Annotated in this window: 43 protein-coding genes and 1 pseudogene (1 of these 44 running past the window's edge); 14 read left to right on the forward strand and 30 right to left on the reverse strand. The window is 69.7% G+C overall.

Annotated features, from left to right (window positions below; translation table 11 throughout):
• Nucleotides 1-116 precede the first annotated feature (116 nt).
• From ACILSK_RS18760 to pdhA, 8 genes and pseudogenes are all read right to left on the reverse strand, one after another.
• Nucleotides 117-986 (reverse strand): PKD domain-containing protein, encoded by an 870-nt coding sequence (locus ACILSK_RS18760; protein WP_395728773.1) that lies wholly within the window; start codon nt 984-986, stop codon nt 117-119.
• Nucleotides 987-2,097: 1,111 nt separating this feature from the next.
• Nucleotides 2,098-3,015: pseudogene (locus tag ACILSK_RS18765) on the reverse strand (metallophosphoesterase); the annotation flags it as partial.
• Nucleotides 3,016-3,087: 72 nt separating this feature from the next.
• Nucleotides 3,088-4,521, reverse strand: a complete 1,434-nt coding sequence (gene sthA, locus ACILSK_RS18770) for a Si-specific NAD(P)(+) transhydrogenase (protein ID WP_395728703.1) — start codon at nt 4,519-4,521, stop codon at nt 3,088-3,090.
• Nucleotides 4,522-4,594: 73 nt separating this feature from the next.
• Nucleotides 4,595-4,915 carry a GroES family chaperonin gene (locus ACILSK_RS18775; RefSeq protein WP_395728704.1) on the reverse strand — a complete coding sequence of 107 codons (321 nt, stop codon included), beginning with the start codon at nt 4,913-4,915 and terminating at the stop codon, nt 4,595-4,597.
• A gap of 400 nt (nt 4,916-5,315) precedes the next feature.
• Nucleotides 5,316-8,111: an aminotransferase class I/II-fold pyridoxal phosphate-dependent enzyme gene (locus ACILSK_RS18780; RefSeq protein ID WP_395728705.1), complete on the reverse strand. Its 2,796-nt coding sequence runs from the start codon at nt 8,109-8,111 to the stop codon at nt 5,316-5,318.
• 146 nt (nt 8,112-8,257) lie between these two features.
• Nucleotides 8,258-9,691 carry a dihydrolipoamide acetyltransferase family protein gene (locus ACILSK_RS18785; RefSeq protein WP_395728774.1) on the reverse strand — a complete coding sequence of 478 codons (1,434 nt, stop codon included), beginning with the start codon at nt 9,689-9,691 and terminating at the stop codon, nt 8,258-8,260.
• Between the two features lie 68 nt (nt 9,692-9,759).
• Nucleotides 9,760-10,767, reverse strand: coding sequence for an alpha-ketoacid dehydrogenase subunit beta (locus tag ACILSK_RS18790; RefSeq protein ID WP_395728706.1), 1,008 nt, complete (start codon nt 10,765-10,767; stop codon nt 9,760-9,762).
• On the reverse strand, nt 10,764-12,071 hold the full coding sequence (gene pdhA, locus ACILSK_RS18795; RefSeq protein WP_395728707.1) for a pyruvate dehydrogenase (acetyl-transferring) E1 component subunit alpha: 1,308 nt from the start codon (nt 12,069-12,071) through the stop codon (nt 10,764-10,766). The genes ACILSK_RS18790 and pdhA overlap by 4 nt, the downstream gene beginning before the upstream one ends.
• A gap of 367 nt (nt 12,072-12,438) precedes the next feature.
• Between pdhA and ACILSK_RS18800 the strand changes: the two genes are divergently transcribed.
• Nucleotides 12,439-13,149, forward strand: coding sequence for an SRPBCC family protein (locus ACILSK_RS18800; protein ID WP_395728708.1), 711 nt, complete (start codon nt 12,439-12,441; stop codon nt 13,147-13,149).
• Between the two features lie 76 nt (nt 13,150-13,225).
• Here ACILSK_RS18800 and ACILSK_RS18805 read toward each other — a convergent pair whose 3' ends face one another.
• Complete coding sequence (locus ACILSK_RS18805; RefSeq protein WP_395728709.1) at nt 13,226-14,257, reverse strand: GGDEF domain-containing protein; 1,032 nt, start codon at nt 14,255-14,257, stop codon at nt 13,226-13,228.
• Nucleotides 14,258-14,591: 334 nt separating this feature from the next.
• Nucleotides 14,592-16,466 (reverse strand): phosphoenolpyruvate carboxykinase (GTP), encoded by a 1,875-nt coding sequence (locus ACILSK_RS18810; protein ID WP_395728775.1) that lies wholly within the window; start codon nt 16,464-16,466, stop codon nt 14,592-14,594.
• Between the two features lie 536 nt (nt 16,467-17,002).
• Here ACILSK_RS18810 and ACILSK_RS18815 point away from each other — a divergent pair.
• On the forward strand, nt 17,003-17,893 hold the full coding sequence (locus ACILSK_RS18815) for a class II glutamine amidotransferase (protein WP_395728710.1): 891 nt from the start codon (nt 17,003-17,005) through the stop codon (nt 17,891-17,893).
• 1,283 nt (nt 17,894-19,176) lie between these two features.
• Nucleotides 19,177-23,181 carry a tetratricopeptide repeat protein gene (locus ACILSK_RS18820; protein WP_395728711.1) on the forward strand — a complete coding sequence of 1,335 codons (4,005 nt, stop codon included), beginning with the start codon at nt 19,177-19,179 and terminating at the stop codon, nt 23,179-23,181.
• A 15-nt stretch (nt 23,182-23,196) separates the two neighbouring features.
• Here ACILSK_RS18820 and ACILSK_RS18825 read toward each other — a convergent pair whose 3' ends face one another.
• Together ACILSK_RS18825 and ACILSK_RS18830 are read right to left on the reverse strand one after the other, a co-directional pair.
• Nucleotides 23,197-24,597: a metallopeptidase TldD-related protein gene (locus ACILSK_RS18825; RefSeq protein WP_395728712.1), complete on the reverse strand. Its 1,401-nt coding sequence runs from the start codon at nt 24,595-24,597 to the stop codon at nt 23,197-23,199.
• 11 nt (nt 24,598-24,608) lie between these two features.
• Nucleotides 24,609-26,135, reverse strand: coding sequence for a TldD/PmbA family protein (locus tag ACILSK_RS18830; protein ID WP_395728713.1), 1,527 nt, complete (start codon nt 26,133-26,135; stop codon nt 24,609-24,611).
• Between the two features lie 203 nt (nt 26,136-26,338).
• Here ACILSK_RS18830 and ACILSK_RS18835 point away from each other — a divergent pair, with 203 nt between their 5' ends.
• Genes ACILSK_RS18835 through trmB form a run of 4 tightly spaced genes read left to right on the forward strand, consistent with a single transcriptional unit; the run spans nt 26,339 to nt 29,469 of the window.
• Entirely contained in the window at nt 26,339-27,472 is a 1,134-nt protein-coding gene (locus ACILSK_RS18835) for an ABC transporter ATP-binding protein (protein WP_395728714.1), read from the forward strand.
• Entirely contained in the window at nt 27,469-28,218 is a 750-nt protein-coding gene (locus ACILSK_RS18840; protein ID WP_395728715.1) for a hypothetical protein, read from the forward strand. Before ACILSK_RS18835 ends, ACILSK_RS18840 begins: the two co-directional genes overlap by 4 nt.
• Entirely contained in the window at nt 28,215-28,706 is a 492-nt protein-coding gene (locus tag ACILSK_RS18845; protein WP_395728716.1) for a hypothetical protein, read from the forward strand. Before ACILSK_RS18840 ends, ACILSK_RS18845 begins: the two co-directional genes overlap by 4 nt.
• A 40-nt stretch (nt 28,707-28,746) precedes the next feature.
• Nucleotides 28,747-29,469 (forward strand): tRNA (guanosine(46)-N7)-methyltransferase TrmB, encoded by a 723-nt coding sequence (trmB, locus tag ACILSK_RS18850; RefSeq protein WP_395728717.1) that lies wholly within the window; start codon nt 28,747-28,749, stop codon nt 29,467-29,469.
• A gap of 228 nt (nt 29,470-29,697) precedes the next feature.
• Here the strand turns inward: trmB and ACILSK_RS18855 are convergent, their stop codons facing one another.
• Complete coding sequence (locus tag ACILSK_RS18855) at nt 29,698-30,804, reverse strand: ring-opening amidohydrolase (RefSeq protein WP_395728718.1); 1,107 nt, start codon at nt 30,802-30,804, stop codon at nt 29,698-29,700.
• 426 nt (nt 30,805-31,230) lie between these two features.
• Between ACILSK_RS18855 and ACILSK_RS18860 the strand changes: the two genes are divergently transcribed.
• The gene (locus ACILSK_RS18860) at nt 31,231-32,661 is read left to right on the forward strand and encodes a glycosyltransferase 87 family protein (protein ID WP_395728776.1); all 1,431 of its coding nucleotides are present in this window, start codon (nt 31,231-31,233) and stop codon (nt 32,659-32,661) included.
• Between the two features lie 42 nt (nt 32,662-32,703).
• Here the strand turns inward: ACILSK_RS18860 and ACILSK_RS18865 are convergent, their stop codons facing one another.
• Nucleotides 32,704-33,579: a helix-turn-helix domain-containing protein gene (locus ACILSK_RS18865; protein WP_395728719.1), complete on the reverse strand. Its 876-nt coding sequence runs from the start codon at nt 33,577-33,579 to the stop codon at nt 32,704-32,706.
• Between the two features lie 183 nt (nt 33,580-33,762).
• On the opposite strand from ACILSK_RS18865, the gene ACILSK_RS18870 reads away from it, so the two are divergent.
• Entirely contained in the window at nt 33,763-34,026 is a 264-nt protein-coding gene (locus ACILSK_RS18870) for a hypothetical protein (protein WP_395728720.1), read from the forward strand.
• Between the two features lie 70 nt (nt 34,027-34,096).
• Here the strand turns inward: ACILSK_RS18870 and ACILSK_RS18875 are convergent, their stop codons facing one another.
• Nucleotides 34,097-35,506: a glutamate decarboxylase gene (locus ACILSK_RS18875; RefSeq protein ID WP_395728721.1), complete on the reverse strand. Its 1,410-nt coding sequence runs from the start codon at nt 35,504-35,506 to the stop codon at nt 34,097-34,099.
• A 136-nt stretch (nt 35,507-35,642) separates the two neighbouring features.
• On the opposite strand from ACILSK_RS18875, the gene ACILSK_RS18880 reads away from it, so the two are divergent.
• A complete protein-coding gene (locus ACILSK_RS18880) occupies nt 35,643-35,834 on the forward strand; it encodes a hypothetical protein (protein WP_395728722.1) in 192 nt (63 codons plus the stop codon).
• A gap of 15 nt (nt 35,835-35,849) precedes the next feature.
• On the opposite strand, the gene ACILSK_RS18885 is transcribed toward ACILSK_RS18880, so the two are convergent.
• Genes ACILSK_RS18885 through ilvA form a run of 3 tightly spaced genes read right to left on the reverse strand, consistent with a single transcriptional unit; the run spans nt 35,850 to nt 41,088 of the window.
• Nucleotides 35,850-37,733 (reverse strand): hydantoinase B/oxoprolinase family protein, encoded by a 1,884-nt coding sequence (locus ACILSK_RS18885; protein ID WP_395728723.1) that lies wholly within the window; start codon nt 37,731-37,733, stop codon nt 35,850-35,852.
• Nucleotides 37,733-39,826 carry a hydantoinase/oxoprolinase family protein gene (locus tag ACILSK_RS18890; protein ID WP_395728724.1) on the reverse strand — a complete coding sequence of 698 codons (2,094 nt, stop codon included), beginning with the start codon at nt 39,824-39,826 and terminating at the stop codon, nt 37,733-37,735. Before ACILSK_RS18890 ends, ACILSK_RS18885 begins: the two co-directional genes overlap by 1 nt.
• Nucleotides 39,826-41,088 (reverse strand): threonine ammonia-lyase IlvA, encoded by a 1,263-nt coding sequence (ilvA, locus tag ACILSK_RS18895; RefSeq protein WP_395728725.1) that lies wholly within the window; start codon nt 41,086-41,088, stop codon nt 39,826-39,828. Before ilvA ends, ACILSK_RS18890 begins: the two co-directional genes overlap by 1 nt.
• Nucleotides 41,089-41,175: 87 nt before the next feature.
• On the opposite strand from ilvA, the gene ACILSK_RS18900 reads away from it, so the two are divergent.
• Nucleotides 41,176-41,967 carry a DeoR/GlpR family DNA-binding transcription regulator gene (locus ACILSK_RS18900; protein WP_395728726.1) on the forward strand — a complete coding sequence of 264 codons (792 nt, stop codon included), beginning with the start codon at nt 41,176-41,178 and terminating at the stop codon, nt 41,965-41,967.
• Between the two features lie 23 nt (nt 41,968-41,990).
• Here ACILSK_RS18900 and ACILSK_RS18905 read toward each other — a convergent pair whose 3' ends face one another.
• From ACILSK_RS18905 to deoC, 6 genes are all read right to left on the reverse strand, one after another.
• A complete protein-coding gene (locus ACILSK_RS18905; protein ID WP_395728727.1) occupies nt 41,991-43,235 on the reverse strand; it encodes an ROK family protein in 1,245 nt (414 codons plus the stop codon).
• A gap of 99 nt (nt 43,236-43,334) precedes the next feature.
• A complete protein-coding gene (locus ACILSK_RS18910) occupies nt 43,335-44,621 on the reverse strand; it encodes a sugar ABC transporter permease (protein WP_395728728.1) in 1,287 nt (428 codons plus the stop codon).
• Complete coding sequence (locus ACILSK_RS18915; RefSeq protein ID WP_395728729.1) at nt 44,618-45,403, reverse strand: ATP-binding cassette domain-containing protein; 786 nt, start codon at nt 45,401-45,403, stop codon at nt 44,618-44,620. The genes ACILSK_RS18910 and ACILSK_RS18915 overlap by 4 nt, the downstream gene beginning before the upstream one ends.
• A gap of 123 nt (nt 45,404-45,526) precedes the next feature.
• Entirely contained in the window at nt 45,527-46,663 is a 1,137-nt protein-coding gene (locus ACILSK_RS18920) for a sugar ABC transporter substrate-binding protein (RefSeq protein ID WP_395728730.1), read from the reverse strand.
• A gap of 448 nt (nt 46,664-47,111) precedes the next feature.
• Nucleotides 47,112-47,936 (reverse strand): shikimate 5-dehydrogenase, encoded by an 825-nt coding sequence (locus tag ACILSK_RS18925; RefSeq protein WP_395728731.1) that lies wholly within the window; start codon nt 47,934-47,936, stop codon nt 47,112-47,114.
• A gap of 42 nt (nt 47,937-47,978) precedes the next feature.
• Nucleotides 47,979-48,740, reverse strand: a complete 762-nt coding sequence (deoC, locus tag ACILSK_RS18930) for a deoxyribose-phosphate aldolase (protein WP_395728732.1) — start codon at nt 48,738-48,740, stop codon at nt 47,979-47,981.
• A gap of 157 nt (nt 48,741-48,897) precedes the next feature.
• Between deoC and ACILSK_RS18935 the strand changes: the two genes are divergently transcribed.
• Nucleotides 48,898-50,877: an MFS transporter gene (locus tag ACILSK_RS18935; RefSeq protein WP_395728733.1), complete on the forward strand. Its 1,980-nt coding sequence runs from the start codon at nt 48,898-48,900 to the stop codon at nt 50,875-50,877.
• Here the strand turns inward: ACILSK_RS18935 and ACILSK_RS18940 are convergent.
• Entirely contained in the window at nt 50,870-51,031 is a 162-nt protein-coding gene (locus tag ACILSK_RS18940) for a hypothetical protein (protein WP_395728734.1), read from the reverse strand. The two genes, ACILSK_RS18935 and ACILSK_RS18940, sit on opposite strands and share 8 nt — an antisense overlap.
• A 146-nt stretch (nt 51,032-51,177) precedes the next feature.
• A complete protein-coding gene (locus ACILSK_RS18945; protein WP_395728735.1) occupies nt 51,178-51,690 on the reverse strand; it encodes a flavodoxin domain-containing protein in 513 nt (170 codons plus the stop codon).
• Between the two features lie 166 nt (nt 51,691-51,856).
• On the opposite strand from ACILSK_RS18945, the gene pdxY reads away from it, so the two are divergent.
• Nucleotides 51,857-52,729, forward strand: coding sequence for a pyridoxal kinase PdxY (gene pdxY, locus ACILSK_RS18950; protein ID WP_395728736.1), 873 nt, complete (start codon nt 51,857-51,859; stop codon nt 52,727-52,729).
• A 117-nt stretch (nt 52,730-52,846) separates the two neighbouring features.
• Here pdxY and ACILSK_RS18955 read toward each other — a convergent pair whose 3' ends face one another.
• The 4 genes from ACILSK_RS18955 to ACILSK_RS18970 all read right to left on the reverse strand — a co-directional run bounded on the left by ACILSK_RS18955 (nt 52,847) and on the right by ACILSK_RS18970 (nt 57,297).
• The gene (locus ACILSK_RS18955) at nt 52,847-53,479 is read right to left on the reverse strand and encodes a carbon monoxide dehydrogenase subunit G (RefSeq protein WP_395728737.1); all 633 of its coding nucleotides are present in this window, start codon (nt 53,477-53,479) and stop codon (nt 52,847-52,849) included.
• Nucleotides 53,476-55,863, reverse strand: a complete 2,388-nt coding sequence (cutA, locus tag ACILSK_RS18960) for an aerobic carbon-monoxide dehydrogenase large subunit (protein WP_395728738.1) — start codon at nt 55,861-55,863, stop codon at nt 53,476-53,478. The genes ACILSK_RS18955 and cutA overlap by 4 nt, the downstream gene beginning before the upstream one ends.
• A complete protein-coding gene (locus ACILSK_RS18965) occupies nt 55,863-56,348 on the reverse strand; it encodes a (2Fe-2S)-binding protein (RefSeq protein ID WP_395728739.1) in 486 nt (161 codons plus the stop codon). The genes cutA and ACILSK_RS18965 overlap by 1 nt, the downstream gene beginning before the upstream one ends.
• Before the next feature lie 88 nt (nt 56,349-56,436).
• A complete protein-coding gene (locus ACILSK_RS18970; RefSeq protein WP_395728740.1) occupies nt 56,437-57,297 on the reverse strand; it encodes an FAD binding domain-containing protein in 861 nt (286 codons plus the stop codon).
• A gap of 158 nt (nt 57,298-57,455) precedes the next feature.
• Between ACILSK_RS18970 and ACILSK_RS18975 the strand changes: the two genes are divergently transcribed.
• A protein-coding gene (locus tag ACILSK_RS18975; protein WP_395728741.1) for a DUF1116 domain-containing protein crosses the window boundary here: on the forward strand, nt 57,456-57,671 show its 5' portion. Its footprint extends 3,294 nt past the window's final position; only the first 216 of its 3,510 coding nucleotides appear in the window; its start codon is at nt 57,456-57,458; the stop codon falls past the right edge of the window.

Raw genomic sequence — 57,671 nt, forward strand, 5'->3', positions numbered from 1 at the left:
CCATTCGCCGGCCGACCTGGAAAGGCTGCTCGGCCTCGAACCGGTCGACCTGGCGGAGGCCCCGGCCGACCTGCTCGCCGGCTGACCGGCCCACAGGCCGGGGCGCCCGGAGGCGCTCAGAGCCGGCTGATCACCAGATCGTCGAACGTCGTGGTCACCGGCGCGGTCGCGGAGCTGGACAGGTAGCTGCTCAGCTTGGCCGAGCCGGCGCCCTGCAAGGCGGCGGTCCCGTCGGTCGCGCTCACCTGCCAGGCCGTCGGTTCCGCCGCGCCGGTCGGCCACAGCTTGGCCGACAGCACCGTCGACGCGCCGCTCGGCGCCAACCGGATCGCCAGTGAGTACGACGTGGCGGCGGTGACGGTGATCGGCAGGGTGATCATGGCGAGGTTGGTCTCGACCCCTCCGACCCGCTTGATCGGGTACAGCGTCGGGCGCCCGTTCGATCCCACGACGACCTTGACCCGGTAGTCGGCGGCCGTGGTGACGGCCCGCGGGACGACCGTGGCGTACAGGGTGCCGGCCGCTGCGGTGCGGCTCCAGGCGATCCGCACCCGGGTGTCCGATCCGGTGGCCGCGACCGAGCCGAGTGCGCTTTCCGCCGTGCTGCCGGCGGTGCCGAGCACCTGGCGGCCGGCGCCGTCCGCGACCGAGTAGCGGGCGGCCGCACCCTGCACCGTCCACGCACCACCCGTCTCGGCGGTGCCCCACGCCCCGGACACGTCGCGGCCGAAGGCATCCCGGACCACGTCGGTGGTCGGCGGTGGCGGCGCGGCCACCGTCACCGAGGCCGTTGCGGTCCCGGTGGCTCCGTCGTCGTCGGTGACGGTCAAGGTCACCGGGTAGGTGCCGTCGGCGGCGAACGTGTGGGTGGCGCTCGTCCCGTCGGCCGTGGTGCCGTCGCCGAACGACCACCGCCAGCCGGTCACCGTGCCGTCGGTGTCCGCCGATCCGCCGCCGTCCAGCGTCACCGCCCGACCGGAGACCACGGGCGGGCCGATGACCGCGGTCGGTGCGACGTTGGCCGGTGGGGGGGGGTGGCGGAGGCGGCGGGGCCGACCCGGGACGGGTGATTGAGTACCGGTCGACCTGGATCGTCTGGCCGGCGGTCGCGGTGCTGGACACGTAGCTGTCGATGCCGAACCCGCCGGGATTCTGCAGTGCGGCGGTGGCGTCGGTGGTGGTCAGCATCCAGTCCGCCGGCTGGGATCCGGCCGCCGGCCAGGCCGACGCGCGCAACGTGGTCGGCGTGCTGCCGGACTGTTCGAAGCGCAGCCGCAGTGTCGTGCCGACGGCCACCGGGCCGGGCACGCGCACCGTCGCCAGGGTGGTGTCGGTGCCGTTGTTGCTACGGGTCAACGAGAGGGTGGTGACGCCGTTGGCCGTCAGGGTGAGTTTGGCGCGGTAACTCACCGCGCCGGCCTCCCGGCCGATCAGCCACAGGTAGGTGCCGGACCCGCTCGACGGCGCGCCGGTCCGCAGATCGGCCTCGACCGTGGCATCGCCGAGCAGCACGCCGGCGGGGCGGATCGCCCGGCCGGCCCCCTTCGGCACGGTGATCGTGCCCCACTCTCCGTCGACGGCGAACGCGGACGCGGCCGAGCTCGCCCACTGTTGGCCCGAGTCGGCCGTCCCCCATCCCGTGGCGGTGGTGCGGCGGAAGGTGTCGGCAAGCACCTGCGCCCGCGGCGGAGTGCGCACCGTCCAGGTGTCCCCGGTGCGGCTGGTGCTGCCGTCGTCGACGACGGCGCGCCATTCGTAGGTGGTGTCGTCGGCCAGGCCGGTCCAGGGGACGCTCGCGGTCCCGCCGGAGGCGATCGTCGCGGTGCCGATGGCGGCGAACGGCGCCGGGACCTGGGTCGCCAGCGGGAACGGAACGGTGAAGGCCGAGTCGGCATCGGTCTCGAACTGACCGAGGGTGGGCGAGTAGGTGGTCGCGGTCATCGTGCCGGCCATGGGGTCGAACGTGTAGTAGCGCAGCCAGCCGTTGCCGCCGTTCGCTCGGTCCTGGTAGTCGGTCAGGATCTCCTGAACCGGTTGTCCGCAGGAGTTGGTGTCGCTGCGGCGGGCCTCGCCGAGGTCGCCCAGGTGCTCGTGACCACTGAGCACCAGCTTGACCTGGCAGTGCGTGGCGATGAACGAACTCCACAGGGTGGCCGGGGGTGTGCCGCCGGGCCGCTGCGCGGTCGTCCGCAACCCGCCGGAGATCGACACGAAGCTGTGCGTGGTGAGGATGACCGTGCGGTCCGGGTACGCGGTCAGCACCCGGCCGGCCCAATCGAGCACGCCCTGCGGCGCCTCCCACTCCAGGTTCAGCATCAGGAAGTCCGTGCCGCCGGCGCTGAACAGGGCGTAGTTGTTCATGTTCCGCCGATCGGCGGCGTCCGCGCCGAACTGGTTCTGCCCGTAGTAGCCGCCGTAGCGGGCGGTCGCCGGTGTCCAGTTCGCCGTGGCGTAGCGCGAAACCGGGAAGTAGGTGTCGTACAGGCCGACGGCCCCGGTGGCGTTGTCGAAGTCGTGGTTGCCGGGCACGACGCTGGTCGGCATGCCGGCGTCGTCCAACGGCTTGAGCCCGTTGGACACGTTGACCCACTGGGCCGGCTGATCATGGTTGCTCACCAGGTCGCCGACCTGGGCGACGAAGGCGATGTTCAGGGCCGAGCGGTTCGCCACCGCCCATTGGGACTGCGCCGTGATCGTGCCCTGGCGGTTGTTGTACGTGTAGTTCTGGGTGTCCGGCAGCACGACGACCGAGAACTTCTCCCCCGTCCCGCCGGGCACCGTGGCGCCGCGTACCCGCCCCTCGAACCTGACATTCAGGGTGCCGCCATCGGGGTCGCCGGCGGTGACCTGCAGGGTCGTCGAGGTGCCGGCGGCCGTCGCGCCGTCCACCGGCGAGACCAGCACCGGCAGGTCCGGAGTCGCCGCGGCGACGGCGCCGGGCAGCACCAGCACGACCAGCGCCGTGCTGACGACGGCCACCACCAATCGTCGCAGAATGTGACTACTCATTCGCATCGCCCCCCATTCGGAGTAATCTCCGAGAGGCGAGTATGGCAGAAGTCACTCTCTGAGAGAACCCCGCGCGGCTTACTCGGGAAGCGGGTGATACGGCCCGGTCTGCGTCACCCGGGCGATGGCCCGCATCTTGTTCACGGCGTCCAGCGCGGCGACCTTGTAGGACTCGGCCAGCGTCGGGTAGTTGAAGACGGTGTCGACCAGGTAGTCGACGGTGCCGCCGCAGCCCATCACGGTCTGCCCGATGTGCACGAGCTCGGTGGCGTTGGTGCCGAACACGTGCACGCCGAGCAGTTCCCGGGATTCGGCGTGCACCAGGATCTTGAGCATCCCGTACGAGTCGCCCAGGATGGCGCCGCGGGCCAGCTCCCGGTACCGCGAGACGCCGACCTCGAACGGCACGTTGGCGCTGGTCAGCGATTCCTCGGTGCGACCGACGAAGCTCAGCTCGGGGATGGTGTAGATGCCGATCGGCTGGAGTTCGCCGAGCTTGCTCCCGACGGGTTCGTCGAACGCGTGATACGCCGCCCGCCGCCCCTGTTCCATGGCGGTGGCCGCCAGCGCGGGAAAGCCGATGACGTCGCCGACCGCGTAGACGTGGCCGACCTCCGTCTGGAAGTTCTCGTTGACCTCGACCTTGCCCCGGTTGGACGCGGCCAGGCCGGCCGCGGCGACGTTGAGTTCGTCGGTGAGACCCTGCCGGCCGGCCGAGTAGAGGACGGTGTCGGCGGGGATCTTCTTGCCCGACTCGAGCACGGTCAGAGTGCCGGCCGGATGCTTCTGCACCTCCCGCACGGTCTCGGAGTAGCGGAAGGTGACGGCCAGCTCGCGCAGCTGGTACTGCAGGGCCTCGATGATCTCCTTGTCGCAGAAATCGAGCATCGTCGGGCGCCGTTCGATGATGGTCACCTTGGTGCCCAATGCAGCGAACATCGAGGCGTACTCGATGCCGATGACCCCGGCCCCGACCACGACCATCGACGACGGGACCTTGGCGATGCTCAGGATCTGGTCGGAGTCGACGATGGTCTCCCCGTCGAAATCGACCGTGCTCGGGTGGGCCGGCTTGGTCCCCACCGCAATGACGATCTTGTCGGCGCGCAGCTCGATCGAATTGCCGGCTTCGTTGGTCACCACGATGGTGCGCGGATCGGTGAATCGGGCGGTGCCGACGTACATGTGCACGTGATTGCGCGCCAGCTGGTTCCGGATGACGTCGATCTCCCGACCGATGACGTGTTGGGTACGCGCCGAGAGGTCCGAGATGGTGATGTCCTGCTTGACCCGATACGACTGGCCGTACAGCTCGCGCTGGTTGAGCCCGGTCAGGTAGAGGACGGCCTCGCGCAGGGTTTTCGACGGGATGGTGCCGGTGTTGATGCAGACCCCGCCGACCATGTCCCGCCGCTCGACGATGGCGGCGCGCCGGCCGAGCTTGGCCGCGGCGATCGCCGCCTTCTGCCCGGCCGGTCCCGAGCCGATGACGATCATGTCGTAGCTGTCCATGGCGGGTCTCTCCCCGGGTTGCCGGCGTCGTGCTGTCCCGTACCAAGTGTGCGCTGTCCGTGCAGGCCTGCTACTACAAGTAAAGCCCTGTCCCGCCGCGGGTGCGCTCGGAGGCGACGGCCTGCAGATCACGTTCGCGCAGCACCAGGTAGGTTTCGCCGCCGACCTCGACCTCGTACTGGTCCTCGGGACTGAACAGCACCCGCTCGCCGGTCTTCACCGACCGGACGTGCTGCCCCACCCCGGCCACCTCGCCCCAGACGAGTCGCTTGGCCACCTCCGCGGTGGCCGGGATCAGGATGCCCGTCCTGGTCGTGCGTTCCCCGCCCGACGACGTCATCTTGATCAGAATGCGGTCGTGGAGCATCTGGATGGCCAGCGGTGCGTCGGACACCGGGCCGAGCCTAGTTGGCCGAGCTTGCGAGGCCACCATCGAGCACCACAGCAGGGCAATGAACGTGAAGACCCCGCACGGCTGCCAGGTCGGGGGTCCGGCAGCTGTCCGGGGTCATCGGTATATCGACGTCCGGGGCGCTGCCGTTACAGGTTTCCGCTGCAGATCTGAAGAATTCTGAAACTTCGACGGAGCGTAGTCGGTCTCGGCCCAGGCGCTCACACGCCGTAGCCGACGCCGGTCATTCATCCCTTCGCTGATCTTTGACTCACGGAACCGGACATATCTGGCGCGTAAGTGGGACTTTGATCAGCGCGGCCGGGCCTCATCAGTGGCGGCTGGCCGCGGCATTGCCGCCGGACCCGGTCCGCATCGCTGGGCCGGTCGGCCCGGACCGGGCTCAGTCGGCGACCGCGAGCGCGGGGTCGCCGTGCGGGTCGCGGCGGGTCTGTTGGGCGATCTCCAGGGCCTTGTCGGTATAGACCCGGTAGCCGCGGTCGGCCCGGAGGCCGTGCACCTCGGAGGTGTCCAGGCTGTCCATGTAGTCCAGGATCCGCAGGCTGAACAGCTGCCCGGGCACGAGCACCGGGAACCCGGGCGGGTACGGGGTCACGAATGTCGCCGAGACGATGTCGTGGCCGCCTTCGAGCTTCTCCCGGAGCTGCGCCGGCATCAGGTATTCGCACAGGGCGTCGTCGTAGGACAGGAAGAACGCCCGCCGGACGTCGCCCTCGGGCGTCCGGACGGTCGGGTCGTCCGAGGTATCCGGGCGGAACGCGTCGTGGAAGGCGGAGAAGTCGGGCAGCGGAGCGGATGCGCTGGTCAGCCGCCGGACCGCGTGTTCGTGCGCGGCCCGCTCGGCCAGGCTCATGTCGGCCTGCACCTCCTCGAACTCCCGGGCGATCTTGACCAGCACCTCGATCAGGTAGGCCACCGAACTGCGGGTGGTGCCGATGTTGGTCATGAACAGCACGCTGTTCCGGGAGGTCTTGTTGATCTGCACCCCGTGCCGGTCCATCAGGTAGACGCGCTTGAACGTGTCGCCGTCGATGCCGGTGGCGCCGATGTAGATGGTGATCCGGCTCGGGTCGAGTGCGAATTCGTCGGTGCGCCAGGCCATCTGCATGTTCTTGAGGCCGGAGCGCAGCGGCTGGCCGATGCCCGACGGGCGGAACTGCTCGGGGATCAGGTCGGCGGTGGTCAGGCACCGCATGTACTTGCGCAGCAGCGGGTGGTTGTCCACCGCGTCCCGCAGCCGCATCGCGTACTCGACCTGCTTCTGCACCAGCTCGAAGCCTTCGAGCGCGGCCTGCCGGCGGCCCAGGTCCAGCGAGGCCAGGATCTGGTAGTTCGGTGACGTCGAGGTGTGCGCCATGTACGCCTCGTGGAAGGTCTCCTCGACCTTCTGCCCGAAGTCCTGGTCGAACATGTGGATCATCGACCCCTGGCGCAGCGAGGTCAGCGTCTTGTGCGTCGACTGGGTCGCGTACACCCGGACGCGGGCCCGGGCCGGGTCGGGGATCAACCGGGTGTCCAGCAGTTCCTCGTCCGAGGCGCCGCGGATCTGATCGCTCCACGCCTGATAGACCTTCTTGTACTGCGGGTCGCGCAGCTTGCCCAGCAGCGAGCCGGCCGAGTGCATGCCGGTGCGCGGGCGGTAGACCGGGTGGAAGCGGGCGAAGGCGAACCACGCCTCATCCCACAGGAACACCAGGTCCGGCTTGATCGCCAGGCATTCCTGCATGACCCGTTCGACGTCGTAGACCATCCCGTCGAACGTGCAGTTGGTCAGCATCAGCATCTTGACCCGGTCGAGCTTGCCGGCCCGGCGCAGCGCCAGCAGCTGGGCCTTGATCGTGCGCAGCGGCACCGCCCCGTACATCGAGTATTCGTTCAGCGGGTACGCGTCGAGGTAGATGACGTGCGCGCCGGACAGCATCAGCCCGTAGTGGTGCGACTGATGGCAGTTGCGATCGACGAGCACGATGTCGCCGGGCCCGACGAGCGCCTGACAGACGATCTTGTTCGCGGTCGACGTGCCGTTGGTGGCGAAGTAGGTCTGCCGCGAGCCGAACGTCCGGGCCGCCAGGTCCTGCGCGTCCCGCAACGGGCCGGTCGGTTCCAGCAGCGAGTCCAACCCGCCGCAGGTCGCCGACGTCTCGGCCAGGAATATCTCCAGGCCGTAGAAGTCGATCATGTCCTTGATCCAGTGCGAGTTCACGATCGACTTGCCCTGGGAGATGGGCAGCGCGTGGAACACGCCGGTCGGCCGGTGGCTGTACTTCTGCAGCGCGTTGAAGAACGGCGCCTGGTAGCGCTCCTGGATGCCGCCGAGCAGGCTCAGGTGCAGCTCGAGCGTGCCCTCGCGGGAGTGGAAGATCCGGCGGAAGTGATGGCTGACGGACGCGGCGACGTCCTCCAGGGTGATCTCGGTCATCATGTACAGGTCGAGTTCGGGACGGACCCCGATCAGGGCCTGGCCGAGCATCTCGGCCCGTTCGTCCGCGGAATGATCCATCAGGGCGCCCGGGGACCGGTCGTCGACGAAGTGCGCGACAGCGCTCATGTCCCGGCCGGAGTGCTGGGCGAACCGTCGCTTGATGACGACGGCCTGCAGCCCGAAGTTGATCCGGGCGGCGATGACGGCGTCCTCGAAGCTGGGCACCACGACGATCTCGTAGATGAACTCGTCGTCCGGCCGGCGCCAGGCCCGCAGTTCCTGCCGCAGCGCGCGTTCCTGCGCCTCGGTCATGTCCTCGACGACCAGCACCTCGAAGTAGGGCCGCTGAGCCTGCGCGGTCGAGGCGATCGCACCCGGGTGGTCGAGCTGGTCGGTGATCGCCGCCGCCACCGACCAGGGGATGCCGTTGCGGAAGGAGTCGCTGGCCAGCGCCCGGCTGACGCTGGCCACGGCCCGGGAGAACCGGGTGTACTTGCCAGCGGTGAACAGCCGACGGCCCGACTGGAAGGCCTGCGGCCCGGGGAACGCCCAGTACCGCTCGATGGGATTGAGCCGGTCGATCAGCTCCTGCACCCGGTCGACGTGGGCGTCCAACGGACGGTCGGCGGCCGCGGCGGAGGCGAGCCGTTCGGCCGCCTCCTCCAGGGTCGACCAGGTGTCCTTGCGGTACTGGGACAGATTGTTGTAGCCGCTCAACGCGTTGCGCACGGTCCCCACCGGGCTCACAGTGCTCATCTGGCACCCCATTCAGGTCTGCGCCGACCCGGACCACTGATCGGCCCGGTCACGCCCTGACCATCTTGCGCGCGGAGTTCCGGCTCTGCCAGACCGGACACGCGCCGATGCTGAACCGGGTCAGCCGACCCGGGCCCCGGCCGGGTTCAGAAGACCAGCGCGAGCCCCGGATCGGCGAGCACGGCGCCGACGTCGGCCAGGAACTCGGATCCCTGCTGGCCGTCGATCACCCGGTGGTCGAAGGACAGCGCCAGCTGGCACACCTTGCGCACCGCCAACTGCCCGTCGACGACCCACGGCGCGTCCTTGATCGCGCCGACGGCGAGGATGGCCGACTGCCCCGGGTTGATGATCGGGGTGCCGGTGTCGATGCCGAAGACGCCGACGTTGGTGATGGTGAACGTCCCGCCGGTGAGCGCGGCCAGCGAGGTGCGCCCGGCGCGGGCGGTCTGGGTGAGGTCGGCCAGCGCGGTCGCCAGCTGGGGCACCGTCATCGCGTCGGCGTCGCGGATCACCGGCACGATCAACCCGCGGTCGGTGGCGGCGGCGATGCCCAGGTGCAGGTAGTCCTTGACCACGATCCGGTCGTGACCGTCGGCGCCGACCTCGTACACCGAGTTGATCTCCGGCGTCCGTCGGGCGGCCAGGCAGACCGCGCGGGCGACGAACGCCAGCGGGGTGGGCGCGGCGCCGGCGAACTCGGCCCGGGACCGGACGCGTTCCCGCAGCTCGGTCAGGGGGGTGACGTCGATCGTCAGGAACTCGGTGACGTGGGGTGCGGTGAACGCGCTGGCCACCATGGCGACGGCGGTGGCCTTGCGAACGCCGGTCACCGGGAGGCGCCGCTCCCGAGCCGACGCCTCGACCCGGGGAGCGGCCGGACCGGCCGCCCCGGTGGGCCCGGCGGAAGATTGCCGGGCGGCGGCCTCGTGCTCGACGTCCTCGCGGGTGATCACTCCGTCGCTGCGTGCGGCGTGGACGGACCGGAGGTCGATGCCCAGGTCCTTGGCGAACTTGCGGACCGGCGGGGTGGCCAACGGCGCGGCCCCGGTGCGGTCGGCATCCGGGGCGCCCGCCGGAGGTGTCCCGAGTGCCGCGGGTGCCGGGGCGGCCGCCGGCGCGGGGCCGGGGCGGTCGGGCTCGGCCCGGGTCGGGGCGGCTTCATCGGGCCGGACCGCCGCGTCGCGCCGGGGGCGGCGGCCGCCCGACCGGCCCGCGGGCACGTAGCCGACCAGGGTGGCGATCCGGCCGTCCGCGGTGACCTCGCCGATCTTGGAACCGGCCGACTCGGCCGTCGGGCCGGGCGTGGCCGCCGCGGGGGTCGCGGTCGACCCACCGCTCGGGGCGCCGTCCGCGCCGGGGCCGGTCTCGATGGTGATGATCGGGGTCCCGACCTCGACGGTCGCGCCCGGCTCGGCGAGCAGCGCGTGCACCCGGCCGGCGTACGGGGACGGCAGTTCGACGGCCGCCTTGGCCGTCTCGATCTCGACGATGATCTGGTTGACGGTCACGGTGTCGCCGACGGCGACCCGCCAGCCGATGATGTCGGCCTCCGTCAGGCCCTCGCCGGCGTCCGGCATGCGGAACGTCTCGAGCCGAGCGGTTGCACTGGGTGGAGTCACGATTCCTCAGTCACGATTCGGGGGGGTCAGTAGGCCAGCACGCGGTCGACGGCGTGCAGCACCTTGTCCAGGTCGGGCAGGTACTCGTCCTCGACCCGGCTCGGCGGGTACGGGGTGTCGTATCCGGCCACCCGCAGGACGGGCGCGGCCAGCGAGTAGAACGCCTCCTCGGTGACCCGGGCGGCGATGTCGGAGGTGATGGACGATTCGCGCGGCGCCTCGGACACCACCACCAGTCGCCCGGTCCTGCGCACGGACTCGATCACCGGGTCCAGATCCAGTGGGGACAGCGTGCGCAGGTCGATGAGCTCCAGGGACCGGCCCTCGGCCTGCGCCGCGTCGGCCGCCGCGTGCAGCACCGGCATGGACGAGCCGTAGGACACCACCGTCACGTCGGTGCCGGCCCGGCGCACCGCGCTGGTGAAGCAGGCCGGCGGCCAGGCGTCACCCGGCCGGCGACCGGGATGCAGCTCGGTGTCCAGGTCGCCCTTCTCCCAGTACCGGCGCTTGGGTTCGAAGAAGATGACCGGATCGTCGCAGGCGATGGCGGCCCGGAGCATGTCGTAGGCGTCCTGCGGGTTCGAACAGGCGACCACCCGCAGCCCGCCGATGTGGCAGAAGAAGGACTCCGGTGACTCGGCATGGTGCTCGACCGCGCCGATGCCGCCCCCGAACGGGATGCGAATCACCATCGGCATCGACCAGGCACCCTGGGTGCGGTAGGTGATCTTGGCGACCTGCGAGGAGATCTGGTCGAACGCCGGGAAGACGAACCCGTCGAACTGGATCTCGGCGACCGGCCGGTACCCGCGCATGGCCAGGCCGACCGCGGTGCCGACGATGCCGGACTCGGCGAGCGGGGTGTCCATCACCCGGTGGTCGCCGAAGTCCTTCTGCAGGCCGTCGGTGACGCGGAAGACGCCGCCCAGCCGGCCGACGTCCTCGCCCATCACGATGACCCTGGGGTCGTCCTCCATCGCGGCGCGCAGGCCGGCGTTGAGCGCCTTGGCCAGCGTCGTCGTGGTCGTCGTCATCGGGCCTCGCCCGCCTCGGTCAGCACCGTGCCCCCGTCCGCGAAGCCGGCCAGGTACTCGGCGTGCTCACGTCGTTGTCGTTCGAGTCCCGCGTGCGGATCGGAGTACACGTGGGCGAACATCCGGTCGGGTGCGGGCTTGGGCATCTGCACACAGAAGGTCCGGAACCGCTCGGCGAGGGCGTCGGCCTCCGCCGCGACCTCGTCGAAGAACGACTGGTCGGCCAGACCCTCCCGGGCCAGGTGGGCGCGGACCCGCTCGATCGGGTCGAGCAGCTTCCAGTGCTCCTCCTCGGCGGCCATCCGGTATCGCGTCGGGTCGTCGGAGGTGGTGTGCGCGTCCATCCGGTAGGTGAACGCCTCGATCATCACCGGGCCGTTGCCGGAGCGGCACTCGTCCAGCGCCCATCGGGTGACGGCCAGGCAGGCGATGACGTCGTTGCCGTCGACCCGGACCCCGGGGAACCCGTACCCGGTGGAGCGTTCCCAGAGCGGGACCCGGGACTGCTTGCTGACCGGTTCGGAGATGGCCCACTGGTTGTTCTGGCAGTAGAAGACGATCGGCGCGTCGAAGGCGGCCGCGAACACCATGCCCTCGTGCACGTCGCCCTGGCTGGTCGCGCCGTCCCCGAAGAACACGATGGTCGCCTCGTCGGTGCTGGCCGGCGCACCGTCCGCCGGCTCCTCGTGTTCGTCGCCCCGCGAGCCGATGACGCCGTCGAGCTTCTGGCCCATCGCGTAGCCGGTGGCGTTGAGCACCTGGTTGCCGATGACGATCGTGTAGCTGTTGAACCGGGTGTCCTTCGGGTTCCAGCCGCACTGGTCGGTGCCGCGGAAGATGCCGAGCAATTCGGTCGGATCGATGCCGCGGCACCAGGCCACGCCGTGCTCGCGGTACGAGGGAAAGGCCATGTCCGCGGGACGCATGGCGCGGCCGGCGCCGACCTGGGCGGCCTCCTGACCGAGCAGCGGCACCCAGATGTTCAGCTGGCCCTGCCGTTGCAGGGCGTTGCCCTCCCGGTCGAACCGGCGGACCAGCACCATGTCCCGGTAGAGCCCGCGGAGCAGCTCACCGGTGACCTGCACCGGGAAGTCCTCGTGGGGGGTGAACACCCCCTCCGGCGAGAGCACCTGGACCAGGTCCTCGCCGTGGCTGGTCGCCCGGAGGCCGGCGATCACCTCCGACGGGGTGGGTGCGCCGCGCAGGCCGGCCGCACCTCGCGCGGCGGCCTGCACCACCGATGTCGGCGTGTACGGGTCGGCCGCCCCAAGGGCGGGGTCCGAGGGTGCCCGCTCCGTTGCCATGCACGTCTCCTCACTCGGTCGGGCCCGACTCCGGGGTCTCCGGAACCGTGCCGGCGACGCGCCCTGGATGGTGACCACCACGGGCCCGTCGGCGTTGACGGTGGCTGACGAACTCCCGGCCGGGTGGATCGCACGCGAACGCCGCGAGTTCTGTGCCTTCGATAGTGACACGGAACGTTCGGGTAATCGACCTCAGGCACGTCCGATCTTCGGACCTGCAATGGTCGGGACCTGCGACGTTGTCGGCGTGGAGGGCGCCGGCGGGCCGTCGTCCGCCGGCAGGGCGGCGGCGTCGGAGGGCGCGACATACGATCAGACCGTCGCCGCGGTCGCCTGACCTCGGCCTCTGACGATCGCGGAGGTCGGCATGGAGCTGGAGCACCGGTTCGAAGTCCCGGTGGGGGTCGAGAAGGCCTGGACCACCCTGCTGGACATGGAACAGGTGGGTCCGTGCTTCCCCGGGGCGATCCTGGAGCACGTCGACGGCGACGAGTTCAGCGGCTCGGTGAAGATCAAGCTCGGGCCGATCCGGATGACCTACAAGGGTCACGCCCGGATCGTGGAGAAGGACGAGGCCGCCCACCGGGCCAAGATCGAGGCGACCGGCAACGCCGGCGGGTCCACGTCGACGGCGGCGATGCTGGTGACCGCCACGGCCACCGCGCTGGCCCCGAATCGCACCCAGGTCGACCTGGTGACCACGCTGTCGCTGACGGGCCGGCCGGCCCAGTTCGGTCGCGGCGTGATGGTGGACGTGGGCAACAAGCTGATCGGCCAGTTCGCCGACTGCGTGTCCACCAAGCTGGCCGGGCACGACGCCGGCGGCGCCGAACTCGTCGACGTCACCAACCCCGACGAGGTCGCCGCCGACTACGTCGCACCGGCGGCGCCGGCCCCGGTCGGCGCCGGCACCGCCCATGGCGGCGGGGCGGCGGGCGGCGGCGAGCTGGACCTCTGGTCGGCGACCGCGACCCCCATCCTCAAGCGGGTGGTGCCGATCGTGGCCGGCATCATCGTCGTGTTCCTGCTCCGCAAGCTGTTCCGGCGGCACCCGGACCAGACGCCCGTCGACGAGTAGCCGCCGGCCGACTCCGCGAGATCGACCCGGCCGGCGGCCGAGTCCGGCCGGTCGGCAAGCGGCGACCGGCGACGGTTCAGGCGAGCCCGTTCTTCCGGATCGACTTGGCCTCGTACATGGCTGCGTCCGCCCGCTCGAGGAGCAGGTTCGTGTCGAAGTCCGGCGCAGCGGGCGACGCGCTGGCGCTGCCGATGCTGGCCGAGATGCCCTTGTCGACCAGCCGCTGGTGCGCCCGCTCGACCAGCATGGCGGCATCCTCGACGCCGGCACTGGTCACCAGCACGGCGAACTCGTCGCCGCCGATCCGGGCGATGGTGTCGTGTTCCCGGAAGGCGGACCGCAGAACGTCCGCGACCGAACGGATCAGCGCGTCACCCGCCGCGTGCCCGTACCGGTCGTTGACGGTCTTCAGGTCGTCGAGGTCCACGTAGACCACGGTCAGATCCAGGCCCTGTTTGCGCAGCTTGACCGGCAGGTCGCGGACGACCTCGTACAACCCCCGCTGGTTGGCCAGCCCGGTCAACTCGTCGGTGGTGGCCAGCCGGTGCACCTCGCGCTGGGCCGTCTCGAAGCGGCGGACCGTGCGCCGCCGCGCGATGTTGAGCACGATGGCCAACGCGTTGGCCTTGATCATCTGCGACACGAAGGTGGCCGGCGGTACGCCCGTGACTCCGAACGCAATCGCGCACAGGATCCAGTAGACGTCGACGAAGCCGATGCAGGCGGCCGCCCAGTACCGGTTGTGGATCAGTGCGCCCAGGGCGACGATCACCAACAGCATGCCGATGGCCGGGTAGGTCACGCCCGTGCCGACGATGTAGACCATCGGGTTCGCCGCGACCAACGCGGTGATCACCGCGCCGACCTTCAGTGGATTGCGCCGCAGCACGTCACCGCGCCCGCTGTGCAACACCAGGAACGACGCCGCCAGGAACACGCCGGTGAGCGCGGCCAATGCCGACGACCACACGGAGCCCGGCGTCGCGTCGAACTTGAACTGGACGACCGACACGATGGCGAACATGATCGCGGCCAGCCCGCAGAACGGGCCCATCGCGTCGTTGATGACGACCGACTGGTCGTCCTCGTCGAGGTCGCGCCGGGACATCGGCGCGCGCCACCAGGACCCCCCGCGCCGCTCACCGTTCCGCGACTGTGTCACCACAACCAGCTATCCCCTAGACCCGCCCGCCACCATTGGGGCGACCTCGGATGCCGCGGGCCCCGGACGCCACCCCGCGGCCCAACGTTCTGTCTGGACTAGGAAACCACGAATCGCGGCCTGCTGATCGTCCGAGTCCGATTCATGCCGTTCGGAGGCGAAGAATCACCGGGTTGGCTGGCCGGGTTCGGCGCGGACCCGACGACGGCGTCGGTATGTGTTCCGTCGCCGCCGGGCCCGGTCGGGTCATCGAGAGGTGACCGGCCGGGCCCGGGCGGCGTCAGCTCAGGCCGAGCCGCAACTTCAAGGCATCCAGTTCGTCGCGCAGGGAGGTCGGCACCGAATCACCGATCTTGGCGAACCACTCCTCGATCAGCGGGATCTCTGCCGCCCATTCCTGCCGATCCACCTTGAGGGCGGCAGCCACCTGCTCGGCCGTCAGCCCCAGGCCCTCGACGTCCAGCGAACCGGCACCCGGCACATGTCCGATCGGCGTCTCGACGGCCGCGGCCGTCCCGTCAAGACGCTCCATCACCCACTTGAGCACCCGTGAGTTCTCTCCGAAGCCGGGCCAGAGGAAGCCGCCGTCGGCATCCCGGCGGAACCAGTTCACGTAGAAGATCTTGGGCAGCTTGGTCGCGTCGGCGCCCTTGCCCATGTCGATCCAGTGGGCGAAGTAGTCGCCGGCGTTGTAGCCGATGAACGGCAACATGGCCATCGGGTCGCGGCGGACGACGCCGACGGCGCCGGTCGCGGCCGCGGTGGTCTCCGACGACAAGGTGGCGCCCATGAACACGCCGTGCTGCCAATCCCGGGACTGGGTGACCAGCGGGATCGTGGTTTTGCGGCGCCCACCGAACAGGATCGCCGAGATCGGCACGCCGACCGGCTCGAAGTACTCGTCCGCGATGATCGGGCACTGGGTGATCGGCGTGCAGAACCGCGAGTTGGGGTGGCTCGACGGCTCACCGGCCGAGGCCAGCTTGTTCCCATCGGCATCCAGGCCCGACGGGGTCCAGTCGCGCCCCTTCCAGTCGGTCAGGTGCGCGGGCGGCTCCTCGGACAGCCCCTCCCACCAGATGTCGCCGTCGTCGGTCAGGGCCACGTTGGTGAACAAGGAGTTGCCCTGGGCGATAGTGCGCATCGCATTCGGGTTGGTGTTCCAACCGGTGCCCGGAGCGACGCCGAACAGGCCGTACTCGGGGTTGACCGCGTACAGCCGGCCGTCCTCGCCGAACGTCATCCAGGCGATGTCGTCGCCGAGGGTCTCGACCTTCCAGCCGGGGATGGTCGGTTCGAGCATCGCCAGGTTCGTCTTGCCGCAGGCGCTGGGGAACGCGGCGGCGATGTAGTCCACCTTGCCGGCCGGCGAGGTGATCTTGAGGATCAGCATGTGCTCGGCGAGCCAGCCCTCGTCGCGGGCCATCACCGAGGCGATCCGCAGCGAGTAGCACTTCTTGCCCAGCAGGGCATTGCCGCCGTAGCCGGAGCCGAACGACCAGATCGTCCGCTCCTCCGGGAATTGCACGATGTACTTCGTGGCGTTGCACGGCCACGGCACGTCCTGCTCACCCGGAGCGAGCGGCGCGCCGATCGAGTGCAGGGCCTTGACCCACGGATTGCCCTGGTTGATCAATTCGAGCGCCCGGGTCCCCATTCTCGTCATGATCCGCATCGACGCGACGACGTACTCCGAGTCGGTGATCTCCACGCCGAGCTTGGGGTTGGCCGCGTCGTACGGGCCCATGCAGAAAGGCACGACGTACATCGTCCGGCCGGCCATGCAGCCCTCGTAGAGGCCCGTCATGATCGAGCGCATCGAGGCCGGGTCCATCCAGTTGTTGGTGGCCCCGGCGTCGGCGCGATCGACCGAACAGATGTAGGTGCGGTCCTCGACCCGGGCGACGTCGGTCGGGTCGGAAGCCGCGTAGTAGGAATTCTCCTTGGCCGCCAGCTTGACGATGGTGCCGGTGCCGAGCATGTGGTCGGTGAGCCGCGTCCACTCATCGTCGGACCCGTCGGTGAAGACCACCCGATCGGGCCGGGTCAGCTCGGCCACCTCCAGCACCCAGGACAGCAGGGCCGGCGCGGTGCCGGCGGGCGCGCCGACGATCTCGGTCCCGCTCGATACCCGGGGAAGCGTCACCGCCGGGATCTCGGTAGCGCCGGTCGCTTCGTCGGTCGGACGGATCACCGCGGTCACAAGCATCATCTCCTGGGTTTTGGGCCCCGACGACCGGCCGGGCGGACTGGCAAATGAAGGAAAAGCACCTTGCTGTGGCACCACTCTGTGCCAGTCGATTCCCGCGACAGTAGTCACGGCGTGTTGCAGTAGGCCGTCGAATTCGGTGTCGGTCGCGCCACAGAATCGAGAAAGATGAACGCCATGAAGTGTGGGATCGCCCACGTCATGTTCGATCTTGTTCGGTGCCGGTTGGAGTTGGGCGATACTGCCACTACCTGCGCAGATGAGTGCCGACGGCGATCTTGGCCGAGCACCTTGATGGTCGCCCGGCGATTTCACCGAATTCTCTGGCATTCGCCGGCGGGTCAAAGTTCGACGTCGACCGATTCCGATTCCCCGCCGAAAACATCACTTTCTGTGACCGGCGTTGACAACCCCATCGGCACGATCGGAGGTTGTCCGTGTCGGACCATGCGGCATCGGTGCGAGCCTGACAGGCTGCGGGAATGTGCCGACTTCTCGGATTGCACGCCGGTGCGGATCCGGTCACCGCCTCGTTCTGGCTCCTCGACGCGCCCGACAGCTTGCGCGAACAGAGTCACCGCAATCCGGACGGCGCCGGCATCGGCGTCTTCGATGCGAACGGCGAGCCGGTGCTGGACAAGCAACCGATCGCCGGATACGAGGACCAGGAGTTCGCCCGCGAGGCCCGCACCGCGCGCAGCCGCACGTTCGTCGCCCACGTGCGATACGCCAGTGTCGGGGCGCACACCTTCGCCAACACGCACCCGTTCGCGCTGGACGGCCGGATCTTTGCCCACAACGGCACCCTGACCGGCATCGATGCCCTGGATCGACGGCTCGTCGAGCTGGACGCCGCCGGGACGGTGCTCGGTGACACCGACAGCGAGCGGATGTTCGCGCTGATCACCGCGGAGACCCGGCGGCACCACGGGTCGATCGCGGACGGCATCGCCGCCGCGATCGGCTGGATCGCCGACCATCTTGGCGTGTTCTCGGTGAACCTGATCATCGGCACCCCCGACGAGCTCTGGGCGCTGCGCTATCCGGCCAACCACGAGCTCTACGTGCTGGATCGCACCGGAGCCGCACCACCCGCCCGGCCCCTGTCGGTGGCCTCCCCGCGGATCCGCGCACACGTCCCCGACCTGTCGGCGCAACCGGCGGTCGTGGTGGCCACCGAGCCGATGGACGGCGAGACCGGTTGGCGGCTGATGGATTCCGGCGAACTGCTGCACGTGGCCAGGGATCTCACGATCACCACCAGCCGCCCGTTCCCGCATGCCCCGACGCACCTGCTGACCCTGGCCGACCTGGACCCGACCGCCGCCGCGTCGCAGGCGCCGTCCGCGCAACGCACCGCCGGGACGGGGTGACGGGGCCCCGGAGCGACGGGACCACGAGCGGTAGGAGCCGCGGGACACCGACGGCCCACCGCAGCGCGCGACCGGGGGTGGTGAACGCGACTCCGCGACAGTTGGCTCGTTGCCTGGCCTCGTTGCAGGGCACCTGGCGATCGCTGACCGATCACCTGCCGATCTCCGAGCCGGCGGCGGCCACGATCGGACCGACCTACTACCCCTCGTCTGAGCGCTGCCGGGCCCGTCGGATGCAGTCGTCCGCCCGGCCACGGTCAATCCAGGTGAGTGGACTCACAGCGACACGACGGACAATGGCGGCCGACCAACGCCCGCCGGACGCGAGCCCGATCGCGGCTCGGTGGCTGCGACATCGGCGCCGGCGCCGATGTCGGCCATGGTCCCCATCCCGAACGCGGTCCGGCTCGCACGACCGCCGCCCGCGACGCCGCGTTGGTCCGGCCACACCCGGTGACGGTTGAGGGGGGCGGACCGACGAAAGAAAGCTCGCTCTGGCCACCGAGCGGCCACAAGAACTCATCGCCGCGACCAGGAATCTCAGGGTGACCAGGAAGGCGCAGCTGACCCAGCAGCGGGCCGCGGACTCGGGGCCGCGGCGAAGGCGAGCAGGCAACGGGTCGAGACCAATGATCCGGCCTGGCCAGCGCACCGGCGGTCCCTTCTCGACGAGGACGGAGATGAGCTCCGGCAGGCCGGCGTCGATGGCGGAGCCAGCAGACCGAGGAGGAGCGATTACTTGCTGACTGTCACCTATGTCCCGGGCGGGCTCCGCCAACATCAGCCACCCACGGCGGCCTCGGGCGTCGCGTCGGACGCGGAGCCGGCCATGGTTGCCGCCGACCAGCCGATCACAGCCGTTGCGAGCCACATACCTGGGGTGGAATTCAGTGGCACGGCCCGGCCGCGCGCTCCCGACGAGACTTGGCCCCTGCCGCATCCATTCTGCCGTCTGGGCGGCCGAGCGCATCAGGCACCGATCGTGAACGCGTTCGGCGGCGTGTCGCGCCCAAGCGCTGGTCGAAGCAGAACGTGATGCTCGTCTTCCAGTTGGACGCTTCGACTCACCGAGCAGCGGACCTGGGGACGATCGGGCCCACCAGCGAGCGTGGTAGCGACTGCGCCGTCATGTAACGCTGACAGCATCGGCTGATCTGTACGCCGCCCTCGCGTTCCAGATGGAGCCCCAATATTCGCACGCATGCGCCCGCGAACAGGCTGTATGGTCGCTCTGTCCGATTTAGTTCAAGCGGTGACTTCGGGTTAATTGTGTAGGGGAACACATGTCCGATTACTTCATCAGCTACTCGCGGAACGACGGACTGGATCATGCCGCTCGCCTCTACGACGAGCTCACCGGTCGACCGCCGGCCCTGAGCGCGTGGTTCGACAAGCACAGTCTCCACCTTGGAGACTGGGGCAACCAGATCGACCGCGCCATATCTAGTTGCAGAGCTCTATTACTCATACTGACGGCCGACAGCGTCTCGGAACATTCGTCGGTGCAGCAGGAGTGGATCCGGGCATTGACTTTCAAGAAACCTGTCATCCCCTTGCGCTTCGAAGATGACGTCATCATTCCATTTAGGCTGGCGGGTCGTCAGGAGATCGACTTTACCACGGAATTCGGTCGAGCAATGGCGACCCTGCGTTCCGAGCTTCGCTTCCTCGAATCACCCCAGGGTCTCGAAGCGGAAATCAGGTGGCGCCTGCAATCAGCTCAACGCGACCTCGAATTTGGGAAAAACCGAGCGCGTACCCTCCAAGAAATCGACGACCTCACGATTCAGTTGACCGGGCCGGGCACTTCGGTCAGTTTCGCTCGGACTGGAACGCCTCCGCCGCTGGCGAGGCAGCGAATACGCACGGTCAACCGGGTGGCATACACTCTTCTGCCGCGCTTTCAGGATCGGTTCCGAGAAACTGAGTACCTCGCTGAGTTCCTGAACGACCCTTCCCAAAGAATGCTCGCCGTCGTCGGGCGAGCGGGCGCCGGAAAGACGGCAATGTCATGTCGCGCACTGCACGGTCTGGCATGCGACAACTTCCCGGGGGACATTCGGGTCGAGGGGAACCTCGACGGAATCGTCTACCTCGGCAAAGGTTCGGAACGGCCGATCACGGTGAACGCGCTTTTCGATGACTTATGCAGCCTCCTTCCCGACACAACACAAGCAGCCGTGCGCTCTACTCGGGTGACCTCGCCGACCACTACGGCGCTGGTCAACGCACTGGCGACGGTCTTCGCCGAGCGGTCCGCCGTTGTGCTGCTCGACAGCTTCGAAGACCTCATCGATCCGCATTCAGGGCTGATCGAGGATCGGGAAGTCGCCGAGGCGATGATGGACCTCTTGCGCGGCCCACATCACGGAATCAAACTCCTCATGACAACCAGGGAGTTTCCGCAGGAGCTTCGATTGGTCGAACCTGGCCACTGGAGTGAGATTCCGCTTGACGAGGGTTTGCCCTCACCACACGCGGAGAATCTTCTCCGGTCGTTCGACCGCGACGGTAGAGTCGGCCTTCGCGATGCTTCCGACGATGACCTACGCAGGATCGCAGATCGTACTCTCGGGCTGCCAAAGGCGTTGGAAGCCTTCTTCGGCGCGCTACGTAGCGATCGTTTCACATCTATCGATCAACTCCTGCAAATGCCTCGGGCCCCCGAAAACGTAGTGCAAGTGCTCTCGGCAGCAGCGGCGCGCCGCTTGGAGCCGCAAAGCCAGATCATCCTACGCGCATTGGCGGCTCTCAACCGACCCGTCCCGAGCACAGCGGTCAGCTTCGTACTTGATTTCGAAATCGCTCCCACCGAAGCAGCCCTTCGCCGATTGGCGTCCATGTATCTGATCCAGTATGACCAAGGTACATACTTCCTGCACCCTGTGGACCAGGCCTACCATCTTGACCAAGTGGCTGTCGGGGAGCCCGGTGACTGGGCCAATGCCGCCGGGGATCGGCCGCTCACGCTCACCACTCTGCGCTACCGCGGGGCCGAATACTTTCGGTCACAGCGAATGCACGCGGTCCGGGGAGTAGTTGATCTGCAGCCGGTGCTGTCCGAGTTCGATCTTCGTGAGTCATCCGGTGATATTGCAGGAGCAGTCGAGGTGCTCGAGGACATCACCGATGCGATGCTCACCTTCGGATATGCCCGTACACTCTTGGATCTCGCGGACAGCATTTATGCTCGCACACCATTTGAATCACGGGCGCTGGTGCTGGGGATCATCGGCATGTGCCTGTCAATACTTGGCCTCGCGGACGACGCTGCTGAGCGACTTGCAGAGGCCATCGAGAAGTCTCAGATGGTCGGCGACGACGCCCGGGTGACTGTCTGGCGTCTGGAGCTCGCCGAATGCCTCGCCGGAACCGGTCAGCTTGACAGTGCTGCGGACGAACTCAACCTCGTCCTCGAGGCCAGCGCATCTGCAGCCGAGTCCACGTCTGCATTGCTCGGCCTAGCCTCCATTGCCACCCGGCAGGCGAGGTTCGTCGAGGCCGAACTGTTTCAACAGCGCGCGCTCCGTATCAGCCTGATCGATGCCGTGTGGCAGGAGCCGATGGACGAGCCGATAGACGTGACCCGGGAAGAGCGTATCTCCCGCCTCGACATCTTGCGTCCAGATCGTTGGCGCGTGAACGACGCCGTCATCGAGGAGGACCGCAGAGGTGGCGACCAGGCAGGTCCGTCAGCGGAAGACCTCCAGCGAGCAGTAGAGTGCGAGATCTCCGGTCCGGAGGACGGACCTGAAGGATTGCGGGAAAACATCTTCGTCCTCGAGCCCCTCGTTCCAGATGTGTGGCTGGCCATTGCGCGGCGATCTTTCGCCGCAGAAAACCTTGAGTTCGCCGAGGCGGCCTGTCGGCTGGCCGGTGATCTCTACGAGCAACTGGGGCTGAATACTCTGGACGCCCTCAATCTGCTGGACGACATCCGATCCGAACTCGAGTCTCCCGACTCTCTCCTGGAGGAGCACGAGCGGCTGCTGAGATCTGCGCACCAGCTCAGGAATCTAGCCGATGAAGCCCAGGGCCTGACCTGGGTCGCCAACGCCTATCTCGACCGACATCGTCTGGCCGACGCCGAATCGGCCTTTCGGAATCTGGCCCAACTTGGGGCCGAGCGAGGGACAATTGGAGACGTTATTAACGCACGTCTGGGCATTGCCAGGGTTGCCTGGGCCAGGGAGGAATACGACCTCGCGACCGCTGAATTGCAGCAATTGCTGGCCGGGATAACCGCTACCGATGCGCGGCGTCGCGCGGAAGTTCACCTGCTGTTTGGCAGAATCGAACGCTCTCGGAATCGCCTTTCGGTCGCAATCGAGAACTTCAATCACGCGCGTATTGGGTACGCAGAGCTCGCCGACTGGGTGATGACACTCGAGGTCGAGCGAGCACTCGCTGGTATCGACACCGATTCGCGTGACTATGACGCGGCGCTCCAGCGGCTAGAGGCGGTGGCCCCGGTCGCGCGCTCGATGGGAGTTCCATCGGTGACCGCGTCGGTCCTGGGTGACCTACTGCCCGCCCGGTTGATGTCAGGAGACCGGGCCGGCGCTACCGAACTCGCTGCGGAAGTGACCTTGCTCAAAGAGCGAACCGAGGTACCGGCAACCGCGGCAAGGCTTGCCAACGTTGTTGGCGGCATGCTGACCCAGCTTGAGGATTTCCCAGGAGCGATCGAAGCGCACCAAGAGGCGTTGGCGATCTACCGTCGCCTGGACAGGCGAGCTGATGAGGCCGATCAACTGTTTGCGTTGGCCTACGTCTACGGGGAGGCCGGGAAGTACCAGGACGCGTTGACCGCCGCGGAAGCCGCCGTCGGAGCGTCTGCGGCAACGTCGGATCCCGGTCTGATTCGGACCGCGACGATGGTCCGCGCGCTAGCCCTTGGCGATCTAGCTCGGCATGACGAGGCCGCGACAATTGTGAACGGGTTGTTGGAGCAAGGCCCCCTCGATGCCTGGCTGCTTGGAAACGCGGCATGGGTTGCTCAGCTCGCCGGCCGCTATCAGCACAGCCTCGAGCTGAGCAAGAGAGCACTGGAGTTGGATTCCCGCCAGGAGTGGGTGATGCGCAATCAAGCGCAAGCCGCCCTTGCGCTGGGGCAAGGAGATGACGCAGCGGAGCTCTTTGGTCGGGTCATCAGGGACCGACGAGGCGGCGAGAACTTCGTTCGCACTATTCGCGAGGTCCGGCGTTTGCTGGAACGCAGACCCGATCTGCCCCGAGGGAACGAGTTGCTGTTGAAGCTGGAGGCGGCGCAGGCGCAACTGCCCTGACTGCCTTACGGATCGTCAGGTCGCGGGCGACACCGACGACATGTTGAACCCGTCCACGGTGATCGGCGGCATGGCGGTGCGGGTGAACCAGTCGCTCCATTCCCGGGACAGCGTGGGCACGGTGGCGCCGACATCGTCGGCCTGCCGCAGGATGTCCAGCGGGGACATGTTGAACCGGAAGTTGTTGACCGCGCCGACCACCTCGCCACCCTCGATCAGGAAGACACCGTCCCGGGTGAGACCGGTGAGCAGCATCGTCATCGGGTCGACCTCGCGGATGTACCACTGCGACGTCAGCAGCAGGCCACGGTCGACGTCGGCGACGAGGGCGTCGATGTCCCGATCCGGGTCGCCCCCGGCGAGCACGAGGTTGTCGGTGGACGGGCTGAACGGCTCGCCGAACTCGGCGGCCGACCCACGGGTGTGCACCAGCGAATCGATCACCCCGCCGCGGACGAAGTCGTGCCGGCCGATCGGGGCGCCGTTGTCGAACACCGAGATGTCGTCACCGGAATGGCCGGCCACGATAAACGGCGCGGCCGCCATCCCGGCCGCGGCCGGGTCGCTGAACAGGTCGAGCGGCCGGTCGGTCAACCGTTCGCCCGACCGGGTCCCGCCGCCCGGCGCGGCGAACGCCGACCTGCCCTCATGCGCCTCCCGGGCGCCGGCACCCCACGCGAGGTTGATCATCAGGTCGGCGACGGCGGTCGGCGGTAGCACCGTCCGGTACCGGCCCGGCGGCAGGTCGATGACGCGCCGCGCCCACCCCAACCGGTTGTCGAGACCGGTCAGCACCCCGGTCAGATCGATCCCGACGAAGTCCGGGGTGGACAACCCGGCCCACGCCGACCGCCGCAGGTCGGCCGACTTGGCGTTGACCTCCAGCGTGCCGGTGGGCTGCACCCACCGCCGGCGCAGACCGGAGGACGTGCCGAGATAGGTCGTGGACATGTCGTGGTCGACGAACCCGTAGAGCACCCGTTGCTCGGCGCGGGCCCGCGCGAAGCCGTCGGCCAGCTGCGCGATCAACCCGTCGAAAACGGCGAACGAGGTGTCAACGGGTGCACTGTCGAAGTCGTCGGCCGACCCGTCGGGCGCGACCAACGGCTGGGCGTCGCGCGCCGGACCCTGCCGCGCAGCGGCCGCCGCCGCCGTGTGCGCCGCCGACACCAGCGCGCCCACCGCGGCCGCGGACGTCGCGTCGGCCGCGGAACCCGCGACGGTCGCCGCCGCTCCGCCGATCACGGCCACCACGAACCACGTCAGATCCTGGGCCACGCCATTGGTGGTGACGGTGTTGTTGGCCCAGCGGATGTTCGCCGAGCTGGAACTGTTCACCACGACCACGCAGCCGTCGGCGGTGCTGGCGCCGAGCGCGGTCTCGACGATCTGCTGGGGCGACAGGAGCCCGGTCATGGCGTTCACGCTCACTGGGCCTCCGCGGTGGCGTTCAGGATGTTCACGCCGCGGAACCGGGCGGCCGGGCAGCCGTGCGACACCGCGGCGACCTGGCCCGGTTGACCCTTCCCGCAGTTGAAGGCGCCGCCGAGCCGGTAGGTCTGCGGGCCGCCGATGCCGTCCATCGAGCCCCAGAAGTCGGTCGTGGTGGCCTGGTAAGCGACGTCCCGGACCTGGCCGGCCAGCGCGCCACCCCGGATCCGGTAGAACCGCTGCCCGGTGAATTGGAAGTTGTAGCGCTGCATGTCGATCGACCACGACTTGTCGCCGACCACGTACAGGCCGTCCTCGACCCCGGAGATCAGGTCCTGCGTTGAACCACCGGCGGTGTCGGGCTGCAGGCTCACATTGGCCATCCGCTGGATCGGAATGTGCCCGGAGGAGTCGGCGAAGGCGCACCCGTTGGAACGCGGCAGCCCCAGCCGATGCGCGAACGTGCGGTCCAGCTGGTAGCCGACCAGGATGCCGCCCCGGATCAGGTCCCACGACTGCCCGGCGACCCCGTCGTCGTCGAACCCGACGGTGGCCAGGCCGTGCGGCACCGTCCGGTCGCCGGTGACATGCATGCCGGACGACCCGTACACCAGGGAACCGAGCTGATCGGGAGTGGCGAACGACGTGCCGGCGTAAGCGGCCTCATAGCCGATGGCGCGGTCGTACTCGGTCGCGTGCCCGATGGACTCGTGGATCGTCAGCCACAGATTCGTCGGGTCGATCACCAGGTCGTAGCGGCCCGGCTCGATCGACGGCGCCTTCATCTTCTCCATCAGCTGCTCGCCCATGGTGGCGATCTCGCCGTCGAAGTCCCAGGTGCCGTCGGTGAGGTACTCGTACCCGCGGCCGACCGGCGGCGTCAGCGACGACATCGTCTCGAACGCCCCGGTCGCCGAGTCGATCGCGGTGGCGGTCAGCGTCGGTTCCAGCCGCACCCGCTGCTGGGTCGTGCGGGTGCCCGCCGTGTCGGCGTAGAACTTGTTCTCCTTGACCTGGAACAGGCCGACCTCGGTGTGCGCGACGCCGTCGGACGCCAGCAGCCGCTCGGAACGGTCGAGCAGCAGCGCGATCTTGTCCGCGCCCGCCACCGCGAACGGGTCGATGTGATAGTCACTGACCCACTCCGCGTCGGCGTGCACCGGCTCGTCGGCCCGCTCGACCCGTTCGTCGACGACGCCGGTCAGCGCCCGGGCCACGGCGACCGCCCGCCGGGCGGTGGCGGCGGCCTCGTCCGGGGTCGGCACCACCGATGCGGCGAAACCCCATACGCCGTCGACGATCACCCGGACGGCAAACCCGGTGGTCATCGCGTCGGCGGCGCTCTGCACCGCGGTGTCCCGGACGGTCAGGGAGGACGTCAGCAGGCGCTCGAACCTGAAGTCCGCGAAGGCGGCACCGGCGGCGGTCGCCGCGCTCAGCGCGGCGTCGGCCAGCCCGAGCAGCGGCCGGTCGGTAAATGCCGCGTCGACGCGGTGACGGGGCGGGATCACGTCGACCGGCATCCGGCCACCCTAGTTGGCCGCAGCGGGGCCACCATCCCGGGGCTTGCCCGGGCTTGCGGGGCCACCATCCCGTGGCGTGGCCACGCCTGCGAGGCCACCACCCCGGGGCTCATTCATCCCGGCGCCCGGTCCATCCCGCTGCTCGTCGGCGGCGTGGCCCGGTCCGAGCGGGTCACATGCCATGCTGGGCGCGGGGAGGTCGAATGATCGAGGCAATCGGACTGAAGAAGCGGTACGGCTCGACCGTGGCCGTCGACGACCTGTCGTTCACGGTGCAGCCGGGGATGGTGACCGGCTTTCTCGGTCCCAACGGTGCCGGCAAGTCGACGACGATGCGGATGATTTTGGGCCTGGATAACCCGAACAGCGGGCAGGCGTTGATCGACGGTCGCCCGTATGGCGCTTTGCACCGCCCGTTGACGCAGGTCGGTGCGCTGCTGGACGCCAATTGGGTGCACCCGAACCGGTCGGCCCGGGCCCACCTGCGGTTCATGGCGGCGTCCAACCGGCTGTCGGCGCGGCGGGTCGACGAGGTGTTGGAGCTGGTCGGCCTCAGCAGCGTCGCCGGTAAGTCGGTGGGGAAGTTCTCTCTCGGCATGAAGCAGCGACTCGGCCTGGCCGGCGCGCTGCTCGGCGATCCGAAGGTGCTGCTGTTCGACGAGCCGGTGAACGGGCTCGATCCGGAGGGCATCTTCTGGATCCGCACCTTCATGAAGAATCTGGCCGCGCAGGGCCGCACGGTGTTCGTGTCCTCGCACCTTCTGTCCGAGATGGCCCTGACCGCAGACCATCTGATCGTCATCGGGCGGGGCCGGTTGATCGCCGACGCCAGCACGGCGGACTTCATCGCTCGGGCGACCAGATCATCGGTCCGGGTGCGCTCGCCGCGGCTGGACGACCTGCGGGCCGCGCTGGTGCAGGCGAACCTCCAGGTCACCGACAGCGTGTCCGGGGCGGGCGCGGCCCTGGAGGTGCTCGATGCGCCGATCGAGCGCGTCGGTGACGTCGCCGGTGCCGCCGGGATCACCCTGCACGAGCTCACTCCGCAGGTCGGCTCGCTGGAGGAGGCGTTCATCCAGCTCACCGGGGATGCGGTCGAATACGGGGGTTCCCGCGCCGGCGCCGCGCCCGGGTCCGGTTGGGCGGCCACCGCCGTTCCGCCGATCGCCGCGGGTGCACCGGTGGCCGGCGCCCCGTACGCGGGTGGGGCGCCGGGGACGGCCTACGGAACGGCCGGGCCGGGACCGGGCGCCCCGCCGCCGCCCGGGTGGGTACCGAGCGGCCCGCCAGCGCCGACCGGCCCGACCGGCACCGCACCCGAGGGAGGACCGCGATGACCTTGCTGAACGTCGAACGCATCAAGCTGTTCTCGACGCGCTCGCCCTACTGGTGCCTGGCCGCGATCGCGGTGGCCTCCCTCGGCTTCGCCACGCTGTTCGGTCTGGTCGAGAACGGCGAGGCGGCGCTGCCGTACATCTTCCTGCGCGGCGTCGGTCTGGGGATGAGCATCTACATGGTGTTGGCCGCGCTGGCGATCACCACCGAGTACCGGTTCGGCACCATCCGGAACACGTTCCTCGGGGTGCCGAAGCGGCAGGCCGTGCTGCTGGCCAAGACCGTGCTGCTCGCGCTCATCGGTGCGGTGGTCGGCCTGGTCGCCGCGCTCGCCTCCTACTTCCTGGCCAAGGCGCTCGCGAAGAACCCGCCGGTGCCGCTCGAACTGACCACGTGGGACGACTGGCGGCAGGTCGTCGGGTACGGGGCGATCTTCGCGATCGCCGCGATCATCGCCGTGTCGGTAGGCACGATCGTGCGCCAGTCGGCGGGTGCGATCGCGATCCTGCTGCTCTGGCCACTGATCATCGAGAGCCTGTTCACCCTGATCCCGACGGTCGGCGAGAAGGTCGGTCCGTGGCTGCCGTTCGCTGCCTCGGACAAGATCGTCGCGCCGACCACCGGGATCGCGAACCTGTTCCAACCGGGTGGCGGTCCGGACGCGGTGCAGGGCCTGCTGGTGTTCGCGGGGACCGCAGTCGGGCTGTGGCTGATCGCGTTGGTGCTCCTGCAGAAGCGGGATGCGTGAGCAGGGAGATGGACCCGGGCGTCCGGAGCCCCGACGCCCCGTCCCGATTCGGCCTCGTCGAGCGGTTCGGCGGCGCGAAGCATCCGGACCGGCCGGTGGCCCATGCCCGACCGGCCGGTTCCTCGGATGCCACCGTCGACGCCGTCGGGAAGTTGTCGGCGGCGTTCGAGGTGGTCGAGAACGCCCGGGGCTTCCTCTACGGCTTCCACCGGATGTCCGGCGAGGCCGACCTGGCGTTGCAGGAGGCGGTCGCGGCGCTCCGGTCGGCCGGCCACGGCGAGCTCGCCGACGAGATCGAGCAGGTGCTGGTGGGCCGCGACGTGGTGCCGGGCTTCTGGACGTTCCAGCTGGTGGAGTCCTACGACGAGCAGTACTGGCAGGTGTTCCGGGCCGTCGACGACCTTGTCCGGGAGCGGCTCTCGGGAGGGCGACCGCACGTGTTCGAGGCAGAGATGAAGCAGCGGGAGCAGCAGGCACCCGGTGGTTGATCCGCCGCCGGAGGGCTCGGTCGCTCTATCCTTGCCTGCTGTGCAGGACACCAGGATCGCCACGACCGTCCCCGACGACGGTCTGCCCGCCCACTTCCGCCGGGTGGTCAGCTTCCACCCGCGCGGTGGCCGGCTCAACCCGGTGCAACGCCGGGCGTTCGAGACGCACGCCGCGGCCTGGTACCGAGACCCGTCGGACTTCGACGGGCCCATCGACTTTCCCGCCCTGTTCGGCCGGGCGGCCGACCCGGTGCTGGAGATCGGGTCCGGCATGGGTGAATCGACGGCGCGGATGGCGACCGCCCGCCCGGACATCAACCTGCTCGCGGCCGAGGTCTACAAGCCCGGGGTGGCGCAGACCCTGCACCACCTGAACCGGGTCGGTGCGCGGAACGTGCGGCTGGTCCGGGAGGACGGCGTCGCCGTGCTGACCGATCTCATCGCGCCGGCGTCGCTGGCCGAGGTCTGGCTCTTCTTCCCGGACCCATGGCCCAAGACGCGACACCACAAGCGCCGGTTGGTCACCCCCGACTTCACCGAACTGGTCGCGTCCCGGCTCCGCAAGGGCGGGACGTTCCGGCTGGCCACCGACTGGGAGACCTACGCCGAGCAGATGCTGGCGGCGTGCACGGCGACCAGGACGCTGCGCAACGCGAACGCCGGGTGGGCTTCCCGCCCCGCCTTCCGTCCGCCGACCCGATTCGAGCGGCGGGGTCTGGCCGCCGGGCATGTCATCCGCGACCTGGAGTTCGTCCGCCGCTGAGCACGTCCGCCCCCTTGGTCGCGCGGATCAACATCGCCGGCGCGGCTGAAGTCGCACTCTCCCGTCCCACCCGTCCCATCCGGGGTTAATTGATCCGCGCGGCTGTCCACAGGGCCGAGTGTGGATGCCTGCGCGGACGAAGTCGTCGACTCGCGTCCCAGCCGTCACATTCGAGGTGACTTGATCCGCGCGGGCGTAGATGATCCGCGCGGCACGGGGACGGGGGGTTCAGCCGAGGTCGACGATGGCGGCGACGGGGCCGCCGCCGTCCGGGCCCTGATGGGCGGCGGACACCGAGACGAACGCCGCCGGGTCGCCGGTGACGGACGCGGTCACGCCGCCGACGCAGGCCTTGATCTGGCGGTGCCAGTGCACGTCGGAGTCGTCGAGCATCGCGTTGCGGCGGCCGCGCACCTGCCCGTCCTGCGACACCTCGCACTTGAGGAACACGTTCACCAGTCGCCCGCCGAGGTCGGACGGGTGCGGGCGGTCGGGCAGATCGAGCCCGGCGTCGCGGATGGCCGCCCAGATGCCGTCGGCGTCCAACGCGTCCTGCATGACGGAGTGACCGATGCGGTACCGGCCGCCGATCCCCCGGGCGTTCCCGACGACTACGACCTGAGCCTGATCGAGTTCCACGCCGGATGAACACGAGGCCATCGACGAGAACAACGACCGGTCATGCATCACGTCCTCGTCACCCGGCATCGCGATCTCGCCCAGCGCGACGGCGACACCCAGCGCGGTGCACCCGTTGGACAGGTCCATCGACTCGTGGGTGTGCTCGGTCCAGACCGTCTGTCCGCGCTGCTTGGCGTCGCGGATGGTGTGGATGGTGAGCAGCGGGGTCTTGGTCTGCACGTAGTGCACGTCGGCGGGGTCGGTGATGCCGGCCCGCGCCATGGCCTCGCGGACCGCGGCGGCGACCTTGGTGATCATCGGGGTGCGGCCGATCTCTTCGGGCAGCAGCTGCTCGCTCATCGCGAACCCGACGGTGAGCCGCGGTTCGTCCGTCGCCGGCACCGAGCCGTCGGGCACGGTCGCGAAGACGGTGGCGTGCGGGGACAGCACCCCGTCGGTTCCCCCGGACCAGACGATCGGGATCTGCCGAATCTCCTCCATCGGCCGGCGGCCGGCGGCGGCGATGGCCTCCCGGAAAGCCCGGTCGGCGATGATCCGGGTGTAGTCATTCACGCCGCCGTTGCCCTCGGTCTTGCCGATCACCGCGATGACCCGGTCGGGGTCGATCACGCCGGCGTCGAACAGCGCGGTCAGCTCGGAGGCGTCCGACACGCTGTGCAGGGGAATCTTGCGGACCTCGATCGGCGACGGCATGCGGGTTCCTCCCGGCTCGATGTGGGCCGACCGTACCCAATCCGGCCGCCGGTCGGCCCACCCGGCGGCCCGCCGCGGCGACCCGCAGCCACGCCGGAGCGTGGCCGAATCGAAATGTGGCTCCGCTCACATTTGGTCAACTGTTTACTTTCCGGCCTCGGACTCCCATTGTTTGACCAATTCTTTACCATTGCCGGAACGGTCCCCCCGGCCGCGTGCCGAAAGCGGCTTCATCCGCCAAGAATTCGGGTCGAAGGGCGCTGACCAGCGGGTTCGCGATCGGTGGTTGGCCCATCGGCGGAGGGTTGCGTCTGCCCGCGGGTGATCTTTCCGATGTACCGGAATGGTCAAATGGGTACGGATAAATCACAGTCCTTTGCCATAATTGGATCCGTGAGCCATGTCGATCGAACAACCGTGACCTCCATGCGCGTGGTGCGTTGGTGGGACTCGCTACCCCGCGCGACCCGAGTCGTGGTCGTCGTCCTGCCCGTGCTGATGGCGTCGTTCGCGGCGTGGGCGTTCAACGAGGTCATCGGTCAGGATCACTACCAGTTCGACCTGCGGCTGTACTACGACGCCATCAACTACTGGACGTCCGGGCACGACCTCTACTCGTACTCGCAGCCCGATCCGGTCAACATCGAACTGGGCTTCACCTACCCGCCGGTCGGCGCCCTGTTGATGACGCCGATGGCGCTGCTGTCCTACCCGGCCGTCCACGCCTTCTCGTTGCTGGCCATCGTCGCCGCCGGTGCGGCCTTCGCCTACCTGGTGCTGCGCGAGCGGGTCCGGCTGCCCCGGCCGCTCATGCTGGCCGCGGTCGGCGTCGTCACCGCCTTTGCCTTCACCCTCGAGCCGTTCCGGCAGACTCTCTCGTTCGGCCAGATCAACATCTATCTGGTGCTGCTGGTCGCCCTGGACCTGTTGGTGCTGGGCCGCCGCGGCAGCAAGTGGACCGGTGTCGGCATCGGCCTGGCCACCGCGATCAAGCTGACCCCGGGCATCTTCATCGTCTATCTGCTCGTCGTCGGCCGATGGCGGGCCGCGTTGACCGCCATCGGCACGGTGATCGCCGCCAACCTGATCAGCCTGGTCATCGCGCCGGCCGAGACCTGGAAGTACTTCACCGCGCTGATGTGGGAGACCTCCCGGGTCGGCTTCCTGGACACCACGATGAACCAGTCGATCAACGGGCTCATCGCCCGGATCGACTCGCCGCTCGCTCCGAGCCGGCTGCCCTGGCTGATCCTGGCCGTCCTGGTCGTGGTGGTCGGGTTCTGGCGGGCCCGGCGGGCCGCACTGGCCGGCGACGAGCTGGCGGCCATGACGCTGGCCGGCCTGGTCGGCGTCCTGGTCAGCCCGGTCAGTTGGGTGCACCACATCATCTGGATCTTCCCGACCATGCTGATCATCGCGATGCACCTGAAGCGGACCATCGGGCAGCTGGCCGCCGACGACAGCGGGTACCAGTCGTTCGATCGAGCCTTGCTGGCGCGAATCGGTCAGGTGGTCGGCTACTCGGTGCTGATGACCTCCGGCCTGGCGTTCTGGTGCATCCCCACCGCGTCGCTGATGGACGTGAAGGACTGGGAGTACGACGGCGGCGGAGTCCTCCTGGCCCTGGCCGGCAGCGTGCAGTTGCTGTGGTTGTTGATCGCGCTGGTCGTTCTCCCGCTGGAGCAGGGCGCGGGGCAGGCATCCACCACCGCCGCGACCGCCCGGCCTCGGCAGGATCGGCTCGTCCCCGTGGCGGATGCCCTTCCGGCCGTCGACACCGGTTCGGTTCCGGTGGCGGCCCGGGCGAGCCGGGTGGTCCTGACGGCACCGGTCGCCAGCCGGAAGCCGCGCGCCTGACCATCGGCCGCCGGGCTCCCGACCCGAGCACCCGGCAGCGGGCTACTCGCCGCCACCCGATCCACGGGCCGCGGCGCGCAACTGCGCGGACAGGGTGCGGCCCACACCGAGCGGCCAACGGTGCATCACATAGTCGACCGCCTCGTCGACCTTGAGCTGCCGGGTGGAGTTGCCGTTGCGCACCCACAGTTCCGGCTGCGCGCCGCCCTTGCCCGGCCGGAGGAACACCGGGCGCGGTGATGCCGGGCAGGTCACCCGGCAGACGAAGGTGTCGGCCCCGTCGACCTCGACCGGGGTGAAGTCGACGACCGCCTGGACCGCGGCCGGCTGGCCCAAGGTGGTGGCCAGCAGATCCCGTAGCCATAGCTCGAACCGATCCGGGTCGGGCGACTTGACCACCGCGAAGTCATTGGCCAGGCCGACCAGCTCGCCGGCGTCATTGACGCCGATCAGCAGCGTGCCCCCGTCCGCATTGAGAAAGCCGGACACCGCCTTGGCGATGACGAGTTCGAGCTTCTCGTCCCGGGCCTTGGTGTGCAGGTTCCAGCGGGCACTCGACTTGAATTCGAGCCGGTCGGACTCGCCGCGCCGGATCAGTTCCGCCACGGACTGCGCCGGTCGGGGCGGTTGCATCCGGGCCGCGAGGGTGGCGAACAGGGCCAGCAGCAGCATGGTCAGCCCGACGGCCATCAGAATGACGACCCAATCCCACGGTCTGGCGTCCACCCCGCGGACGAGGCCGCCGACGAGCAATCCGCCGGACACCCCGAGCACCGCGATCACCGTCGTCGAGCTGGTGGACAACCGCACCCGACCCCGTAACAACCACCGCGCGAGCTGCCCGATCAGGTAGGCGACCAGCAACCACACCGGCAGCGCCACCGCGATCGCGAACACCGACTCCTGTCCGTACACCACGACCGGGCAGCGTAGTCGGCCGACCCGACCGCCCGGCCGCCACCGGCCGGTGCACGGTCCACCGTTCGGGGGACAGCGAGGTCACCCGGACCGTCCACCGACCGGTCGACGGTCCGGCGAGGGGTGACGCGGGATGGTTCAGGGGCCCGGCCGAATGGTGCCGGAGCCGGCGAGGAGCCAGCCATGACCAACGAAATGTCCACCCCGTCCACCCGCCGCCTCACCCGGGGCGAAAAGCTGAGGTCCGCTGAGATCCTGCGCCTGGTGCTGGCCGGCGTCGCCCTGCTGGTCGGAGTGGGGTTCCAGCTGGCGGCGTCCACCGACGACTGGTCGGCGCTCAGCAGCGATCCCGCGGCGTTCGTCCGGGACAACGCGCTGGGCCTGGCCGGCGTCGTCGTGGGCGCCGCACTGGTGGTGACCGGGCTGGTCAGGGGCCTGCGCCGGTAGCCGCCAGCGCGACAACGGCCGGCCCGCGTTCCGCGGGCCGGCCGTTGTCGCTGATCGAGGTCGGTGGAGGTCAGTGCCGGAAGCCGGAGGGGCCGCTCAGCACCTTCTCGCTCCCCGCTTCCTCGTTCAGCGAGTCGACGGCGGCGACCAGTTCACCGAAGAACAGCTCGGCCAGGTCCAGGGAGAACCCGTTGCGCACGACGACCCGCAGCACGGCCAGGTCTTCCCGGTTGGCCGGGAAGGTGTAGGCGGGCAACTGCCAGCCCCGCTCGCGCATGCGCCGGGACAGGGCGAACACGTCCCACCCTTTGACCCGCTCGGATGTAGTGAACGCGAAGACCGGGAGCTCGTCGCCCTTGGTGATCAGGGTGAAATCCGGAAGCGCGCCGATCTTCTCGGACAACGCCATCGCCACATTGCGCGAGGACTGCTGCACCGCGGTGTACCCCGCGCGGCCCAGGCGGAAGAAGTTGTAGTACTGCGCGATGACCTCCGAGCCGGGCCGGGAGAAGTTCAGCGCGAAGGTGGGCATGTTGCCGCCGAGGTAGTTCACGTTGAACACCAGCTCATCGGGCAGGTGCTGCTTGTCCCGCCAGACGATCCAGCCGACGCCCGGGTAGACCAGCCCGTACTTGTGCCCGGACGTGTTGATCGAGACGACCCGCGGCAGCCGGAAGTCCCACTCCAGATCGGGATCCAGGAACGGCGCGATCATCCCACCGGACGCACCGTCGACGTGCAACGGGACGTCCGGCCCGCCGTCGGCGGCGAGCTTGTCCAGTGCGGCGGCGATCTCGGCGACCGGCTCGTACCGGCCGTCGAACGTCGATCCCAGGATGGCGACGACGCCGATGGTGTTCTCGTCGACCGCGGCGACCGCGGACGGGGCATCCAGGTACACCCGGTCACCTTCCATCGGCACCAGGCGCGGCTCGACGTCCCAGTAGCGGCAGAACTTGTCCCAACACACCTGGACGTTGATACCCATCACCAGGTTCGGCTTGCGGACGTTCAGGTCACCGCCCTCGGCCCGGACCTTGGCCTCCCAGCGACGCTTGAGCGCCATGCCGGCCAGCATGCAGGCCTCACTCGAACCGGTGGTGGAACACCCGGTGGCCTCCTCCGATGGCGGCGCGTGCCACAGGTCCGCGATGATCGACACGCACCGGCGTTCGATCTCCGCGGTCTGCGGGTACTCGTCCTTGTCGATCATGTTCTTGTCGGCGCATTCGCTCATCAGCTGGAGGGCCTGCGGCTCCATCCACGTGGTGACGAAGGTGGCCAGGTTCAGCCGGGCACTGCCGTCCAGCAGCAGCTCCTCCTTGATCAGCTGATACGCCATGTCCGGCGGCACCGGATTGTCGTGCAGAGCGTTCAGCGGCACCGCGAACGCGTCGCCGACCTCCGGGGCCGCGAGGGTGGCAAAGGGGTTCGTGTGCGGGGTGCGGGTCGGCTGGGATGAGCCGGAGTGCAGGGCCATGCGGCGAGTATCACGCAGGCCACAATGCACCGCTTCGTCCGGGACGGGTGAGTACCGGAGCGGGTCGGCCCGCTTGACGACCATGAAACACTGAACGGACTAATCGGTCAAAAGGGTCGTGCAGGGAGTGGGCGTCATGACGGACGAGCACAAGGACATGCGCTGCCGGGTGGGCAAGCACCACTACGTCGGCGTCATGGACGACAACCCGGAGAAGCGCGGCCAGGGGCATCTCGAATGCACCCGCTGCGGACATGTCAAGGACTTCTCAGGCCACGAGCCGATGTCCATGCGCGGGGTCACCCGCCTTGGCGGCAGCGGAATGTAGGACCCGCGGGACGGCTCAGCGGTGGTCCACAACCGCCGCCGGCTCCCCGCCGGAGAGTCGGGCGTAACCCGGACCTCGGTCGAACAACAGGTCACCGGCCGGATCGAGCGCGCGTCGAACCCGTTCGGCGGCGGTCGCACACTCGTCGACCGCCAGGCTGTCCGCGTCACCGGAGCCGGTGAGCACCACGCCGTAGTCCCGGCGGGCGCCCTCGACCGACACCTTGCGCCAGCGGACGTCCCGGACCACCTCGTCGACCGGCCGGGTCAGCGGGTCGCCCCACCCGCCGCCGCCGGTGGTGCGGATGCGGATGATCTCCCCTGCCCGCACCGGCTCGGCGTCGGCCAGCGCGTCGACCACCCGCTCGCGGGGACCGCCGGGATCGATGACCACCTCGAACGGCCGGCCGGCCCGCCCGCCGGCGACGCCCCAGCAGGCCAGGATCGACCGGTCGGCGATCGACATGAAGTGCGCGTCGACGAGCATCCGGATGTACTTGTCGTACCCCAGCCCGCCCCGGTACCGACCGGGACCGCCGGAGTCGAGCGCCAGGCCGAGCCGCTCCACGATGAACGGGAACCGGGCCTCGGAGAACTCGGTCGGCAGGTTCCGCGAGTCGGGCACGACGTGCACGGTGTCCTCGCCGTCGGCGTACGGCCGGCCGCCCGAGCCGCCGCCGAGCACCTCGCGCATCAGGTACGGCCGCCCGGCCGGGTCGGTGCCGTACACCCCGGTGTAGCGAATGGTCTCCTGGTCGGCCGGCATCCGGCCGCCGGTCGCCTTGGCCAGCACCCCGGCCAGGACGCCGAGCAACCGCAGGATCACGAACGTCCGGGCGTTGGTCGGCGCCGGGAAGACCGGGGTGAGCAGGGTGCCCTTGGGCGGGAACCGCATCTCGATCAGCGGCACGACGCCCTCGTTGGCGTTGAGCTCGGCCATCCGCGCCGGGTCGTCGGCCAGGTTGCGCAGCACCGGCGCCAGCCACTTGGCCAGGAACACGCCGTCGCTGTAGTCGGCGCAGTGGTTGATCGGGCCCCGGGCCTGCGGGGAGGTACCGGTGAAGTCCAGCACGATCCGCGCGTCGGTCACGCCATCCCCGGCGGAGAGCTTGGTCAGGGTGATCCGCTGGGCGTGCAACCGGGGCGGGTCGACCCCGTCGTGCTCGGCGTAGTCCTCCCAGACGTACTCGCCGTCCGGGATTTTCACCAGCAGCTCGGTCCGGTAGGCCTCGGTGGTGGCCCGCAGGATCGCCTCGAAGGCCGATTCGACGTCGTCGCGGCCGTAGCGCTCGAACAGGTCGGCAATCCTGCGCGCCCCCATCAGGCAGGCGCTGCATTCGGCGTCCAGGTCGGCCGACAGCGACTCGGGCATCCGTGAATTGCGGGTCATGATCTTCAGCGCGGCCTCGTTCGGCTCACCGGCCGCCCACAGCCTGATCGGCGGCACCATCAGCCCCTCCTCGAACACGCTGGTCGCGTGCGAGGGCATGGAACCGGGCACGGTGCCACCGATGTCGTCGTGATGGCCGAACGCCTGGACGAAGGCCACCACCTCGTCCCGCCCGTCGACCCGGTGGAACACCGGCACGGTGACGCACAGGTCGGGCAGGTGCCCGATGCCACCCTCGGACAGGTAGACGTCGTTGTGGAAGAAGACGTCTCCGGGCACCATCGTGTCGATCGGGTAGTCGCGGACGACGGGTTGCACGAGCGCCGAGTACGACCGGCCGGTCAGCTTGCGCATCCGGACGTCGTGGATGCCGACCCGGAAGTCGTGGGCGTCGCGGATCATCGGCGACCGGGCCGTGCGGCCGATCGCCGTCTCCACCTCGGCTTCCACGGAAGCCAGCGTGCCGGCGACGATCTCGACGAGGATGGGGTTCAGGATCGGAACCGTCATCAGGCCCTCACCAGCAACAGGTTCCCGTAGCGGTCGACGGTCACCCGGCATCCCGGGTGCACCGGCACCGTCGAGCCGAACTCCTGCACGATCGCCGGCCCGTCGACGACATCACCGGCCCGCAGGGTGGCCCGGTCGAACAGGGCGGCGTCCACCCAGTCATCGAACCGCACCCGGCGGGTCCCGATGACGACTGGAGTGCCGGTACCGGCGGGGATCTCCGGGATCGCCGGTCGCTCGACCGGACCGGTACCGATCGTCCGCAGGTTCACCCACTCCACCGGCTGGTCGGGGCGGCCACGGAAGTCGTATCCGTAGTGGAAGCGGTGCGAGTCGTGGAAGCGGTCCACCACCCGGTCCGCCCACTCCCGATCGATCGGACCGTCCGGACAATCCAGGTTGACCTCGTACGCCTGCCCGAGATACCGCAGGTCGGCCACCCGCTGCACCACGCCGCCGGCGAACCCTTCTCGCCGCAACGCCTCCCGGGTGCGCTCGGTCAGCTCCCGGTAGGCCGTGGCCAGGGCGGGAACGTCGAGCTCGTCGTCCCGGGACACCCGGGTCCGGACATCGTCGCACCGCACGTCGACGGTGAGAAGCCCGTACGCGGACACGTTGCCCGGGTCCGGCGGCACCAGCACGGTCGGGGCGCCGAGCAGGTCCAGCAGCCGGCAGGCCAGCAGTGAGCCGGACCCGCCGAAGGTGACCAGCGGGAAGTCGCGGACGTCCAGCCCGCGGCCGGTGGTGATGCGCCGCAACGCGTTCGCCTGGTTCCAGGCGAAGATCTCCAACATTCCGGCCGCGCAGTCCTGCGCGCCGATGTTCAATTTTGCCGCCACCTTCGCGATCGCCGCCCCGGCAGCAGCAAGATCCAGCTGCACGCCACCGCCGATCAGCCGCGGCGGGATCCGGCCGAGCAGCAGCGCGGCGTCGGTGACGGTCGGCTCGATGCCTCCGTGGCCGTAACAGGCGGGGCCGGGGTCGGCCCCCGCGGATCGGGGCCCGACCTTCAGCGTCCCTTCCGGCGACACCCAGGCGATCGACCCGCCGCCCGCACCGACCGTCACCACGTCGACCATGGGCACCCGCACCGGAAATGCGCCCACCGCCGCATCGGTGGTCACCGACGGCCGGCCGGCCAGGACCACGGCCACATCGGTCGAGGTTCCCCCGCCGTCACAGGTGACCACCGATTCGAAGCCCGCTCGGGCCGCCACCGCCGCGGCCCCCAGCACCCCGGCGGCCGGACCGGACAGCACCGTGCTGATCGGCTGCTCGACCACCTCGGCCGCCGACAGCACCCCGCCGTTGGACCGCATGATCGAGAAGGGGATGCGCCGGCCGGGATCCAGGTTGTCCAGCCGGCATTGGATGGTCGAAACATAGTTCGCAACGGTCGGTTTGACCGCGGCGTCGACCAGCGTGGTCATCGCCCGCTCGTACTCGCGGTACTCGGGCAGCACTCGCGAGGACAGGGAGACCACCGCATCGGGGTACTCACGCCGGATCACCTCCGCCAGCGCGCGCTCGTGCTTGTCGTCGCGGTAGGAGTGCAGCAGGCACACGCCGATCGCGACCACGCCGCGATCGCGGAGCAATCGGACCGCGGCCACCGCCGAGGCCTCGTCGAACGGCCGGATCTCCTGGCCGGCGGCATCGAGCCGGCCGCCGACGGTGCGCACCAGGTCGGCCGGCACGATGCGGGGCGGCTTGACCCAGAAGTAGGAGTTGCCGTACCCGTCCGGTACCGACTGCCGGGCGATCTCCAGGATCGACTCGTAGCCCTCGGTGGTGATCAGACCGATGGGGGTCACGGCGCCCTGCAACAGGTGGTTGGTGGCCACGGTCGTGCCGTGCCGCACCGATTCCACCTCGGCCGGTCCCGCGCCCAGCAACTCCAGCGCGGCGCCGATGCCGCGCAGGAACGCGATCGACGGATCGTCCGGCGTCGACGGGGTTTTCGTGCTGATCCGGCGGGTCGTGCGGCCACCGGCGGCGATCCGCACGGCGACGATATCGGTGAACGTGCCCCCGGTGTCGATCCCGATCCTGATCGTGGCCCCCCGACCATCGGACCCGCCGAGCCCGGCCATCAGGTGAGGTAACGGTAGGCGGCCGAGCCGGGCATGATCCGCTCGACCTCCATCGAGGCGGCGGCCATCCGGTCCAGCAGGGACGTCAGTCCGTCGGCCGTGCCCAGTTCGACGCCGACCAGGGCCGGTCCGGTCTCCCGGTTGTTGCGCTTGACGTACTCGAACAGGGTGATGTCGTCGTCGGGTCCGAGCACCTCGTCCAGGAAGCGGCGCAGCGCCCCCGGCTCCTGCGGGAAATTGACCAGGAAGTAGTGCTTCAGACCCTGGTGGACCAGCGACCGTTCGAGAATCTCGCCGTAGCGCGACACGTCGTTGTTGCCGCCGGAGACGACCACGACCACGGTCGATCCCGGGGTCAGCTCGAGTTCGCGCAGGGCGCTCGCGGCCAGCGCACCGGCGGGCTCGGCGACGATGCCCTCGTTCTGGTACAGCCCGAGCATCTCGGTGCAGATCGCGCCCTCGTCGACCGCGACGATCTCGACCGGAGCGGCCGCGACGATGCGGTAGGTGAGGTCGCCGATCCGCCGCACCGCCGCGCCGTCGACGAACGGGTCGAGCGAGGCCAGCGCCACCGGCCGGCCGGCGGCCAGGGCGGCCCGCATGGACGCGGCGCCGGCCGGCTCGGCGCCGATCACCCGCACCGCCGGGGCGCGTTCCCGCAGGTAGGTGACGATGCCGGAGAGCAGGCCGCCGCCGCCGACCGGGACCACGATGGCATCCGGAATGCGTCCCAGCTGCTGCAGCAGCTCGCGGACCACCGTGCCCTGGCCGGCGATGGTGCGGGCGTCGTCGAACGGGGCGACCATCACCGCCCCGGTTTCGGCCGCATAGATCGCCGCGGCCGCGGCGGCGTCGTCGAAGGTGTCGCCGGTCATCACCAGCTCGACCATGCCGGCGCCGTGCGACAGGATGCGGTCACGCTTCTGCCGGGGCGTGGTGTTCGGCAGGTAGATCCGGCCCTTGATGTCGAGCGCCCGGCAGGCGAAGGCCACTCCCTGGGCGTGGTTGCCCGCGCTCGCGCAGACGACGCCGGCCGCGCGCTCGGCCGGGGCCAGCTGGGCCATCAGGTTGAACGCTCCGCGCAGCTTGTACGAGCGGACCACCTGCAGGTCCTCCCGCTTGAGCAGGACGGTGACGCCGATCTCGGCGCTGAGTCGAGCGCACTCCTCCAGCGGGGTGACCGTCGCGATGCCGTGCAGCCGGCGGGCCGCGGCGTCGATGTCGGCCGCCCGGACCGCCCCGGGGTCACTGCTGTCCAGCATCGTTCGATCTTGTCATGCGCGGCGGCGGGGCGAGTTTCATCCAACAGGTACCAACATCATTGCGTTCGATTCGGTACGTTCGCAGGCGTGCTCGCTGCGATGCGTCAAGCCAGAATCCTGGAGGAGGTCCGCCGAACCGGCGGCGCCCGGGTGGCCCAGCTGACCGCGCTGCTGGGCGTCTCCGACATGACCGTGCGCCGGGATCTCGAGACGCTCGACCGCAAGGGGCTGCTGTCCAAGGTGCACGGTGGGGCCACCGCGATGGAGACCGCGTCGGCGGTCGAGCCCGGTTTCGAGGTCACCAGCCTGCGGGAGGTGCCGGAGAAGGAGGCCATTGCCACCCGGGCCGCCGAGTTGATCCGACCCGGCATGGCGATCGCGATCACCGCGGGCTCGACGACCTGGACGTTGGCCCGGCACCTGGGTGATATCGCGAACCTGACCGTCGTCACCAACTCGCTCAAGGTCGCCGAGGTGCTCAACGCCCGGCAGCGCAGCGACCTGACCGTGGTGCTCACCGGCGGCCTGCGCACCCCGTCCGACGGTCTGGTCGGACCCGTTGCCGTGCAGGCGATCCGGTCGCTGCACGTGGACATGGTGATCATGGGCGTGCACGGCATCGACGAGCGGGCCGGGCTGACCACCCCCAATCTGCTGGAGGCGGAGACCAACCGCGCGCTGGTGGAATCGGCGCGCCGGCTGGTGGTACTGGCCGACCACACCAAGTGGGGAGTCGTCGGGCTCGCCCAGTTCGCGCCGTTGCGGGCGGTCACCACGCTCCTCACCGACGACCAACTGCCGGCCCACGCCGCCGAGGTGTTGCACGAGCAGGTGCCCGAAGTCATCATCATCCCGACCGGTGAGGCCCCGCCGACCTGACGGCGCGGCCGGACGGGGATCGGTCAGCCGGCCTTGCGGATCCGGGCCAGCGTCGGGTCGGCGATCAGCTGCGCGATACCGGCGTGCGCGGCACCCAGCGACGCCGCCTCGAATTCCAGGTCGGAGAACTCCACCCGGCTGACCGACCCGGCGAGCAGCCGGGAGCGCAGCTCGGACAGCACCGGCTCGCGGTAGTAGTCGCGCAGAACGGAGAAATGGCCCCCCAGCACGAACGTGTCGGGATTGAGGATGTTCGCCAGCGCCGACATGCCGATACCCAGCCAGTGCGCCTGCTCGTCGATGGCATCGAGCACTCGGCGCTCACCGCCCGCTGCGCGCCGGTTGACCTGGCCCAGCCGCGCGCCCAGGTCCGACGGGTGATCCGACGGCGATTCATCCGGTTCGGCGAGCGAGTCCAGCAGCGCCGACAGGCTCACCGACGTTTCCCAGCAGCCCCGGCGACCACAGCCGCACAACCGGTCCGGTGAACCGACCGCGATGTGCCCCACCTCACCGGCGAATCCCGCGGCGCCCCGCACGATCCGCCCGTCGACGATCATGCCGGCGCCGACCCCGACCGCCCCGGCCAGGTACACCAGGTTCTGCGACCGGGAGGCATCCCCCACCGCGTGATGGGCGATCGCGCCCATGTTGGCGTCGTTGTCGACGCCGATGCGGGCGTCATTCCACTGCAATCGGCCCATCAAAGTGTGCACGATGTCGATGTCCCGCCAGTGCAGATTCGGCGCCAGGGCGAGCATCCCGGCGTCGGCGTCGATCAGCCCGGGAATCGCCAGATGCAGGCTCTGCACCTGGTCCACCCGGCTGCCCGCCTCCGCGACCAGAGCCCGAGCGAGGTCGGCCACCTCACCGAGCGCCCGAGCGGGGCCGAGTTCGGCCATCGAACGGCCCAGCCGCTGCCGGGCCAGCACGGTGCCGCGCAGGTCGAGCACCATCCCGGCGATGTAGTCGACCTGCAGTTCGATGCCCAGGAACCGGACACCGCCCGGATCGAGCTCCACCGCCCGCCCCGGACGCCCGAGCCCGCTGCGTTCGACCGGTCCCTCCATCACCAGGCCGCGGTCGATCAGCTCGGCGACCAGGCTGGACACCGTCGCCTTGGTCAACCCGGTGTCGTCGGCCAGCCGGGCCCGGGATCGCGCGCCGCCGGCGGCAAGGTTGTTCAGCAGCAACGACAGGTTCAGGCGCCGCACGGTGGCCTGATCGGCAGGGGTCGATCCGGCGCTGGATCGAACGGCGATCGGCACTGACCAACCCTTCGAGAACGTGTGGGGACGAACAGGTCTCGGAATCCGGGGTCGCCGACCCGCCCCGAACCTTCCAGTCCGGGGCGGGTCGTGCCCGGCTCAGCGTCCGGCGCCGGCCCGGCGTCGCCGGCTGATCGCGTCAACGCTGGCGGCGAGCAGCAGCACCAGGCCGGTGACGATGTACTTGATGTACGCCTGCAGACCGAGCAGGCCGAGCCCGTTGTCGATCACCGCGATCACCAGGCCACCGATGATGGCGTCGCGAGCCTTGCCCTTGCCGCCGAACAGCGACGTACCGCCGATGACGGCCGCCGCGACCGCGTACAGCAGGGTGTTGCCGGCACCCGCGTCCGGTGTCACCGAGCTGAGCCGAGAGGCGGCGATGATGCCGGACGCGACCGCCATCGCCGAGCTGATGACGAAGCAGGCGATCGTGATATTGCCGACCCGGATGCCCGCCCGGCGGGCCGCCTCCGCGTTGCCGCCGACCGCGTACACATGCCGGCCGAACGCGGTGCGGTTCTGCACGAACGTCCAGAACACCAGCAGGACACCGACGATCGGCGCGATCCAGGGAATGCCCTCGAGGACGATCACGCCCTTCGACCGGTTCTGCGACAGCAGGAAGGTCGCCCCGAGCAACAGGATGGCGATGAGCGCGATGCGCAGCAGGATCACCTGCAACGGCGGGGTGACCAGGTTCGCCGCCCGCCGCCGTTGGTACACGATCAGGTTGATCCCCGCGTACGCCGCGATCGAGGCGATCACCACGATCCAGCCCAGGGTCACCGGCATGTTGCCGTTGGAGACGGCGAAGATGACGTCGTTGTTGATCGGCACGGTGCCGCCGGTGCCGATGATCCACAGCAGCACACCCTGGTAGGCCAGGAAGGTCGCCAGCGTCACCACGAACGACGGGATGCCGACCGCGGAGACCAGCACGCCGGTGAAGATGCCCATCACGACGCCCACCGCCAACGCGATGAGAACCGTCGCATACCAGGGCAATCCCTTGAGCAGCATCTCCGCCATCACCCCGGCGCCCACACCGCCGATGACACCGGCGGACAGGTCGATGTGGCCGAGCAGCAGGACGAATCCGATGCCCATGGCCAGCACGCAGATGGAGCCGGCCTGGGTGAGCAGGTTGGCCAGGTTGAAGGTCGACAGGAAGGTGCCGGGCGAGGCGATCGTGAACACGACCAACAGCACGACCAGACCCAGAATGGCCGGCAGCGAACCGACGTCGCCGGCCCGCAGCTTGTTCAGGTAGCCCTGCCAGTACTGGCCCAGGGACACCGGTCCGGCCGCGTCGCCGGCGAACATCGCCCGGGCCTCGACGTCGTCGACCTTCTTGGTCAGGCTGGGGGGGTTTTCAGTCGTCATGCCGATTTCTCCGCCACTGCCTTGGACAGCCCGATGTCGCCGGACCGGCCGCTGGTGATGAGTTCCACGATCTGACCGGTGGTCACGTCCTTGGCCGCGACATCGGCCGCCACCCGGCCCAGGTACAGCGCGCAGATGCGGTCGCTGACCTCCTTGACGTCGTTCATGTTGTGGCTGATCAGCAGGACGCCCAAGCCGTTGTCGGCGAGCCGCCGGACCAGGTCGAGCACCTGCCGGGTCTGTGCGACGCCCAACGCGGCCGTCGGCTCGTCGAGCATGACGACCTTGGAGTTCCACAGCACGGACTTGGCGATCGCCACCGTCTGCCGCTGGCCACCGGACAGGCTGGCGACCAGCTGACGGACCGAACTGACCGTGCGCACGGACAGGGAGGCGAGGGTGTCCCGGGCCTTGATCTCCATCTGCGCCTCGTCCAGCACGAGGCCGGCCTTGGGTTCCCGACCCAGGAACATGTTCTGCACGATGTCGAGGTTGTCGCACAGGGCCAGGTCCTGGTACACGATCTCGATGCCCAGCCCGGCCGCGTCGCGCGGGTTGGACACATGCACCTGCTGGCCCTCGAAAATGTAGTCGCCACTGTCGATGCCGTGGATGCCGGCGACGCACTTGACCAGAGTCGACTTGCCGGCGCCGTTGTCACCGACCAGTGCGGTGACCTGACCGGGATAGATCTGCAGGTCGACACCGTGCAGCACCTGCACAGCGCCGAAACTCTTGTTCACCCCCCGCAACTCGAGGATGGGGGTGCTCGGGTCTGTCATCGGCCACTCCTTTGGTTCCGACAGGGCATTCTCACTGCCATCTCACTCCGACGTGCTGTCCCCCGGCTGCGCTCCGGGCCCGGACGACGGCGTGTCGTCCGGGCCCGGCTGCGGTTCAGGGCGTCAGCTGATGCCCAGTTCGGTGCAGGTGGCGGCGTAGGTGCCGGTGCACAGCTCGGCGGCGGTGGTGCCCCCGGCGGTGACGACGTCCTTCACGTTCTCCTTGTAGATCGCCTCCGGGGTCTCCAGGATCGCGGCCACCTCACGGTTGGCCTGGGTGTCCTGGACGGTGCCGGTGGTCTGCGGGGTCTCACCCTTGGCCAGCGCGATGGCGACCTTGGCCAGGGCCGCGGCCTCCTTGTTGGTGTCCTTGAAGACCGTCATGCACTGGTCGCCGGCCAGGATGTTCTGCAGACCCTGGACGGTGGCGTCCTGCCCGGTCACCGGGATGACCTTGGAGTTCTTCTTGTTGATCGCGATGACCGCGTTGCCCAGGCCGTCATTGGCGGCGAGCACGCCGTCGATGTTGCCGCCCTGCGCGGTGTACATCTGCTCGTAGATGGTGCCGGCCTGCTGGTTGTCCCAGTCCGGGACGGCCTGCTCGGCCACCACGGCGTAGTTGGTCATCGGGTCCAGGACCGAGTGCGCACCGGCGGAGAACGCGGTGGCGTTCGAGTCGGACGGCGAGCCGTTCAGGTAGACGATCTTCTTGTCGCCGCTGCCCAGGCACTTGGCCAGCCCGGTGCCCTGCAGCTTGCCGACCTCGGTGTTGTCGAACGAGACGTAGTAGTCGGCCCCGCCGCCCAGCGTCAGGCGGTCGTAGTCGATCGTCTGCACACCCTGGCTGGCCGCCTTCTTCTCGATCGCCGCACCGGATTCGTTGTCCAGGTTGACGATCGCGAGCACGGTGGCACCGTTGGCGATCATCTGGTCGGCGATGGTGGCCATGGCCGCCTTGTCACCGTTGGCGTTCTGGATGTCGAACTCGACACCTGCGGCCTGGAAGGCCTTTTCGAGCGCGGGCCGGTCCTGGGTCTCCCAGCGGGCCGAGGACTTGGTGTCCGGCAGGATGACGCCGACCTTGCCGCTGACCGCACCGCCGCCGGCGGCCGATCCGGAGGCTGCCGAGCTCGCCGCTGCACTGCCGGACGCGGCCGCCGAGGTGGTGGTGCCGGACGAGCTCGAGCTCGATCCACAGGCGGCCAGCAGCAGCGCACCCGCTGCCACCATCCCGACGATCGCAGTGGACTTCAGGCGCATGAACGTTCCTCTCCAATGAGGTCTCCCACGGCCGGCCGGCCGTCGGGTCTACGCGGATGAACCGCACCGGTGGATGCGCCGGACGCACGCAACGCGGCCCGGCAAATCGCACTAGTACGGTGGTCACACAAACTATTGAGGCCGACATGCCGTGTCAATCAACACGATGGTCACAGTTTGGTAAGTGCCCCAACGAAGTCGCTCCGACATTTCGGCAAGGACGTGAACGGTGGTGAACCACGCGGCCGCACCACTCGAACGGTGGATGGGAGCGATTCCACCATCCGGCGGTGTGCAGCCGGCGGGTCCGGATTCGCTGCGTCGTCAACCGTGGTCGGACGTGCAGGTCGACCGACGTCCCGGGCCCCGACCGCCGACGGCCGGGTCACGACACGGCAAACCCGCGCACGGCCCTCACCACGAATGGCGCAACCTCACCGATGGGAGGTCACGAACGAGAGAACTCCGCGGCTCGCCGGACCTGATCGTCGTCCAGCCGGACGCCGGTGTAGAGGGTGAACTGCTCGGCGGCCTGGGCGGCGATGATCTCGGCACCGGTGATCGTGGGCTTGCCCAGGTCCTCCGCCGCAGCGATCAGCGGCGTCCGCGGGGGAAACGCGATCACGTCGAACACTAGGTCCGCGTCCGCGATACACGACCGGTCGAACGACAGATCGTTTTCCTGCGGGCCGCCGGCCATGCCCACCGGCGTGACATTGACCAGCAGCGGCGCCGTCCGGTCGGCTACCTCGGCCGCCCAGCCGAACCCGTACTGCTCCGCCAGCGCCGGGCCGGTCCGCTCGTTGCGGGCGATGATCGTGCCGGTGGTCAGGCCGTGATCGCGCAACGCGGCCGCCACGGCCTTGCCCATGCCGCCGCTGCCGCGGAGCAGGAACTCCGTGCCCGGCGCGACGCCGTGCCGCGACAGCGCGGTGACGACGGCCGTGTAGTCGGTGTTGTAGCCGACCAGTCGGCCGTCGGTATTGACGATGGTGTTGACCGAGTCGATCACCGCCGCCGAGGGATCGAGGTCGTCCAGCAGCGGAATGCACGCCTCCTTGAACGGCATGGAGACCGCCGCCCCACGAATACCCAGGCCCCGGATGCCCGCGACGGCAGCGGTGATGTCGGTAGGTGCGAAGGCCTTGTAGACGAAGTTCAGCCCGAGTTCGTCGTACAGGAAATTGTGGAACCGGGTGCCGATGTTGCTCGGCCGGGCGGCGAGCGAGATGCACAGCGTGGTGTCGCGATTCAGCGTGTCGGTCGTCGGCAACGAACTCTCCTGCTGGCTTCGGGGCAACGGCGATCCGCCCAGCTAATACGAGTACCCCGGTTCGCGCGCGTTCCCCCGTCCGGTGACGATCTCGATCCCGGCGGACGTGCCGATCAGATCGGCGCCGGCGGCGAGCAGCGCCCGCACCTGTTCGATGGTGCGGATTCCGCCGTTGGCCTTGACCCCGATCGAGGCCGGCACCGAGCGTCGGAGATACCCGATGCCCGCCGGGTCGGCGACGCCGACCGAGAAGCGCGACGCGACGGCGACGAACGCCGCTCCGGCGTCCACCGCGGCGCTCACCGCCCGTTCACGCTGCCGCGCGTCGAGCAGCGGGAGTTCGAGCATCAGCTTGACCCCGATCGGCTCGGCCGCCGCGACCACGGCGGCCAAGTCGTCGGCGAACTCGGTCACCCGCCCCGACAGCAGGAACCCGATGTTGACCGTCGCGTCCAGCTCGTCCACCCCGGCGTCGACCAGCGCCCGCACCTCGGCGACGCGCACGGGCGTCGGCGCGCTGCCGTGCGGGTAGTTCACGATCGACCCGATGCGCGCGACGGTGCCCCGCAGTTCGCTGCGCGCCACCGGCACCCAGCAGGGCGGCACGATCGCCGCGTCGAAACCGTGCTCCAGGGTCTGCGCGACGTGCTCGCGCACCTGCCGATCGGTGATGGCCTGCCCGATCAGGGTGTGCTGGATCCGGCCGGCCAACTGGGACGGCGGCAGGACCAGGGCCGGATGGGTGACTGAAGCCGTCCCAGGGGCGTCATCCGCACGAACGGGCACATCGATGTCGGACCGCACACCGGTCAGTCTCGCACCGGCCCCGGCCGGGCGCAGTCGAACCGCCGCCCGGTCGCATTCGTGGTGACCGGGCCGGAGGTGGTCTGATGAGCCTGGGTAACAACACCGGCGGTGTGGTCGACCGGCCGCCGGCCGGCCACGGAGAGGTGGTACCGCGGTGACGGATCGGGCGGAGCACGCCGGGACGCGACGCCGGCGGACCGGCGCGATCGTCGCCGTGCTGGCCCTGTGCGGTACTGCGGTGGCCCTGCAGCAGACGATGGTGGTGCCGCTGCTCCCGGAGTTCCCGTCGATCCTGGGCGTCAGCGCGGACGACGCGTCCTGGCTGGTCACCGCCACCCTGCTGACCAGTGCGGTGGCCACCCCGGTGATGTCGCGGCTGGCCGACATGCTGGGCAAGCGGCTCATGATGCTGGTCTGCATGATCGCCATGACCATCGGGTCGGTGATCGCCGCGCTCTCCGCCACGTTCACCCTGGTGATCGTCGGGCGGGCGTTCCAGGGGTTCGCGGCGGCGCTCATCCCGATCGGCATCAGCATCATGCGGGACGAGTTGCCGCGCGAGCGGGTCAGTTCGGCGGTCGCGTTGATGAGCGCCACCCTGGGCATCGGCGGGGCGCTCGGCCTGCCGCTCGCCGGCGTGGTGTCGGAGAACCTCGGTTGGCACGCCAACTTCTGGCTGTCCGCGATCGTCGGCGTGTTCCTGCTGGTGGCCATCATGCTGGTGGTGCCGGAGTCGCGGGTCCGCACCGGCGGCTCGTTCGACTATGTCGGCGCCGTGTTGCTATCGATCGCGCTGACCGGCCTGCTGCTGGTCGTCTCCAAGGGCACGACCTGGGGCTGGTCCGGCCAGCCGGTGATCGTCCTGTTCCTGATCGCGGTGGGGGCGCTGTGCGCCTGGGTGCCCTACGAGTTGCGCGTCGGTCAGCCCCTGGTCGACCTGCGCACCTCCGGCCGCCGACCGGTCCTGCTGACCAACATCGCGTCCGTGCTGCTGGGTTTCGCCATGTTCGCCAACCTGCTGCTGACCACCCAGGAACTCCAGATTCCCGCGGCCACCGGCTACGGGTTCGGTCTGCCGGTGATCACCGCGGGGTTGCTGATGGTGCCGTCCGGCCTGGCGATGGTGGTGTTCGCGCCGGTGTCGGGTTCGCTGATCAACCGGTTCGGCGGGCGGATCACGCTGATCACCGGCGGCCTGGTGATGGCCGTCGCCTACGTCGCCCGGGTGTTCCTGTCCGGCAACCTGACCGCGGTCGTCGCCGGTTCCACGCTGGTCAGCATCGGCACCGCGATCGCCTACGCGGCGATGCCGACGCTGATCATGGCGTCGGTGCCGATCACCGAGACGGCCAGCGCCAACGGCCTGAACACGCTGCTGCGGGCGATCGGCACGTCGACCTCCAGCGCCGCCGTCGCGGCGATCCTGGGCGCGGTGACGATCACCGTCGGGTCGCTCACCGCGCCGGCGTTCCAGGCGTTCGAGTACGTGTTCTGGATGGCCGCGGGCGCCGCGCTGGTGGCGTGCGCGGTTGCCTGGTTCATCCCGGCCGTCACGGCGCACCAGCAGGTTCGGGTCGGTCCGGAGCCCCGGGCCGGTGCGGTCAGCGCCGGCGACAGCCAGGAGGTCGTGGTGCACGGCCGGATCCGGCGATCCGACGGGCGCGCGCCCTACCCGGCGGTGGTGACGGTGATGACCACGACGGGTGATCCGGTCGACTGGAGCCGGGCCGACCACGACGGGCGGTATTCGATCGCCCTCCCCGGCCCGGACCGGTACCTGGTCCTGGCCAACGCCCAGGGCTGGGCACCACAGGCCCGGGTGATGGCTGTCGGCGGGCAGGGATCGCTGCCGGAGATCACCCTGACGGATCAGCTCACGCTGTCCGGCCGGGTGGTCCGGGACGGCACCGGCGTACCGAACGCCCTGGTGTCGATCAGTGAGGCGGCCGGCGCCTTCGTCGATTCGCTGACCACCGGGCCGGACGGTCGCTGGTGCCTGCCGCTGCCGACGCCGGGCCCGTACGTCGTCACCGCGCTCGGGCCCGACACCCTGGCCACGGCAGCCCGCAAGGTGGTGCTCGACGCCCGGTCGTCGGTCGTCGAACTGGACCTTCCGCGGGAGCCGGCTACCTGATCGAGCGGGCCTTGCCCCGGCCGATGAAGCCGACGACGAGCCCGGCGACGAGCAGCACCGCCGCCACGATCAGCAGCCACTTGAGCGCGGTGAACAGCAGGCCGCCCAGGCCCAGCAGGATCGCCAGCACGATGAGAACGATCGCAAGAACCACGGTCGCCACTTCCCTTCGGTCGGTACCCCCGGTGGGGTGTGCCCTGCGAGTACCCCGTTCGCCGCGGACGACCGTTTGCGTGGCGAAATTGCACCCCAATCGTGACCTGGAGATCGGCCCCGGTATCCCTTTTGGGCGAGCGGCGGTCAGCCGACCCGGTGGATGGCGGCGTCGAGAACCAACCCCGCCGCCCATGCCCGGGCCCGATCCGCCTCGCCGGCGGTGCCCGGCCCCGGCGCGTCGACGACGCGGAACGATGCGGTGCCCATGATCTCGGCGCCCCGGTCACGGAGCCGGCGCGCCGTCGCGCGGGCCGCCGACCCGGCCGACCGGTCCGACGTCGTCTCGAACGTCGCCGCCGGCTGGTGGTCGCACATGGTCAGGTCGTCCAACCACTTCCGGATCCCGAAATCGGCCTTCGCGATGACCAGGCCGGTCCGCCGGGACGCCTCCGGTACCGCCGGCTGCCGGGGCAGCCCGACGACGTGGGTAGGCACCCCGACCACGACCAGGCCGAAGTCGCAGCCGATGGCCCGTGGGGCGGCGTGCACCTCGACCAGTTCGACGCACGCACCCCGGGCCGACAACGCGTCGGCCACGGCGTGCGCGATGCCTTCCGTGTGGCCGAACATCGATTCGTACACGACGAGGGCACGCAAGACGCGCTCACCTCCGAGAAGAACTTCGTCTCGTTGATTTGATCATGAATCGACCCGGGTGGGGCCAGCGTCCCGTCGTGAATTCACCCATACGGGTCTGCGGCCGAAGACCCGGGATGAGCATCGCGCCGGCGCTGCCGGGCCCGACGCGTGGCAGGCTGCCGGGATGCGCATCCTGTCCATCCAGTCGTCGGTCGCCTACGGACATGTCGGCAATTCCGCCGCGGTCTTTCCGCTGCAGCGGTTGGGTCATGAGGTGATCGCGGTCAACACCGTGCACTTCTCCAACCACACCGGGTACGGGGCCTGGCGCGGCGCGGTGATCGAACCGGCGGTCATCTCCGACGTGATCGAGGGAGTCGCGGAGCGGGATGCCCTGCGCTCCGTGGACGCCGTGCTGACCGGCTATCAGGGATCGCCGGGTGTGGCCGCGGTGGTGCTGGAGACCGTCGCCCGGATCCGCGCCCTCAACCCGGACGCGGTGTACTGCGCCGACCCGGTGATGGGCGACGTCGGACGCGGCATGTTCGTCCTGCCCGGGGTTCCCGAACTGATCCGGGAGAAGGTGGTCCCCGTGGCTGATGTGTTGACGCCCAACGCGTTCGAGCTGTCGTACCTGGCGTTCGGCGGCGATCCCGGCGCGGTCGACGTCGGCCGGGTCGGCACCCTGGACGACGTGTTGGCCGCGGTGGACGCGGTGCGCGCGATGGGCCCGCGAACCGTGCTGGTGACGTCGGTGCAGGGGTCGGTAGTGGACGACGACCAGATCGGGATGATCGCGGTGGACGACTCGGGCGCCTACCTGGTCCGTACCCCGGAGCTCCCGCTGTCGGTCAACGGCGCCGGCGACGTCACCGCGGCGCTGTTCCTCGCCCACCTGCGCGACGGCGTCTCGACCGCGCTGGCCCGGGTCGCGTCGTCGATCTACGGCATCCTGGCCGCCACCCACACCGCCGGGTCCCGGGAGATCGCGCTCATCCCGGCCCAGGACCTGGTGGCCGACCCGCCCACCGAGTTCGCCGTGGAGCGGCTTCGCTGACCGGCCCCGCCGCGCGGTATCCCCCCACTCCCTGTTGATCATTGGGGGTACGGCCGTTTCGACCCCCCGGTCGAAGCGGCTTCCATGATCAACTGCAGGTGGGCGGCGGCGGCATCGCTACCGGCGGCGCCCGATCCGCACCCCGATCAGCACCCCGGCCAGCATCGACAGGGCGCCGACCGCCGTGGCCGCGGCCAGTTCCCACGGGGCCCCGCGCCGATCCCGCCGGTGCGATCGAACCGGCACCGCGGGAGCACCGCCCGCGGACGACCGCGCAACGCCGGCCGCGGCCGGCACCGGCTCCGGCTCCGGTGCGGCGGTGAACGTCTGGTCGATGGCGGCGAAAAACGCGTCGGCCGTGCGTTTGGCCACCGCGCCGAGCACCCGCTGGCCGACCCCGCCGACCATCCCGCCGACGATCGCGTCGGCGTCGTAGTCGACCCGGGTGGTGTCGCCCAGCTCGGTGAGCGTGACGGCGACGGTGGTGTCGATGGTGCCCGGTGCTCCGGAACCGTTGGCCCGCATGACGAGCGACCGCGGCCGGTTCATGTCCCGGAACGACACCTCGCCGGTGTAGGACCCCTTGATGGAGGCCACCCCCAGGGTCACGGTGAGCCGGAACCGGTCCGGGGCCAGCGGAACCAGGCCGTCGCAGCCCGGGATGACGCCGGCCAGCACCCCGGGATCGGTCATGGCCTGCCACACCTGATCCGGCGGGGCGTGCAGGACGGAGCTTCCGGTCACCTTCATCCGCTGTCGCCCTCCCGGCGCAGGTGGAACAGCTCGCTGGGGGACAGCGGCATCCGGGTGATGCGGATGCCGGTGGCATCCTCGACCGCCGCGGCGAGCACCGCCGACACCGGGATGACGCCGGCCTCGCCGGCCCCCTTGATGCCCAACGGGTTCAGGGGCGACGGCGTCTCCTGATGGCCCAGTTCGATCCGCTCCGGCAACTCGGTGACGTACGGCATCAGGAAGTCCATGAACGATGCGTTGCGCAACTGCCCGTACTCGTCGTAGTCGAGCGTCTCGTACAGCGCGCCGGCGATGCCCTGGGCGACCCCGCCGTGCACCTGACCGCGCACGATCATCGGGTTGATCAAGGTGCCGCAGTCGTGCACGACGCAGTACCGGTCGATGCGGATCTCGCTGGTATCCGGGTCGATCTCGACGATCGCGGCGTGCATGCCGGAGGCGAACGTGCTGCGCGGCGGCGAGTAGTAGTCACGCGACTCCAGGCCGGGCGCCTCGCCTTCGGCGACCGGCGGCCGGTCCGGGTCGGCGGGCCGGGCGAACTGGGTGGCCGCCTTGGCCGCCTCGTCGAACGCGTACCGCAACGGGTTGGACAGCACCGCCACCTGGCCGAGGTCGATGCACGCGGTGGGATTTCCCCGGACCGCGACCACCCCGTCGACGATTTCCAGGTCCCCCTCGCCGGCCTCCAGTGCGTCGGCGGCGACCTTGAGCGCCTTGGCCTTCACCGACCGGGCGGCAAGCGCGACCGCCGACCCGGACATCACGGCGGCCCGGGAGGCGAAGGTACCGACGGCATACCCGAACCGCCGGGTGTCGCCGGTGGTGACCCGGACCCGCTCGAACGGCACTCCCAGTTCGTCGGCGACGATCTGGGCGAACACCGTCTGGTGCCCCTGGCCTTGCGAGGTGAGGCCGATGGCCACCTCCACGCTGCCGTCGGTGAGCACCTGCACGTGCGCACCCTCGTACGGTCCGGGCCCGGTTCCCTCGACGTAGCAGCCGATCCCGATGCCGAGCAGCCTGCCATCGGCGGCCGCGGCCGCCTGCCGCGCCGGGAAGTCGTCCCAGCCGACCAGACCCTTGATCATGGCCAGCTGGGCCGGGTAGTCCCCGGAGTCATAGATCAGCGGCCGGCCGTCCTGGAAGATCAGCCCCTGGTCGTACGGGAATTCCTCGGGCTGAATGAAATTCGCGGCCCGCACCGCCGTTCGGTCCAGCCCGAGGGTCTGCGCGACGCGATCCATGGTGCGCTCCATGGCGAAGGCGCCCTGCGGGCGGCCGGCCCCGCGATAGGGAGTGACGATCACCGTGGTGGTGTACATCGAGTGGAAATCGACCCGGTAGGCCCCCGGCTTGTACGGGCCGAGCAGCTGGGTGGAGGTGACGATCGGGCAGATGATCCCGTAAGGCGTGTAGGCGCCGTTGTCGTGCCAGAACGCTACGTCGAGCGCCAGAATCCTTCCGGTGTCGTCGAACCCGACCTCGATGTGCTGCTGCTGGCCGCGTTCGTGAGCCGAGGAGATGAAGTGTTCCCGGCGATCCTCGGTCCACTTGACCGGCCGCTGCAGTCGCATCGCGGCCAGCGGCACCAGGATCTCCTCCGGCCACGGGTGCATGATCTTCACGCCGAAGCCGCCGCCCACGTCGGGGGCGATCACCTCGACCTTGGGCAGCGGCAGGCCCAGCTTGGCCGCGATGGCGGCACGGACCGACGTCGCCGTCTGGGTCGCCGAGTAGACCCGCAGGCTCCGATCGTCCGGGTCCCACCGGGCGTGCACCGCCTTGCCCTCCAACGGCATCGAGCACGACCGGCTGATCTGAAGATCGAGAGTGATCCGGTGCGGGGCCGCCCGCATCGCCGCGTCGACGTCGCCCACCTGCTGGAGCAGGTGGGCGGCCACGTTGTCGGGCACATCGTCGTGCACCGCATGGGTGGCGGCGCGGGCGGCGTCCAGACCGACCACCGCGGGCAGGAACTCGTAGTCGATGGCGATCGCGGCCGCGGCGTCCTCGGCGAGGTAGCGGTTCTCGGCGACGACCATGACGATCGCCTCGCCGACGTGGTGCACCGCCCCGTTGGCCAACGCGTAGCCGGTGCGGCCGGCGTGCAGGGCCGGGTGCGGGATGAGGATGGGCAGCGGCTCGGCGGCCGCGCCGTCGAGATCCTCGTAGGTGTAGATGGCCACGACGCCGTCGATGTCCAGGGCGCCGCTGACGTCGATGTCCCGGATGCGGGCGTGGGCGTGCGGTGAGCGGACGAAGGCGGCTTCGAGAGCATCGGTACCGACACCGATGTCGTCGGTGTAGCGGCCGTTGCCGGTGACCAGCCGGCGGTCCTCGACCCGCCGGACGCCGGCGCCGATGTACCGGGCGACCATCAGGACCGTTCCCGGATCAACTCGGCGGCGCGCAGCACGGCATCCACGATGTTGTGATAGCCCGTGCACCGGCAGAGGTTTCCGGCGATCATCGCGACCGCCTGGTCCCGGGTGGGCTCCGGGTTCTCGGCCAGACCGGCGGTGATGGTGGTCAGGAAGCCGGGCGTGCAGAATCCACACTGCAGGGCGTGGCATTCGCCGAATGCCCGCTGCACCGGGCCCAGTTCGCTGCCGTCGGCGAGGCCCTCGACGGTGGTGACGCTGCGCCCATTCACCGAGACCGCGAAGATCAGGCAGGACCGTACCGGTTGGCCGTCGAGCAGGACGGTGCACGCCCCGCACACGCCGTGCTCGCAGCCGACGTGGGTGCCGACCAGACCGAGGTCGTGACGCAGGAAGTCGGACAGGGTGCGGCGGGCGACCGCGCCGTGCGTGCGCCGGACGCCGTTGACGGTCAGCGAAATCGCGTGGATGAGTTCGGTCATGGCATGGCCCGCGACGGAGGGTGCGCCGGCTCCCCGCGCCCACCGGCGACGTTGCCGCCGGGGCCGTCCTTCACTCGCCGGCGCTCGCTCACCCCGCCGCCACCCGCTGCCGGGCGTGGGCGATCGCTTCGGCGGCCGCGCGGACGGTGAGGATGCGGGCCAGGTGTCGACGGTAGTCGGCGGTGGCGTGCAGGTCGGTGACGGGATCCACCGCGTCGTGCGCCTGGGCGGCGGCGTCCGGCGGGCCGCTGCGCCACGCGTCGGTCAGATCCAGCACCATCGGCACATCGGCGACGGACAGGTAGCCGCACCGCAACCGCGTCAGTTCCCCGTCGGGACCGAGTTCGGCCACCGCTGCGACCCCGCAGAGCGCGTAATCGCCGTGCCGCCGGGCGATCTCGACGAACGCGGTGCCGGCGTTCCCCGGCAGGGCCGGGAACCGGGCGCTCACCGCGAGTTCGTCGGCGGCCAGCACGCAGCTGAGCGGCCCGAGGAAGAAGTCCGCGGCCGGCACCGTCCGGGTTCCGGTAGCCGAGCGAAGCGTCACGCTGCCGCCGCAGACGGCCAGCACCGCGGTCAGCTCGCCGGCCGGGTCGGCGTGCGCAAGGGAACCGACACAGGTGCCCCGGTTGCGGATCGTCGGGTGCGCCACGAACCGCAACGCCTGCCGCAGCAGGGGCTGGGTGCGGTGGACCGCATCATCGCGCTCCACCCGGCGGTGCCGGGCCAGCGCACCGATCCGGACCCCGTCGTCGACCGTCACCGTGTCGAGTTCGGCGATCCGGTTGATGTCGATCAGGTGCGCCGGTTGGGTGAGGCGCATGGCCAGCAGCGGCACCAGCGACTGGCCGCCGGCCAGCACCTTGGCTGCCGAGCCGTGCTCGGCCAGCAGGGCCACCGCGGCCCCGACCTGCTCGGGGCCGTGCCACGCGAAGGGGGCCGGCTTCATCCCCCGATCTTTCCCCATCTCGGCCCGGCGCTCATCCCGACCCGACCGGGAACGGTCGACGCCGTTCGGATCGGGGATGATCGAGGCGCTGTCCGAACTCGGCCGCCCGAGTTCGACAGCGACGACCGGCGCGCCACCCGACAGCTTCCGGAGGCCCGATGACGACCGCCGACCCGGCACCGGCCGAACTGGTCCTGATCCGACGCGGGGAGTACCACGACTCGGTGACGCTGCTCCGGGTGTCCCAGGCCGCGGCGGCGGTGTCCGGGATCGCCGCCGCCCAGGTCGCCATGGCCACCGCTTTGAATCTGGAACTGGCCGCCGGGCTGGGCTTCTCGATCCCGGCCGGCGCCGGGCCGAATGACCTGGTGATC

This window comes from Nakamurella sp. (genome assembly GCF_044224575.1).
Taxonomy (GTDB): Bacteria; Actinomycetota; Actinomycetes; order Mycobacteriales; family Nakamurellaceae; genus Nakamurella.

Bases quoted from the DNA above. Each gene is read 5' to 3' on its own strand.
- sthA (WP_395728703.1), bottom strand. From the start codon at position 4,521: ATGGACAGCTACGACATGATCGTCATCGGCTCGGGACCGGCCGGGCAG.
- ACILSK_RS18780 (WP_395728705.1), bottom strand. From the start codon at position 8,111: ATGAGCACTGTGAGCCCGGTGGGGACCGTGCGCAACGCGTTGAGCGGC.
- ACILSK_RS18785 (WP_395728774.1), bottom strand. From the start codon at position 9,691: ATGCCGGACGCCGGCGAGGGCCTGACGGAGGCCGACATCATCGGCTGG.
- ACILSK_RS18790 (WP_395728706.1), bottom strand. From the start codon at position 10,767: ATGACGACGACCACGACGACGCTGGCCAAGGCGCTCAACGCCGGCCTG.
- pdhA (WP_395728707.1), bottom strand. From the start codon at position 12,071: ATGGCAACGGAGCGGGCACCCTCGGACCCCGCCCTTGGGGCGGCCGAC.
- ACILSK_RS18800 (WP_395728708.1), top strand. From the start codon at position 12,439: ATGGAGCTGGAGCACCGGTTCGAAGTCCCGGTGGGGGTCGAGAAGGCC.
- ACILSK_RS18805 (WP_395728709.1), bottom strand. From the start codon at position 14,257: ATGTCCCGGCGCGACCTCGACGAGGACGACCAGTCGGTCGTCATCAAC.
- ACILSK_RS18815 (WP_395728710.1), top strand. From the start codon at position 17,003: ATGTGCCGACTTCTCGGATTGCACGCCGGTGCGGATCCGGTCACCGCC.
- ACILSK_RS18820 (WP_395728711.1), top strand. From the start codon at position 19,177: ATGTCCGATTACTTCATCAGCTACTCGCGGAACGACGGACTGGATCAT.
- ACILSK_RS18825 (WP_395728712.1), bottom strand. From the start codon at position 24,597: ATGACCGGGCTCCTGTCGCCCCAGCAGATCGTCGAGACCGCGCTCGGC.
- ACILSK_RS18830 (WP_395728713.1), bottom strand. From the start codon at position 26,135: ATGCCGGTCGACGTGATCCCGCCCCGTCACCGCGTCGACGCGGCATTT.
- ACILSK_RS18835 (WP_395728714.1), top strand. From the start codon at position 26,339: ATGATCGAGGCAATCGGACTGAAGAAGCGGTACGGCTCGACCGTGGCC.
- ACILSK_RS18840 (WP_395728715.1), top strand. From the start codon at position 27,469: ATGACCTTGCTGAACGTCGAACGCATCAAGCTGTTCTCGACGCGCTCG.
- ACILSK_RS18855 (WP_395728718.1), bottom strand. From the start codon at position 30,804: ATGCCGTCGCCGATCGAGGTCCGCAAGATTCCCCTGCACAGCGTGTCG.
- ACILSK_RS18860 (WP_395728776.1), top strand. From the start codon at position 31,231: ATGCGCGTGGTGCGTTGGTGGGACTCGCTACCCCGCGCGACCCGAGTC.
- ACILSK_RS18870 (WP_395728720.1), top strand. From the start codon at position 33,763: ATGACCAACGAAATGTCCACCCCGTCCACCCGCCGCCTCACCCGGGGC.
- ACILSK_RS18875 (WP_395728721.1), bottom strand. From the start codon at position 35,506: ATGGCCCTGCACTCCGGCTCATCCCAGCCGACCCGCACCCCGCACACG.
- ACILSK_RS18880 (WP_395728722.1), top strand. From the start codon at position 35,643: ATGACGGACGAGCACAAGGACATGCGCTGCCGGGTGGGCAAGCACCAC.
- ACILSK_RS18885 (WP_395728723.1), bottom strand. From the start codon at position 37,733: ATGACGGTTCCGATCCTGAACCCCATCCTCGTCGAGATCGTCGCCGGC.
- ACILSK_RS18890 (WP_395728724.1), bottom strand. From the start codon at position 39,826: ATGGCCGGGCTCGGCGGGTCCGATGGTCGGGGGGCCACGATCAGGATC.
- ilvA (WP_395728725.1), bottom strand. From the start codon at position 41,088: ATGCTGGACAGCAGTGACCCCGGGGCGGTCCGGGCGGCCGACATCGAC.
- ACILSK_RS18910 (WP_395728728.1), bottom strand. From the start codon at position 44,621: ATGACGACTGAAAACCCCCCCAGCCTGACCAAGAAGGTCGACGACGTC.
- ACILSK_RS18915 (WP_395728729.1), bottom strand. From the start codon at position 45,403: ATGACAGACCCGAGCACCCCCATCCTCGAGTTGCGGGGGGTGAACAAG.
- ACILSK_RS18920 (WP_395728730.1), bottom strand. From the start codon at position 46,663: ATGCGCCTGAAGTCCACTGCGATCGTCGGGATGGTGGCAGCGGGTGCG.
- pdxY (WP_395728736.1), top strand. From the start codon at position 51,857: ATGCGCATCCTGTCCATCCAGTCGTCGGTCGCCTACGGACATGTCGGC.
- ACILSK_RS18955 (WP_395728737.1), bottom strand. From the start codon at position 53,479: ATGAAGGTGACCGGAAGCTCCGTCCTGCACGCCCCGCCGGATCAGGTG.
- cutA (WP_395728738.1), bottom strand. From the start codon at position 55,863: ATGGTCGCCCGGTACATCGGCGCCGGCGTCCGGCGGGTCGAGGACCGC.
- ACILSK_RS18965 (WP_395728739.1), bottom strand. From the start codon at position 56,348: ATGACCGAACTCATCCACGCGATTTCGCTGACCGTCAACGGCGTCCGG.
- ACILSK_RS18970 (WP_395728740.1), bottom strand. From the start codon at position 57,297: ATGAAGCCGGCCCCCTTCGCGTGGCACGGCCCCGAGCAGGTCGGGGCC.